We start from the raw sequence: 55,805 nt of genomic DNA on the forward strand, positions 1-55,805 counted from the left end.
CGGCGGCGTGGTCGGCGCTGATGTGCCCGGCGGCCAGGGCGGCGGCGGTGGCGGGGAGGTGGTCGCGCAGCCGGCGGGCGGTGGTGACCGCCTTGCCGGCGCGCGTGTGGTGGCGACCGGTCCGGGCGCGGTACCAGGCGGCGAAGGAGCGGGCGCCGGTGGTGGCCCACATCCCGTCGGTCTCGGCGGCGGCCAGGGTCCGGGCGGTGATGGCCTGGAGCTGCCGGTCGAGGGCTTCGATCGCGTCGACCGTCTCGAGGAGCGCGGGGGAGGGCAGGGCCTGCAGGTCCGTCTCGTCCAGGGCGCTCAGGTGCGCGCGGGCCGCGGCGAGGTGATCGGCCACCGAGTTCGGGGAGGCAGGACCGGGGGCCGACTCCGTGGTCGTCATCGTGCCCCCTTTGTCGCATGGTTCCGGGTCGTTCCGGATCACCACGAGCGTATAGAACGGGCGTTCGAAGCCGCAAGGGTTTCAGCGAATTTCCGCCGAAATTGTGGACAGGTTGGCATTCCAGCCGCCTGTGGACAGACCCGGGGTTTTCAGCCTCGCTTGACGGCGTGCAGGCCGAGCCACGCGGCAAGGTCGTCCAGCTCGGCGTCCACGGCGGCGCTCATGTCGCGAGCGAACGGCACGTCCTCGTGGACCGCGTTCACGCGCAGCACTCCGGACCTCCGGTCGGCGGCCGCGTCGATCTTCCCGACCAGCTGGTCGCCGTGAAGCACCGGGAGCGCGAAGTAGCCCCACCGTCGCTTCGCGGCCGGCTTGTACATCTCCAGGGTGTACTCGAAGTCGAACAGCTCGAGCGCCCGGGTCCGGTCGTGGACCAACCGGTCGAAGGGCGAGAGCAGCGCGGTGCGGCCCTCGAGCTCGCCGTCGTCGAGCGCAGCCGGGTCCACGCGCCACACGCCCCTGGTGCCCTCGACCTCGGCCGGGACCCCCGTCTCACCCACGTCGATCGGCTCCACCGGCATGGCGGTGGTCCTGGCCCGGGCGATGCCGAGCGCTCGGAGCCGGCGCTCGTTCTTGATCCGGCCGGCCTCCGGGCCGGACGGGACGACGACGTCCGCCGGGTAGACCCGGTCGGCGAGGTCCCACAGGCGCTCGCGCCCGGCGCGACCGGAGACCGCGACCTCGCCGCGCATCATGAGGCACTCGAGCATCTGTGTGACGTTGCGGTTGTTCGTCCAGCCGGTCGACGCCCAGGGCACCGTCGCCGCGTCGGGGATGTCCCGCGAGGTCAGCGGGCCGTCCGTGCGCAGTCGGTTGAGGACGTCACGACGGAAGGCGTCGTTGCTCCGCAGCCAGTCCCGGTGACGCTCGTAGGGTGGCCAGTCCGCGGCGGCGGCGAGGTAGAGTCCGACGTCGCTCATCGGACGCACGAGCGCGTTGTGCTCGAAGAGGCTCCTCTCCACCTCGAGCGCGTCCCGCAGCTGTTCCGGTCGGTACGTCGACCCCAGCCTGCTCCACGCGACCAGGTCAGCCGCCGGCGCGATCGCCGCTGTCGGGTCGATCTGCAGCATGGTCAGCTGCCGCACGGTCGCCAGCAGATCGTCCGGCCGGTGGGCGTCGAGCAGCTGCGCCCGCACCGCGATCCGCCGCGCCTGCTCCTTGGTCAGTCGGAGACGGGTCATCCTGCTTTGCCCCGGTCTGCCCGGGCGACCTGCCGCATCAGGCGGTCGGGTCGAGCAGCGCCGCGAACGGCGCGGTCCGGACGACGCCCGCCACAGCCCGCTCCAGCTCGGCGTCGAGGGGGACCAGGGCGTCCGCCTGCAGCTGGGTGAGCGCCACGTACTCGGCGTCGTAGGTCGAGGCCCAGCCCAGCAGTGTCGCCAGCTCCCACGCACGACGGCGGAGGACGGCGTCGCCCAGCAGCCGGATGCGCATCGCGCCGACCCGCGCGAGGCGGTCGAGCGCGACGTCGGCCGGCAGCGCGTCGCGGTGGACGGCCTCGTGCATCGTCGACAACGCCTGGGAACGCAGCAGGGTCGGAGCCAGTAGCTCATGGGCGTCGGGCACCTCGGCGCCTTCCGCCGCGAGTCGGAGCGCGGCGGCCGCGTCGACGACGAATCTGGTCATGAGCACCTCGCTTCGGATCGGGACGACGACGGCGGGAGGCCGCGACGACGGCGGGCGACCGCGGCGGGGCGGGCGACCGCGGCGGGGCGTGCGACGGCGGCGGGGCTCGCCCCGGTCATTCTCCCGGGACACGTCGCCGGGCGCCGGAGATTTCCAGGTCGACCGACGTGGTGGTGCCGAAGCGCCCTCACGGAGCCGCGGACCGCAGGAGAATACGGGGGCATCCACATCACAAAGGAGTGAGGAACATGTCCTTCGAAGGCAAGGTGGCCATCGTCACCGGTGGCGGGTCCGGACTCGGCGAGGCGATCGGCAAGGAGCTGGCCGCCAAGGGCGTCAAGGTGGTGCTCAGCGACATCAACGCCGAGGCCGCCGAGCGGGTGGCGAGCGAGATCTCCGGCGCCGGCGGGACGGCGTCGGCGATCGAGCAGGACACCGCCCTGAAGGAGGACTCCGAGAAGGTCGTCAGGTACGCCGTCGACACCTATGGCGCGCTGCACCTGGCGGTGAACAACGCGGGCATCGGCGGCCCGCAGGCGCCGGCCGGCGAGACAGACCTGGAGGCGTGGGACAAGGTCATCGACATCAACCTCAACGGCGTGCTCTACGGGATGCGGTACCAGATCCCCGAGATGCTCACCGCCGGTGCGGAGCGCTGCGCGATCGTCAACATGGCGTCCATCCACGGCACGGTGGCCGCCATCGGCAACGGGGCGTACACCGCGGCGAAGCACGGCGTCGTCGGCATCACGAAGAACGCCGCGGCGGAGTACGGACCGCAGGGGCTGCGCATCAACTCCGTCGGGCCGGGCTACATCATGACCCCGCTGCTGGAGAACAATCTCAGCCCCGAGATCCTGCAGCTGCTGGTCACCCGGCACCCGCTGGGAAGGCTCGGCCGCGCCGAGGAGGTGTCCCACCTGGTGTGCTTCCTGCTGTCGGAGGAGGCGTCGTTCATGACCGGCGGGTACTACCTCGTCGACGGCGGCTACACCACCGTCTGACGGGTTCGCGACGTCCGGCCGGTGGGCGACGTCCGGCCGGTGCCTGGCGTCCGACCGGTGGGTTGCCCCTGTCTCGGGAGTCACGACGTCGGCAGCGGCTCGACGATGTCGCCGTCCCGCGGCACGCCCGACGTGACGTCCTCGGTCCGCCCGCCGCGCGGGCGGACCGAGCGATAGTCGCGGAACGTCATCGGCAGGCCGCGCGCCCGTACCAGGTCGGCGGAGTCCATCACCTGTACGTGCACGTGGGGCTGCGTCGAGTTTCCGGAGTTGCCGCACCGGGCGACCGGGCGGCCCGCCGCGACGTCGTCGCCCGGCCGGACTTGCAGCGAGCCCCGCCGCAGGTGCACGAGGCCGACGTACGGCCCGGAGGCTCCCAGCGCGAGGATCACGTAGTTGCCCGCGACGGCGCCGAGGCCCTGCCTGAGCCGGCCGGCCTGCGTGAGCAGGTAGGGCACCAGGGTCAGCGGCGAGCGCCTGGCGGGATGGTCGGGCTCGCCGTCGTGCACGGCGACCACCCTTCCCGACGCCGGGGCGAGGATCGGCTGGTCGAAGCCGAGGAACCGCTCGGGTGGCTCGGTGGCGGCCACGGTGCGCCAGTCCCGCACCGGGGCGGTGCGCCCGCGCCGGTCGACGGCGACGAAGTCGATCGCGAACGTCTCGCCGAGGAGGTGCGTGCCGTGGCTGGGCACCCTCGTCGCCGGGCTGTTCTGCACGGTCCAGGTGCCGCGGAACGGCAGGGTCAGCGGCACCGGTGCGAGTCCAGGGTCCGGCACGTACGCGTCCGCCGCCCGGACCGCTGCCGTGAGGTCGTCCTCTCCGCCGTCGCGCATGAAGCCCCGCCCTCCGTCGGCCGTCGTCCTTGTCATCGTGGCGCCGCGGCAGGGGCGCCGTCGACCCATTTCTCCGGCCGGGGCCGGAGAACCCTTCCGGCGTCGCGTTCTCCGGTGGACGATGGGAGGCGACGGGCGTCGGCGCCGGTCGTCAGCGGAGGTGGGCCATGGACGTCGCCCTCGTACGGGAGAGTCGCACCGCGCTGACCGAGGCAGGAGGACCGCGATGACACGGGCCGAGCCGGGCGACCGGATCATCGTCCCCGCCGGCCAGGTCGGCGGGCACGACCGTGACGGCGAGGTGCTCGACGCCCGCGGCCCGGGCGGCACGCCGCCCTTCCTGGTGCGGTGGTCGGACGACGGGCACGTCTCACTCTTCTTCCCCGGCCCCGACACCGTCGTCCACGACGGCAGCACCCGCGTCCCGCCGCCCGCGCCGGGCGGGCGGTGGGGCTGAGGGATGCGCGCCTGGGTCGTGGCGGAGCCTGGTCCGGTCGCCGGGCACCCGCTGGAGTGGACGGAGCTGGCGGACCCGGTGCCCGGGCCCGGGCAGGTGCGCCTCCGCGTCGAGGCGTGCGGAGTGTGCCGCACCGACCTGCACCTGGCGGAGGGCGATCTCGCCCCGCGTCGACCGCGCACCGTCCCGGGTCACGAGGTGGTCGGCCGGGTCGACGCCGTGGGCCCCTCCTCCGAGCGGTTCGTCGTGGGGGATCGGGTCGGGGTGGCGTGGCTGCGAGGCACGTGCGGGCGGTGCCGGTGGTGCCGCTCGGGACGGGAGAACCTCTGCCCGCGCGCCACCTTCACCGGCTGGGACGCCGACGGCGGCTTCGCCGAGCTCGCGATCGTCGACGAGAGCTTCGCCTACCGGCTTCCCGGGGACGTCCCCGCGACGGCTGCCGCCCCGCTGCTGTGCTCGGGCATCGTGGGGTACCGCGCGCTGAAGCGGGCGACGTTGCCGCCGGGCGGCCGCCTCGGCCTGTACGGGTTCGGCGCCTCCGCCCACCTGGTGGCCCAGGTCGCCGTACGGCAGGGCGCCACCGTGCACGTCATGACCCGGTCGCCGGCCGCGCAGCGCCTCGCGCTCGAGCTCGGCGCGGCCTCCGCCTCCGGCGCCGACGCCGAGCCGCCCGAGCCGCTGGACGCGGCCGTCGTCTTCGCACCGGTGGGCACGCTCGTGCCGCCCGCGCTGCGGGCGCTCGACCGCGGCGGCGTCTGCGTCGTCGCCGGCATCCACCTCACCGACGTCCCCGCGCTCGACTACGAGCGCGAGCTGTTCTACGAGCGGGAGCTCCGGAGCGTCACGGCCAGCACCCGGGCGGACGGCGACGAGTTCCTCCGGCTCGCGGCGGCGCTGGACGTGCGCCCCGCGACGACCGTCCGGCCGCTGGCCGCCGCGGCCGACACCTTGGCCGACCTCGCGGCCGACGCCTACGAGGGGGCCGCCGTCCTGGTGCCGTGACGTGCCGGGACGTGCCGTGACGTGCCGTGACGACGCGCGTCAGGACTCCTCCTTCTCCGGGCCGGAGACCAGCCAGACGACGCGGGTGCGCCACGTGGCGGGGTCGGGGTCGGACGCCGGCCCGGAGTCGTAGCGTTCCCACATCTCCTCCTCGGCGTGCAGCCCGTGCTCGCCGAGCCAGGCCTCGAGGGCGGCGTAGGTCTCGCGCAGCGTCTCGTACGGCCCGACGTGGACCGCCTCGGCCGCACGGCCCGCGGGCAGCATGCCGCCGACGAGCTCCCCCGACCCGGCGAACGGCTCCGCCACGGGGAAGCCGGCCTCGATGTCGACGGTCTCGGCGGGTCGGCCTCGGTAGCGGGCGAACGGGGCTCCCGTCGGATCGACGTGGGCGTCCCGCAGCGCCCGGATCACGTCGTCGAAGATCTCGGCGAAGAACTCCTGCATCTGGTCCACGCGAATCTCGCGGCGGATGCCCACGGTGGGCTGTTCCTCGTGGTCGATGATCGTGACCTCAACCATGGCGTTCCCTCCCGGTGCGTCGTCGAGCCGGCACTGCCATCGAACACCCCGGTGCGGGGGGCGTGGACGGTTTCGGCGGTACGCCCGGGCGTTCGGCGGTACGTCCGGGCGTTCAGCGGAGGTTCGCGCGGCACCTCCGCTCCAGCTCTCGGCGCTGACGCACCCGCTCGCGCAGCGACCTGCGCGGCTCGAGCCCCACGGTGTCCGGGGCCCGGCGCACCGACAGCTCCGACCCGTCCCAGTCGCCCTCGAAGGACCACCGGGTCCACTCCTCGAGGTCCGGGAACGAGGCGTCCTGGCCGAAGAGCGCCGCCGCACCCGGTGGGAGCGGCGTCTCGGCCCGCAGGGCGATCCGATCGGCGCCGGGGCGCTCCTCGTCGGCCCGCACCGCCCCGACCACCACCTCGCCGTCCGCGGCGACCGCGAGCAACCGATCGTCGGGGTGGCTCCGCGCCGGGAAGGGCCGCATCGCGACGACGTCGATGTGCAGCAGGAGCCTGGGCAGGTACCACCAGTGCTCGCGGCACAGGAGCGGGGAGTCGGCGAGCAGCCGCGAGGGAGGGTAGCGGCGGAGCTCGTGCACGAGCAGGTCCCGCCGGAACGTCTCACCCGTGCGGTCCTCGGTCAGCGACGGCGTCCCGCGCAGCATGGTGGGGCGGAATCCCGCCCCCGTCGAGCGGGTCTCCGCCATCGTCGCGACCACCTCCGGCGCCGCGGCGACGGCGCGAGCCACGTCGGCGTCGGCGTAGGTGAAGGCGACCACGGGGCCGTCGGGCCCGGGCAGGAGCACCACGCCGTGCACCCGGGGCTCGCCGTCGCCGGTGAGCCACGACAGCTCGGCCACGGAGGAGGCGCGCACGGCCCGCACCACCTCCAGGGTCGCCATCGACGGGCCTCCGTGCGTGATTTCGCCCTCTGCCGTTGAAACCGCGGCATTGTAGCGCGAGAATCGGGCAAGGGTGTGACCTGCTTCACAGTGCCGTGAGGTGACCGAGAGGAGCGTGCCGTGCCTACCGCCGTCGTGATCGTCATCGTCGTCGCGGTCCTGTTCTTCCTGGGGTACCGCTACTACTCCGCCTACCTCGCCCGGAGGGTGTACGGGCTCGAGGCCTCCTTCGTGACGCCCGCCCACGAGTTCGAGGACGGGATCGACTACGTGCCGACGAACAAGCACGTGGTCTTCGGCCACCACTTCACCTCGGTGGCCGGGGCCGCGCCGATCGTCGGCCCCGCCATCGCCGCGTTCTGGGGCTGGGGACCGGCGCTGGTCTGGATCGTGCTCGGCACCATCTTCGCCGCCGGCGTGCACGACTTCGGCGCCCTGGCCGTCTCGGTGCGGCACAAGGCCCGCAGCATCGGGTCCATCGCCCGCGACGTCGTCTCGCGCCGGGCCCGGACCCTGTTCCTCTTCATCATCTTCTTCCTGCTCACCCTGGTGAACGCGGTGTTCGCCGTCGTCATCGGCAACCTCTTCATCGCGAATCCCGGCGCGGTCCTGCCGATCCTCGTGGAGATCCCCATCGCCATCGCGATCGGCCAGTACGTCTACCGCAACCGGACGGCGGCGCTGGTGCCCTCGCTCGTCGGCGTCGTCCTGCTGTACGCCCTCATCGTCGTGGGCCAGTACGTCCCGCTCGACATCACCCCGTGGGCGGACGCGCTCGGCATCGAGAACCCGCGCAACCTGTGGATCATCCTGCTGTTCGCCTACACCTTCGTCGCCTCGCGGATCCCGGTGTGGGTGCTCCTGCAGCCCCGCGACTACATCAACTCCCACCAGCTGTTCATCGCCCTCGGCGTCATCGCCCTGGGCATCTTCGTCGGCTGGGAGACCGTCGTGGCGCCCGTGGTCAACGACGTGCCGGCCGGGTCCCCGTCGATCTTCCCGTTCCTGTTCATCACGATCGCGTGCGGTGCGATCTCCGGCTTCCACTCCCTGGTCTCCTCCGGAACCACCTCGAAGCAGCTCGACAAGGAGACGGACGCCCGCTACGTCGGCTACATGGGGGCCGTGGGTGAGGGCTCGCTCGCCGTCGGCTCGCTGCTCGCGGTGACCGCCGGGGTGGCGGCGACCCGCGTGGACTGGGACGCCCTCTACGCAGACTTCTCGACGGCGTCCGGCGGGGCGACCGGAAACTTCGTCAACGGCGTCGCCCAGTTCGCCGGGAACCTCGGGGTCCCGTTGCAGGTCGCGACGATCTTCGCCGCCGTCGTGGTCATTTCGTTCGCGGCGACCACGATGGACACCGGGGTGCGGCTCCAGCGCTACGTCGTCCAGGAGATCGCCGAGATCGCCGGCTGGCACAAGCTCTCGCGGAACCTGACGCTCGCCAGCGTGGTCGCGGTCGTCGTCCCGCTGGGGCTCGCGCTGCTCCCCGGCGGCGGGGACGCCGGGTACGCCTTCGGTGTGCTGTGGCAGCTCTTCGGCACGACCAACCAGCTCACGGCCGGCCTGGCACTCGCGGTCGTGGCGGTGTGGGTGACCCGGCGCGGACGGAACGCCCTCGCGGTGATGATCCCGCTCGTCTTCCTGCTCGCGATGACCACGTGGGCCCTGATCATCAACCTCGTGCGGTTCATCGAGCTCGGCGAGTGGCTGCTGGCCCCGCTCGACGCGATCATCTTCGTGCTCGCCATGTGGCTGATCTACGAGGCGGCCGGGGCCATGGTCCGGACCCGCCGCCACGGTCCCGACCTGGAGGACCACGGCGAGGAGATCGTCGGAGGGAGGCCTGCCCGTGAGCTCTGACCCGCTGATCGTCCTCGTGCGGCCCTGGCGTGACGCGCGCGGGGGCGCCGGCGGCTGCTGCGCCGCCCCGGTGCCACGCTTCAGGCTGTGCGACGACGAGCCGCTCCCGCGTGCGGAGGACGACGTCTCCCTCCTTCTCGGCCGCACGTACGAGCTGCTCCGGGACTCGCTGCCGACGGCCGACGTGCAGATCGTCGACGCGAGCAACAGCGTGTACCTCGTGCCGACGACGTTCAGCCGGGTCCGGCGCCGGTCGGGCACCCGCCCGGCGCTGGCGGCGGCGCTCAGGGCCACGACGCCGGGCGCCGTGCTCGTCGACGGCGAGTGCGTCGGCGACCTGGAGGAGCTGGGACCGGAGGGGGTGCTCGAGGCCGTCCGTGACGTGGTCGCCGCAGGCCGCGATCCGGAAACCCGGGCAGGCCCGGTCACGGGCGCTGCCGGCTCCCGCGCAGGTGTCTGACGCCTGAGGGGTCGAGCAGGGCAGGCTGGTCCCCGTGGACGAGAGCGGAGGAGAGGGGGCGGCCGAGCCGGCCGACGGCGGGCGCCCGGTCGCGGTGCTGACCTGCGGACCGGCCGGTGCGGGCAGGACCACCTGCGCCCAGGCGCTCGAGCGCCAGGGGTACGTGCGGTTGGTCGACCTCGACGTCCCGCACGAGGTGCTCCGCCGACGCCTCCGGGCCCGGCGCGCGCGGGACGATGCCGACGCCCTCCCCGTCTCCGGCGAGCTCCTCTCCCGGTTCCTCGCCGGCTTCGAGGTGCCGCGCGGCGAGGGGGAGGAGGTCGTCGTCGTCCGGGAGCGCGCTCCGTGACGGGGCCACCACCACGGAGTGCGCTCGACGCGTTCGGCGGGTCCGGGAAGCTCGAGCCGTTGGACGGCGGGCAGGGCACGGCATGGCGGGCGGGGGCCCTCGTGCTCAAGCCGCTCGACATGTCCGAGGCGGAGCTCGAGTGGCAGGCGGACGTCCTCGCGGCGGTCGACGGGGCCCCTGACGTGCGCGTCGCCCCGCCCGTCCGGTCCGCGGGGGGCCTCCTCGTCGTCGAGGGATGGACCGCGTGGCGCTTCGAGGTGGGCTCCCCGCCGACGACGGAGCAGTACCGGGAGGTCATGGCCGCCGGGCGCGCGTTCCACCGGCATCTCGACGGGTGGCCGAGACCGGCGTTCCTGGACCGTCGCGACCACCCGTGGGCCCGGGCGGACCGGGTCGCGTGGAGCGAGGAACCCCCTCCCGACAGGGCTCGCCAGCCGCACGTCAAGGCGCTGCTCGATGCTCGGCGGCCGGTCCGCGGTCCCGCGCAGCTGGTCCACGGCGACCTCACCGACAACGTGCACCTTCACCCGCACCTGCCGCCGCTGGTGCTGGACCTCTCGCCGTACTGGCGCCCGCCGTCGTACGCGACGGCGATCGTGGCGGCGGACGCCGTCGTCTTCCGCGGGGCGGGCCTCGGTCTGATCGAGAGCGTCTGCGCCGAGGAGGCCGCCGACTTCCCGCAGCTGCTGGTGCGGGCGCTGCTCTTCCGCGCCGTGGCCGACCACCTCCTCGCGCCGGAGAAGGACGAGGACTGGGTCCGCTGGTTCGCGCCGGCGGTCCGGGCGGTCGTCGCGCTCGCCGAGAGGCGGTAGGGCGGTCATCGTTGTGTCATCGCGACGGTTCTCGAACGACCCGAGGAGGGGTCCTCGATGCAGGAGCTGATGGTGGACTTCATCGTGTCGCTGGACGGCTACGCGGCCGCAGAGGGCTGGCCCGGGTGGTGGGGGCTCGAGGGCCCCGAGTACCTCGGCTGGCTCGACCAGCAGGAGGAGAGCGACTACACCCTCCTGATGGGGGCGAACACCTACCGGTTGATGTCCGCGATGTCTGCCGAGGCCGCCGGGCAGGAGGCGGACTACTCCGCCGACGAGGCGGCCAGCCTGACCGGTCTCGAGGCCGTGCCCAAGATCGTCTTCTCCTCGACGCTTCAGAACCCGCTGTCCTGGGCCGGCACCAGACTGGTGAGCGGGGACGCGGTCGAGGCGGTGGCGGCGATGAAGCGGGACGGCGCGACCCCGATGCGCACGCTCGGCAGCGTCAGCCTGTGCCGCTCGCTCCTGGCGGCGGGTCTGGTGGACCGGTTCCGGCTGGTCGTCTTCCCGGTCATCACCGGGCGGACCGGTCGCGAACGGATCTTCGACGGGTACCCCGACGTCTCCCTGGAGATGGTGGCCAGCCGGACGTTCGACGGCCGGCTCCAGCTCCTCGAGTACGTCCCCACGGTGCTCGCGGGCCCGCCGGGCGCTGCGGCATGAGGGCGGCGCTGCGGCATGAGGGCGTCGCATGGGCGGACGTCGCCGCGGCGGCGGCGGACGGAGGCACGTGATCGGAGGAGCGACATGTCGCAGGAGAAGAAGATGGCGGAGCCGCAGCAGCAGGGTCGTAAGCCGGGCGGGTCCTGGCTCAGCCGCGCTGTCCACGTCGAGGAGGTCTCCGGCGGACCCCGACCGATCGAGGCTGTCGGAACGGCGGTGGCGGCGTTCGTAGGACTCGCGCGACGTCACCCGGTCGGCGCGGCCCTGGGAGCGGTCGCGGCGGTGTCGGTGGTCGTCGTCGTCGTGCGGGCGCTCCGTGACCGAGGTCGCCGGCCTCGCCCGTAGGCTGGCGCCGAGCACGCGCCCGCGCCACGTCGTCAGGAGACGACCCGCTCCGCCGTCGGGAATGAATCCCCACCCTTCGAGGTTGAGCCGTACAGACTCAAGTTTGAGCCGTCCGAGTTGACGCGCTCACCGGGCCGGTTCAGACTTGAGTGCATACGACTCAACACAGGTTCTGGTGATCCTCGCCGGACCGGGACGAAGGAGCTACGCACATGGCACGAGCTGTCGGGATCGACCTGGGAACCACCAACTCGGTGGTCGCTGTCCTGGAGGGTGGCGAGCCCACCGTCATCGCCAACGCGGAGGGGGCCCGTACCACCCCGTCGGTGGTGGCCTTCAGCAAGTCCGGTGAGGTCCTGGTCGGCGAGGTAGCCAAGCGTCAGGCCGTCACCAACGTCGACCGCACCATCACCTCCGTCAAGCGCCACATGGGCACCGACTGGAAGGTGGACATCGACGACAAGACCTACACGGCGCAGGAGATCTCCGCGCGCGTGCTCGGCAAGCTCAAGAAGGACGCCGAGTCCTACCTGGGCGAGCCCGTCACCGACGCGGTCATCACCGTCCCGGCGTACTTCAACGACGCCGAGCGCCAGGCGACCAAGGACGCCGGCCAGATCGCCGGCCTGAACGTCCTGCGCATCGTCAACGAGCCCACCGCCGCGGCCCTCGCCTACGGCCTGGAGAAGGGCAAGGAGGACGAGCTCATCCTGGTCTTCGACCTCGGTGGCGGCACCTTCGACGTCTCCCTCCTCGAGGTCGGCAAGGACGAGGACGACTTCTCCACGATCCAGGTCCGCGCCACCAACGGCGACAACCGCCTCGGCGGCGACGACTGGGACCAGCGGATCGTCGACTGGCTCGTCAAGCAGGTCAAGAACAAGGACGGCGTCGACCTCTCCAAGGACAAGATCGCCCTCCAGCGCCTGCGCGAGGCGGCCGAGCAGGCCAAGAAGGAGCTCTCCTCGACGACGAGCACCAACATCTCGCTGCAGTACCTCTCGATGAGCGAGTCCGGCCCGATCCACCTGGACGAGAAGCTCACCCGGGCCGCCTTCGAGGAGATGACCAAGGACCTCCTCGAGCGCACCAAGACCCCGTTCCACAACGTCATCAAGGACGCGGGCATCCAGCTCAGCGACATCGACCACGTGGTCCTCGTCGGCGGCTCGACCCGTATGCCGTCCGTGACCGAGGTCGTTCGCGAGCTCACCGGCGGCAAGGAGCCCAACAAGGGCGTGAACCCGGACGAGGTCGTCGCCGTCGGCGCCGCCCTGCAGGCCGGCGTCATCAAGGGCGACCGCAAGGACGTCCTGCTGATCGACGTCACCCCGCTCTCCCTCGGCATCGAGACCAAGGGCGGCGTGATGACCAAGCTCATCGAGCGCAACACGGCCATCCCGACCAAGCGGTCCGAGGTCTTCTCCACCGCCGAGGACAACCAGCCGAGCGTGCTGATCCAGGTCTTCCAGGGCGAGCGCGACTTCGCCCGCGACAACAAGCCGCTGGGGACCTTCGAGCTCACCGGCATCGCCCCGGCCCCCCGCGGCATGCCGCAGATCGAGGTCACCTTCGACATCGACGCCAACGGCATCGTGCACGTCTCCGCCAAGGACCGCGGCACGGGCAAGGAGCAGTCGATGACGATCACCGGCGGCTCGGCGCTGCCCAAGGACGAGATCGACCGCATGATCAAGGAGGCCGAGGCCCACGCCGCCGAGGACGCCAAGCGTCGTGAGGAGGCGGAGACCCGCAACACGGCCGAGCAGCTGGTCTACTCCACCGAGAAGCTCCTCACGGACAACGCCGAGAAGCTGCCGGAGAACGTGACCTCAGAGGTCCGCGGCGCCGTCGACAACCTCAAGAAGGCGCTCGAGGGCGACGACATCGAGGCGATCAAGACCGCCCAGTCCGAGCTGACCACCAAGAGCCAGAAGATCGGCGAGGCCCTCTACGCCCAGCAGCAGGCCGACGGCGCCTCCGCCGGCCCGCAGGGTGCGCCCGGCTTCGACGAGGGCGACGGCCAGGCCGGCCGCTCCGCCTCCGAGGACGAGGTCGTGGACGCCGAGATCGTGGACGACGAGGAGGCCAAGTGACGGGCGACAACGACCGTTCCGAGGAGGGGTACGAGAAGCCGGTCGTGCACGACCGCCGGCGGATCGACCCGGAGACCGGGAAGGTGCGTGGGCCCGCCGGCCAGGAGGCGCCGTCGTCCGTCGACGGCGGCGCCCCCGCCCCGGCCGAGGCGCCCGAGGGCGGCCCGGCGGGGGCCGCGGCGCCCGAGGTGGCCGACGAGCTCGCCCGGGCGCAGGCCGAGGCTCTCGACCTGGCGGACCAGCTCGCCCGCCGCAAGGCGGAGCTGTACAACCTCCAGCAGGAGTACAACGCCTACGTCCGGCGCTCGAAGGCCGACGCGGCCGCGCAGCGGCAGGCCGGCGCCCAGGACGTGGTCGAGGCGCTGCTGGGAGTGCTCGACGAGCTCGAGCTCGCGCGTCAGCACGGCGACCTGACCGGGCCGTTCGCCGCGATCGCGGAGAAGCTGGAGGGCACGCTCGCCCAGCGCTTCGAGGTCGAGCGCTACGGCGCGGTGGGCGAGGAGTTCGACCCCGCCGTCCACGAGGCGCTGATGCACAGCACCGACCCGGAGGCCACGGCGACGACGGTCACGCAGGTGCTCCAGCCCGGCTACCGTGCCGGGGAGCGGGTGCTGCGGGCCGCCCGGGTGGCGGTCAGCAGCCCCGAATGAGGAAGCAGAGCAGGGCTCGGTGCCGCGGCGGGCTTCCCGCCGCGGCACCTCACGATCGAGGAGGTGAGGCGGGATGACCGGACAGGACTGGCTCGAGAAGGACTTCTACGCCGCCCTCGGCGTCCCGAAGGACGCCGACGCCGACACGATCAAGAAGGCCTACCGCAAGCTCGCCCGGACCCACCACCCGGACCACAACCCGGGTGACACGGCGGCCGAGGAGAGGTTCAAGTCGGTCGGCGAGGCCTACGCCGTGCTCTCGGACCCCGAGCAGCGCAAGCAGTACGACGCGCTGCGCGCGATGGCCGGCGGTGGCGCGCGGTTCTCAGCCGGCCGCGGCGGCGGTCCGGGCGGTGCGGGCTTCGAGGATCTCTTCGGCGACATGTTCGGCGCCGGGGCAGGGACCACGGGCGGCCCGCGGGTGCGCTACACCACGCAGGGCCAGCAGCCCCCCGGCTTCGAGGACATCCTCTCGGGCATGTTCGGCGGGGCGGGCACGGGCTTCGGCTCGCGACGGCGGCCCCAGCGCGGCGCGGACGTCACCACCTCCGCCACGCTGCCGTTCCGCCAGGCCGTGTCCGGCTCGACCGTCCAGCTCACGGTCGACGGCCGCACCATGACCACCCGGATCCCGCCCGGCGTCCACGACGGCCAGAAGATCCGGCTGCGCGGCAAGGGGCGGCCGGGGCAGAACGGCGGCGAGCCCGGTGACCTCATCGTCACCGTGCACGTCGAGCCGCACCCCCTGTTCTCCCTCGACGGTAAGAACGTGCGGATCACCGTGCCCATCACCTTCGACGAGGCCGCGCTCGGCGCGACGATCGAGGTGCCGACCCTCGACGGGCGCCCGGTGAAGGTGAAGGTCCCGGCGGGCACGCCGTCCGGCCGGACGCTCCGGGTGCGGCGCAAGGGTCTCAGCGTGCCGATGGGGCCCGACGGCGACCTCCTGGTCACCGTGAACGTGGTGGTCCCGAGCCGTCTCTCGGGAGCCGCCAAGGACGCCGTGAAGGCGTTCGCCGCGGCGAACGAGGGCGTGAACCCGCGCGAAGGACTGCTGGAGCAGGCCGCGCGCTGACGCGTCCGCCGGGTGGGCCCCCGCCCACCCGGCGCCGGCGCCCGCGGCGCGGACGCCGCGGCACGGTACGAGGCAGAGAAGGGAGGCGGAGGATGGCGACGACCGAGCGGCGCGAGGACGCGCCCGTGCTGCCCATCTCGGTGGCCGCGGAGCTCGCCGGCATGCACCCGCAGACCCTGCGGCAGTACGACCGGCTCGGGCTCGTGGAGCCGCGCCGGACCCGCGGGCGCGGACGCCGGTACTCCATGCGCGACGTGCTGAGGCTGCGCGAGGTGCAGCGCCTCAGCCAGGAGGAGGGCGTCAACCTCGCCGGCATCAAGCGGATCCTGGAGCTCGAGGACGAGCTCGTGCAGGTTCGGTCCGAGAACGAGCGGCTCCGGCTCATCGCCGACCCCGGGCAGCGCATCTTCGCGGCGGGACCCTCCGGCGACGTGGTCGCGGTCCCACGGGGCACGCGGGTGCGCCGGGTGTCGACCACCACCGCCGGGGCGCTGGTCCTCTGGCGGCCGCAGCGCTGACCCGGCAGTGCGGGTCCTGCAGGTCATCGCCTCACCCTCGCCTCACCCTCTCTCACCCTCGCCCTCACCCTGACTCACCCGGTAGTCACCCTCGCTCACCCCTACCGTCGCCCCTGGCCGTTCGGGTGGTCTTCATCCGTCCGATACTCCTTCGCCGCGGCACCCGCGCGGTGTGCTTCACCCAGGGATTCGGACGGCCGTCTCAGGCGCTCGTCCGGACCTGCGGTGGCCCGCCGGGCCACCGCCGAGCGCGACCCGCCTGGTGCGGGAGGGAGCCGTAGGTCGGCTCCCTTCCCCTCTGGCGGCGTCCGCGACAGGGGTCGGGAACGAGGAGCGCACCGTGGTTGCTGTCAGAGCATCAGGAGTACTTGGGGCCGTCGCACTCGGCGCGGGCATGCTGATCGCCACACCGGCGTCGGCCGGCGCGTTCGGGACGGTGACCGGTGCGGCCCCCGCGGCGGCGACGCAGTGCATCGGGGTCGCCCCCACCTACGGCGAGGTGCTGGTCCGCGCGGCGCGGACCGAGACGATCGAGCACGCGGGAACGTGGGTGACGGAGGGGCGCTGGACCCGCTGGGTGGTCGACCAGCCGTACCGCCCGGCGGTGCCTGAGGTCTCGCACGTGGAGCGTGAGTGGTCGAACGAGCCGCTCGAGGGCTGGGAGTCGACCGGGGAGTCGCGGTACGTCGTCACACAGCCCGCCGTGCCCGGGACCCCGGAGGTCCCGGAGCAGACCGAGCTCCGCGAGACCGACCCCGGGCAGCCGGCGATCCCGCCCACCTACGAGCAGGTCCACCACGAGGCGGTCTACCGGACGGTTCACCACGAGGCGGTCTACCGCACCGTGAACCACCCCGCGGTCTACGAGACGATCCACCACCCCGCCGTCGTCCTGTACGAGTTCCAGCAGAACCCCACCGGCAGGACGGAATGGAGCACGGACCCGCAGTGGAACGCCCAGGGCAACGCGAACAGCCAGGGCTGGACCGCGACGGGCGTGAGTAGCGTGCTCGAGGCCGCGTGGGACGAGCAGAAGCTGGTCACCGAGGCGTGGGACGAGCAGGTGCTGGTCACCCCGGCCTGGGACGAGGAGATTCTGGTGAAGGAGGCCTGGGTGGAGGACGTCCTCGTCGATGCCGGCCAGGAGTACGTCGCCCCCACCTACGAGACCGTCGTCGTGGTGCCCTACCAGCCCGCCGTGCCGGCCGTCCCGGAGCAGGGCCACACCGAGCGTGAGTACTCCCGGGTGGTCGTCACCCAGGAGGCCGAGGCGGAGGTCGACGAGGTCGGGCACCTGGATGAACGGTGGTCCGCCACCTCGCCCGGCGAGGGCTGGGAGGACACCGGCACGACGCGTCAGGTCGAGACCGAGGCGCCGTGGACCGAGGAGGTGCACCACCCCGCAGAGTACGAGACCCGCATGACCGACCCCGGCGTCACGTGCGCCGAGCCGGGAGCCGGTGCCGGTGGTGCGGGAGGGCGGGCGAGCACCGCCGTGCCCGTGCGGACCGTGGCGGCCACCGTCGTCGCGCCTGCCGGGACGAGCGCCGCCACGTCGGAGGTTGCCGTCGCGACACTGCCCACGACGGGCGCCACCACCGGCCTGCTCGCGGCCGCCCTCGTGGCCGGAGCTGCCGGGGCCGCCCTTCTCGCCGCCCGCTCGCTGGCCGGGCGCATCGCCGACGGCGTCGGCCGGCACCGCCTCGACCGCGGCCCCGACACGCGCGCCGCCCGGGAGCGAGCCGCCCAGGACGCGGCAGGTCGTCGCGCCCACCGGCGCACGGCCTAGAGCCGGGCGCGCCCGACGCTTCCCCCGGCGTCGGGCGCGTCCTTCCACGTCTCCGTGAGGCGCCCCCGGGTCGCCACCCCCGCCACGTGCACCGATGTTGGTGCCACCCGCCACACTGGGCGCCATGGATGTGGACGAGGCCAGGACGGTCAAGAGCCAGCTCGCCGTCTACGCGGGCGAGCTCCTCGCCGGTCGGGCCGGCGCCACCGCAGCCGCCGTGCGGGTCGGTGTCGCCATCGGCCTGGCACCGCGACCGGACGGCTCCTTCGGAGTCGCCGTGCGCTACCCGCTGGGTACCTCCACCGCCCGCATGGTCGCCCGACGGCTGCGCGCGGAGGCAGGCCCCGTGGTTGACGTCCGCCGCACCGGGCGGGTTCGGCCCTTCGCCGTCCGGGCCACGCGGGCGCCGGTCCCCACCGCTCGTGCTCTCGGTGAGACCGGGCGCGTCCGGCCCCTGCGTCCGGGCGCCTCGGTGGCGCACCAGGCGGTCAGTGCGGGCACGCTCGGCGGGTTCGTCACGGTTGCGGGCGACCCGGGGACCTTCCTCCTGTCCAACCACCACGTCCTGGTCGGTCCGTCCGGCCGTGCGGGCGACCCGGTGGTTCAGCCGGCGCCCGCCGACGGTGGCAGCGTCGAGGACCGCGTCGGCTCGCTGACCACGTTCGCCCCGCTGACCTCCGGCGAGCCGGCACTGGTCGACGCGGCGCTCGCCCGCCTGGACGACGGCGTCGAGGCGGATCCGGCCTACCCGGTGGGTGCGCTCACCGGGGTCGCCGAGGTCGTCGGTGACGACGTCGTGCAGAAGGTCGGCCGCACCACCGGGATCACCGACGGCCACGTGACCGCCATCGAGCTCGACGGCCTCGTGGTCGGCTACGGGGCCGGCGTCGGCGAGCTGACCTTCGACGACCAGATCGAGGTGGAGGGCGCCGGGGAGCAGCCGTTCTCCGCCGGCGGGGACAGCGGGGCGCTCGTCTACCGGCCCTCCGACGGCCGGGCCGTCGGGCTCCTCTTTGCCGGCAGCGAGACCGGGGGCGAGAATGGCCGAGGGCTGACCTATCTCAACCCCGTCGTCGAGGTGCTGACCGCGCTGGGCGCCACGCTCGTGCAGGCCCGGCCGGCGGCACACGGAGGTGCGTCCCGATGACCGACCTGCCGCAGGCCCGCGCCGCCAAGGAGCACCTGCGCGACCGTCTCCGGGATCGCGACGGGGTCGTCGGGGTCGGGATCGCCCGGTCGTCGGGCGGGTACTGCGTCACGGTCAACGTCGCGGACGCGGCCGCGGCCGGGCAGGTGCCCTCGGACGTCGACGGCGTCGAGGTGCGGATCGCCGTCGTCGGCGGGATCACCGCCCAGGCCTGAGCGCGCGCACCAGGCGCGCGGCCACGGAGTCGAGCTCGTCCCGCGACGGCCGTGCCGGGACGTTTTCCTCCACGATGCGCAGGCCGTCGTCCGTCCGGCGGGGGATGACGTGGAGGTGCACGTGCCCGACGCTCTGCCCGGCCGCCTCGCCGTCGGACAGATGCAGGTTGACCCCCTCGGACCACGCCGGGTCGGCGCGCATGACGGCCGCGATGCGGTGCGCCGCACGCCACACCGCCTCGCCGACAGGAACGGGAAGGTCCACGAGGCCGACGGCGTGCCGACGCGGCACCACGAGCACGTGCCCGGTGTTGACCGGCACGGTGTCGAGGAACGCGACGACCTCGTCGTCGGCGTGGACGACGCTCGCCGGTGCGCGACCGGCCGCGATGTCGCAGAACAGGCACCCCGCGGTCGGCGCCCCGCCGGCGGGACTCATCCGATCCGCTGCCACAGGAACTCGAACGCCAGCGCCTGCATGAACGCCGCCTGGGCGTTCGTCGCCGCCCCGCCGTGACCGCCCTCGATGTTCTCGAAGTACGTGACGTCCTTGCCTGCCTCGAGCATCTGCGCCGCCATCTTGCGGGCGTGCCCGGGGTGGACGCGGTCGTCCCGGGTGGAGGTCGTGAACAGCACGGGCGGGTAGTCGCGGTCCGGGTCGAACAGGTGGTACGCCGAGAAGGTCCTGATGAACTCCCACTGCTCGGGGTCGTCCGGGTCGCCGTACTCGGCCATCCACGACGCCCCCGCCAGCAGGTGCGAGTAACGCTTCATGTCCAGCAGCGGCACCTGGCACACGATGGCGCCGAACAGGTCCGGGTACCGGGTGAGCATGTTGCCCATCAGCAGGCCGCCGTTGGAGCCGCCCTGCGCACCGAGGTGCGCGCGGTCCGTCACGCCGCGCGCCACGAGGTCGCGCGCGACGGCGGCGAAGTCCTCGTACGCCTTGTGCCGGTTCTGCTTCAGCGCCGCCTGGTGCCAGCGCGGCCCGTACTCGCCGCCGCCGCGGATGTTCGCCACCACGTACACCCCGCCGCGCTCCAGCCAGGCCCGCCCGATGCCGCCCGAGTACGCCGGCACGCGGGAGACCTCGAAGCCGCCGTAGCCGTACAGCAGCGTCGGGGCGGGCTGCGCCGCGCCGTCGTGCGACACCGGGTCGCGGGAGACCTGGAAGTAGGGCACCCGCGTGCCGTCCGCGGAGGTGACGAAGTGCTGCTCCACGTGGAGCCCGGTCGCGTCGAAGTAGGCCGGCAGCGCCTTGAGGCGCTCGATCGAGGTGGTGGCGCCGTCCTCGTCCAGGTCGAGGCGGGAGAGCGTGGTGGGGGTGAGGAAGCCGGTGGTCGTCAGCCACAGCGCGTCCTCCTCGTCCGCGTCCACGGCCCCGACGGCGATGGTTGCCAGCTCGGGCACCTCGCCGGCCGCGGTCCCGCCCGCCGTGAGGTCGAGCGGGCGGCGCCGCCACGGTTCGCGCGAGCCGGCGGCCGGGGGCGTGAGGACCTCCAGGCGGTTGCTCACGTCGTCGAGGATGTTGAGGACGAGGTGGTGGCGGGTCCACGACGCCCCGGCGAGCGACGTCGTCGGGGTCGGCGCGTAGAGCACCTCGAACCGGCGGTCCCCGGCGAGGAAGTTCTCGAGCGGGACGGCGAGCAGCGCGCCGCCCGGGTAGGTGCGGCCGCCGACCGTCCAGTCCTCGCGCAGCTCCACGGTGAGCCAGTCGCGGTACAGGTCCGGGTCGGCGGAGCGCGGGACCTCGAGCAGCGTGAGCGAGTCGTCCGGGCCGAGCAGGTACATCTGGGAGTCGTAGAAGGCGAGGTGGCGGAACACCACGTCCCGCTCGTAGCCGGGCGTGGAGTCGTGGCCGGCGCCGATGAGCATGTCGGTGGGCTCGCCGGCGTAGATCTCCGTCGCCTCGGACAGCGGCGTCCCGCGGCGCCAACGGCGCACCGTGCGGGGGTAGCCGGAGGTGGTCATCGACCCCTCGCCGAAGTCGGTGTAGACGAACACGGAGTCGCCCGAGGCGTCCGCCCAGGCGATGCCCCCCTTCGACTCCTCGCGGGTGAAGCCGTCCTCCACCCACGTCTTCGTGGTGAGGTCGAACTCGCGCGTGACGTCGGCGTCGGCGCCGCCGCGGGAGAGCTGGACGAGCGCCCGGGAGTAGGACGGGCGCAGCACCCGGGCGCCGTGCCAGACCCAGTTGGCGCCCTCGGCCGCGTTGAGGGCGTCGACGTCGATCAGCACCTCCCACTCCGGCGAGTCGGTGCGGTAGGACTCCCACGTGGTGCGGCGCCAGAGGCCCCGCTCGTGCTCGGCGTCGGTCCAGAAGTTGTACAGGTGCTCCCCGCGCTGGACCACGCCGGGGATCTTGTCGGTGGAGTCCAGCACCTCGAGGATGCCGCGTCGCATCCGGTTGAAGCGCTCGCCGCTGGCCAGCATCGACTCGGCGTGCGTGTTGCGCTCACGCACCCACGCCAGCTGCTCCGGCCCCTCGACGTCCTCCAGCCAGGCGTGCGCGTCCCGGGTCTCGGGGGCGGCCACGCGGCCGGTCATCTCGGTCATCCTCGTCATCCGCCTATCTCACCACGCACCGGTGACGTTCGTCCCGAAGATCAGGAGGGTTGCCGTCCGAAGCCTGCTGCGGGCCAGTGCGGCCCCGCCTCAGGATGCGGGCCGGACCCGCTCGGTGTCACCCGCCAGCAGGCCGGCGAGCAGCCCGGCGAAGCGGTCCGGCTCCTCCAGGTGCGGGCTGTGCCCGACGCCCTCGAGGACGACCTCCTCGTACCGCCCGCCCGCAGCCGCGAACCGGTCGAGCACCGTGCGCATCTGGCTGACCATCGGCTGCGGCGGGTAGACGTCCGCGCCCGGCCAGCCGGGGATCGCCCCCACGGCCCCGAGGTGCCCGAGGTCCAGCAGCGAGGTGTCCGAGACGATCGCGTCGGCGTCGCCCCGCACCCACAGCACCGGGCCGACCTCGGGCACGTCGGCGAAGCCGCTCAGGTTGTAGTACCGCGGCGAGAGCGCGTTGTTGATGCCCGTGGTCCCGGGACCGGAGCCGGGCCAGTTCTCGCTGGGCTCGGTCCCGCCCGGGTAGTGGTCGGCGCCGATCCGGGTGGACAGCACCGAGTCGAGCAGCAGCTCCTCGTCCTCGAGCTCCGTCCCCGGGGCGACGTAGAGCGCCCGGAAGACGTTGCGCGGGGAGTGCGGCTCGTCGGCCGAGCGGTCGCCGGCGGCGATGGCCGCGGCGAAGTCGGGGCTGGCGGTCCCGCCGCCGGAGCCGGCGTGGTCCGGCCATACCGGGGTGCCCTCGGCGTCCGCGGTCCCGCCGAAGCCGAACGGCGACGCCGGAGCCTCCAGGAGGAGCGCCCCCACCCGGTCCGGGTGGTCGATCGCGAGCTGCATGACCGCGCCCGCTCCCGCCGAGTGGGCGACGAACGCCGCGCGCCCGACGCCGAGCGCGTCCATCAGGGCCACCAGGTCGTCGGAGAAGTCCCGCATGCCGCGGGTGGCGTCGATCGGGAGCGGCTCCGTCTCGCCGTAGCCGCGCAGGTCCGGGGCGACGCCGCGCCACCCCTCCGGCAGGGCGGTCAGGAGGCGGTGGAAGAACGCCGAGGACGAGCAGTTGCCGTGCACGAGGAGCACCGTGCCCGCGGGCGACGACGCGCCGCCGGGGTCGGTGTCCCGCACGTGGATGCGTGCCCGCGACGTCTCGACGTCGTGTTCGGTGACCTGGCCCATGGAAAACCCCTTCGTCTCCCGACGGCGGCACCTGCGCCGTCGACCCTGGCTCCGGCCACGGTGGTCCCGCCACCGGGCCCCCGACGGCGGTCCCCGTCGGGTCGTTCCGGCCGGCGGCGGCCCGAGGGCCGCCGCCGGTGACCGCTCAGCCCTCGAGGAGGAGGGCCTCGCCCTGGCCGCCGCCGCCGCACAGGCCGACGGCGGCCCTGCCGCCGCCCTTCCTGGCGAGCTGGTGGGCCGCGTGGACCACGAGCCGGGCGCCGGAGGCGCCGATGGGGTGGCCGACGGCGATGCCGCCCCCGTGGGGGTTGACCTTCTCCGGGTCGGCGCCCAGCTCGGCGGCGGAGTGGGCCACGACGGCGCCGAAGGCCTCGTTGATCTCGACGAGGTCGAGGTCGGCGACGTCCCAGCCCTGCCGCTGCAGCGCCTTGGCGATCGCGCGGGCGGGCTGGGCGTGCAGGGAGGCGTCGGGGCCGGCGACCTGGCCCGGGGCGCGCAGGGTGGCGAGCACCGTCCAGCCCTGCTCGGCGGCGTGGGCGCGGGTGGTCAGGACCACGGCGGCGGCGCCGTCGGAGATCTGCGAGGCGTTCCCGGCGGTGATCGACCCCTCGGGGGTGAACGCCGGGCGCAGCCTGGCCAGGGACTCCACCGTGGTCTCGGGGCGGATGCCCTCGTCCGTGGTGACCTCGACGTCGCCCTTGCGGCCCCTGACCGTGACCGTGACGACCTCGCCGTCGAAGACGCCGTCCGCCCAGGCCTTCGCGGCGCGCTGGTGCGAGCGGGCGGCGACCTCGTCCTGCTGCTCCCGGGTCAGCGGGTAGGTGCTGGCGGTCTTCCTGTCGGTGGCCAGGCCCATGGCCTCGCGGTCGTAGGCGTCGGTCAGGCCGTCGTGGGCCATGTGGTCCACGGCCTCGACGTTGCCGTAGGACCAGCCGGCCCGGGTGCCCATGAGCAGGTGCGGGGCGCCTGTCATGGACTCCATGCCGCCCGCGACGACGACGCCGGCCTCGCCTGCCCGGATGAGCCGCGCGGCGTCGATGATCGCGGTCAGCCCCGACAGGCACACCTTGTTCACGGTGGTGGCGTGCGCGGACCACGGGATCCCGGCGCCGACGGCGGCCTGGCGGGCGGGCGCCTGCCCGGCCCCGGCCTGGAGGACCTGTCCCATGTAGACCGCCTCGACGGCCTCGGCGGGCACCCCGCCCTGCTCCAGGGCGCCGCGGATCGCGACCGTGCCGAGCTGGACCCCGGTCAGCGCGGCGAGCTGGCCCTTGAGCTTGCCCTGCGGCGTGCGGGCGGCGCCGACGATGACGACGTCGTCGCCCTGCTGTCCGGCCCGGCCGACGGCCTGCGTCCCGGCCGCGGGGCCGGTGGCGGGAGTAGTAGGTGCGGTGCTCATGCGTCGACCTCCACGGCGTGGACGTGCTCGGAGACGGTCAGGGGCGGCTCGGTGCGGTCCTTGACCTCGTCGACGCTCACCCCGGGGGCGAGCTCGACCAGCACCAGGCCCTCGGGGGTGACGTCGATGACGGCCAGGTCGGTGATGATGCGGTCCACCACGCCCCGTCCGGTCAGCGGCAGGGAGCACTCCTCAACGATCTTCGCGTCCCCGTTCTTGGCGTTGTGCTCCATCAGGACGATCACCTTCCCGGCGCCGTGGACGAGGTCCATCGCCCCGCCCGGGCCCTTGACCATCTTGCCCGGGATCATCCAGTTGGCCAGGTCCCCGGCGGCCGAGACCTGCATGCCGCCCAGGATCGCGACGTCGATCTTCCCGCCGCGGATCATCCCGAAGGACAGCGCCGAGTCGAAGAACGCCGCCCCGGGCAGGGTGGTGACGGTCTCCTTGCCCGCGTTGATCAGGTCCGGGTCCACCGCGTCCTCCGACGGGTAGGGCCCGACCCCGAGGATGCCGTTCTCGGACTGCAGCACCACCTGCCGGCCCTCGGGCACGTAGTTCGGCACCATCGTGGGCAGCCCGATGCCCAGGTTGACGTAGGAGCCGTCGGCCAGCTCCAGGGCCGCCCGGGCGGCCATCTCCTGCCGGGTCAGAGCCATCAGTTGCTCCCCTCCGAGCGCACGGTGCGCTTCTCGATCCGCTTCTCGATGCCCGGGCCCACCTCGACCACGCGGTGGACGTAGATCCCGGGCAGGTGCACCTCGTCCGGGTCGATCGCGCCCGGCTCGACCAGCTCCTCGACCTGGGCGATGCAGACCCGGCCGGCCGTCGCGGCCAGCGGGTTGAAGTTCCGCGCCGCCTTGTTGAACACGAGGTTCCCGTGCCGGTCGCCGCGCAGCGCGTGCACCAGGGCGAAGTCGGTGGCGATCGCCTCCTCGAGCACGAACTCCCGGTCCTGCCCGCGCACCGAGAAGGTGCGCACCTCCTTGACCGGGGACGCCTTGGCCACCCCGCCGGCGCCGTCGTACCGGCGCGGCAGCCCGCCCTCGGCCACCTGCGTGCCCACCCCCGTGGTGGTGAAGAACGCCGCGATGCCGGACCCGCCCGCCCGCAGCTTCTCCGCCAGCGTGCCCTGAGGGGTCAGCTCGACCTCCAGCTCCCCGGAGAGGAACTGCCGCTCGAACTCCTTGTTCTCGCCCACGTAGGAGGCGGTCATCTTGGCCAGCCGGCCCGCGCGCAGCAGGATCCCCAGCCCCCAGTCGTCGACACCGCAGTTGTTCGACACCACCGACAGGTTGCTCGCGCCCTGCGCCAGCAGCGCCTCGATCAGCGCCATCGGGTTGCCCGACAGCCCGAACCCGCCGACCGCGAGCGAGGCGCCGTCGGGAATGTCCGCCACCGCCTCGGCCGCCGAGGCCACCACCTTGTCCAGGCCGGGCGACGTGCCGGCCCGGCTCGTGGCGTTCACTGTTCCGCTGGTCATGGTCTCTCCTTCGGGTGGATCTCTGGTCGGGTGGTGGGTCCGTGGGTCGGTCTCGGTCGGAGCGGGCTCAGCCGGCCCCGACGACGAGCAGGACGGCGGCGAAGACGGCGCCGGAGACGACGAGCGTGACGGTCGTGTACCCCAGGATGTCCCGCATCTTCAGGCCGGCGATGGCCAGGAGCGGCAGGGCCCAGAAGGGCTGGATCATGTTCGTCCACTGGTCACCGTAGGCGACGGCCATGATCGGCACGGCCGGGTCGACGCCCAGGCGCGCGGCGGCGTCGAGCAGGATCGGTGCCTGGACGGCGAACTGCCCGCCGCCGGACGGGACGAAGAAGTTCACGAGGCCCGCGGACAGCAGCGCCAGCACCCCGAAGGTCTGCGGGGTCGAGACGCTGACGAAGAAGTCCGAGACAACCGTGATGAGCCCGGTGGCCGTCATCATGCCCAGGATGCCCGCGTAGAGCGGGAACTGGAGCAGGATGTCACCGACGTTGGACGCGGCGTCCTTGACGAGGGCGGTCAGCTCGAAGGGGCTGCGCACGAGCAGCAGGATCAGCGCAAGGAACGACCAGTTGACGAAGTCGAGGGTGGGGGTGCCGCCACGGAGGACGTAGACCACCAGGTAGGCCGTCAGGGCGAGCCCGACGAGCGTGGTCAGGAAGCGGCTGGCGTCGAGCCGGTCAGCGGGAGTGACGACCTCCTCGTCGACCGCGACGCCCTGGTCCCGCGCGTCCACCTCCAGCTCGACGATCCGGTCGCCCCGGCGGGGCGCCACCAGCGCGAGGGCGACGGCGACGGCGAGGACGGTCGCGACCGCCGCCACGACGTTCCAGGTGGAGAAGGTCGTCTCGCTGACGGGGATGGTCCTGCCCAGCTGCTCGGCGATGAACGACCCCTCGGTGGCCGCGGTGAGGGGGCCGGAGCCGGAGTACCCCATGTGCCACACGGCGAAGCCGGAGAAGCCGGCCGCCACGAGCATCGGGAAGTGCAGGCGCACGCCCCTCTCCCGCAGCTGCGCCGCGACCTCCTTGGCGAGCAGCGCGCCGACGACGAGGCCGAGGCCCCACTGCAGGAGGGAGGCGACGGCGGCGACGAGGAAGACGAAGACGTAGGCCTGGAGCGGCGTGCGGGGCAGACCGCCGAGCCGGGCCAGCAGGCGGCGCATCGGCCGGGTGTTGGCGAGCATGTGGCCGAGCAGCAGGATCAGCGCCATCTGGGTCATGAACGCCAGCAGGCCCGCAAGGCCGTCGCCCCAGCCGACTAGCACGTCCACCGGTCCGGCGTCCGTGAGCACGAGCGCCATGAGGGCCACGATGACCGTCAGGACGATGGCGAAGACCAGCGCGCTGGGGATGAACCGCTCCACCAGCGTGTTGACCGGCCGCATGACGCGGGTGAACGGGTTGCGCGAGCCCGACCGGTCCTCGGTCTCGCGGGACTTCTGGCTGACTGAAGACATGGAGGAGCTACCCCTTGCTGCACCGTTGAATCAGGGCGGCGGGCGCCGGTCGGGCGCCGCGCGACGTGGTCGGTCCCGTTCCTACCAGATTCGGCCGGTCTGGTCGGGTATCTGTCACCACGGTGAGACCTCCGCGCTGGGCGTCCTGACCCGGTCGGCGACGGCGGCGGCGCCCGCGGGCCCCATGACGATCGTGTAGTGGTTGACGTCCGGCACCTCGGCGGTGGTGATGGGCAGCCGCGCCGCCCACCGGGCCACGTGCTCGGCGGTGTACAGCGGGTCGCCGTCGAGCAGGCCGCGGGGGGCGCGCAGGAACAGCGTGGGCGTCGCGAGCGCCTCGAGCGCGGGGAGCAGGGACTCGCCCGTCACGAGCTCACGCTGGTCCCCGGTGACCGCCTCGAGGCGCGACGACGGCCGCCAGGTGCCGTCGGCCGGCTCGAGGTCGTAGTCGAAGTACTCGCCGAGCCGCTCGGAGAGGTGACCGACGAACGCGGGGTGCCGGCGCCAGAAGTCGCGGTAGGCCTCGTGGTCCTCGAACGTCATCGCCAGGCGCGCGGCCGCCGGCCCGAGCACCGCCCGCATGAGCTCGTCCGGGTCGGCCCCGGCGGGCACCTCCAGCGGCAGGCCGCCGTCCACGAGCACCAGGGACTCCACCAGCTCGCCGTGCCGGTGCGCCAGCACGGCGGACGCGAAGGCGCCCATCGAGTGGCCGACGACGACGACCGGGCCCGTGCCCAGGTGGCGGAGGACCGCCGCGAGGTCGTCCGCGTGCCGCGCCATCCCGAACGGGCCGGGGAGGGCGTTGCTCCGCCCGCGCCCGCGCAGGTCCGGCGCCACCACGCGCACCCCGGGGAGGGCGTCGACGAGGTAGGTCCAGGCGAGGTGCGTGGCCGTGATGCCGTGGACCGCCAGGACGGTGGGCGCGCCCGGCCCCGGGACCACCGGTTCCCACACCCCCGCCCGCAGCGTGCCGCCGTCGACGGGGACGTCGACCGTGCCGTAGGTGTGCGCGCTCATCGGGCGTGCCACCCCCCGTCCAGGGTGTAGGAGGAGCCGGTCGCCATGCCGGCGTCGGGGCCGGTCAGCCAGCCGACCAGGGAGGCGACCTCGCCCGGCTCGACCATCCGCTTGACCGACTGCTCGACGAGGAGGACCTTCTCGAGGACCTCCTCCTGGGTGATGCCGTGGGTGCGCGCCTGGTCGGCGATCTGGCGCTCCACGAGAGCGGTGCGGACGTAGCCGGGGTTGACGCAGTTGCTGGTGACCCCACGCGCCGCCCCCTCGAGGGCCGTGACCTTGTTCAACCCCTCGAGCGCGTGCTTGGCCGTCACGTAGGCCGACTTGTAGGGCGAGGCGATCAGCCCGTGGACCGAGGAGATGTTGACCACGCGCCCCCAGCCGCGGGCGTACATGTGGGGCAGCGCCGCGCGTACCAGGAGGAACGGGGCCTCGACCATGATTCGCTGGATCCGGCGGAAGTCCGCCGGGTCGAACTCCTCGATGGGCCGAACCACCTGGATGCCGGCGTTGTTGACGAGGACGTCGGCCTCGAGGGCGAGGTCGTCGAGGCCCGCCGTGTCGTCGAGGTCGACCACCCAGGTCTCGCCGCCGGTCTCGGCGGCGACGGCGGAGGCGGCGGCCTCGTCGCGGTCCGCCACGACGACGTGGGCACCGCGGGCGGCGAGCTCGCGCACGCACGCGGCGCCGATGCCGTTCCCGCCGCCGGTGACCACCGCGCGCCGGCCGGCGAGGGTTGGTTCTGGGCTCATCGTCGTTCTCCTCCGGGGGACAGGGCGCGTTCGACCAGGCGCATGGTGGCGTCGAAGACGTCGGGCGGGAGGCCCGGGGTACGGGGCGGGCTGCCGGGGGCGTCGGCTCCGGGGACGCGGGCCGCACCGCCGTCGAGGGCCGCACTGCCGTCGAGGGCCGCACTGCCGGGCGCCGCACTGCCGGGGGCCGCTCCGCCGTCGCGGTCCCACAGGACCCAGCGCATGCCGACGAGCTCGCCGATGCCCATGAGCGCCCACGCGGCGACCTCGGGGTCGACCTCGGCGGCCAGCTCGCCGCGCTCCTTGGCGGCGACCAGACCGGCGACGTACCCGCGTGCGATGGTCTCGTAGTGCATGTGCAGCACGTCCGGCGCGACGAACTCGGCCTGGCGCATGATCCGGTACAGGGCCGGGTTCTCGGCGGTGAACCGGAAGAACGCCCGGAACCCCGCCCGCTCGGCCTCCAGGCGGGCGGTCTCGACGCTGGAGGCCTCGAACATGGCCCGCCGGACCCGGCTGTTGAGGTCGCGGACGACCTCCTCGAAGATCGCCTGCTTGGAGTCGAAGTAGAGGTAGAACGTGCCCTGACCGACCTCGGCGGCCTCGGTGATCTTCACGATCGAGGCGTCGTGGTAACCCCGCTCGGCGAAGACGTCGGTGGCGACGGCGAGCAGGCGGGCCCGGGTGCGGGTGCCGCGCTCGGTGCGCGGGGCGGCGCTCACGGTCGCACCTCCCGCAGGGCGCCCCGGCGCACCTTGTGCAGGGCGGTGCGCGGCAGGGACTCGACGAAGGTGACGCTGCGCGGGGCCTTGAAGCTGGCCAGGTGGCGGCGGGCGTGGGCGAGCAGCCCGTCGGCGTCCACCCCGGACCCGGCGGCCCGGACGACGAAGGCGTGCCCCACCTCGCCCCAGCGCGGGTCGGGGATGCCGACGACGGCGACGTCGACGACCTCCGGGTGCGTGGCGAGCGCGGCCTCGACCTCCGCGGGGGAGATGTTCTCGCCGCCGCTGATGTAGATGTCCGTGAGCCGGTCGACCACGTGGAAGTACCCCTCGGCGTCGCGCTCGACGAGGTCCCCGGTGCGCAGCCAGCCGTCCCGGAGGGCCTCGGCGGTGGCGTCCGGGTCGCGGAAGTACCCGGCGAAGACGGCCGGGCCGCGCACCAGCAGCTCACCGCGGGCCGGCCCGTGGAGCAGGCGCCCGGTCTCGGGGTCGGCGACCGCCACGTCCACGTGCGGGTAGGGCTTGCCCACGGAGCCGACGTGGTCCAGGGCGTGCGCCGGGGGCAGGGCGAGCACGTTGGGGGAGGCCTCGGTCAGGCCGTACCCCTGGATGATCCGCACGCCGCGGTCGTGCCAGGTGCGCAGCAGCGGCTCGGGCATCGGCGCCCCGCCGACGATCGCGTGGGTCAGGCCGGTCAGGTCCGCGTCCGCGAAGGCGGGCAGCTCGGCCAGGCGCTGGTACGTCGTCGGGACGCCCATCATCGTGGTGACGCGGCGGCCGGCGACGAGCTCGAGGACCGCGGCCGGGTCGAAGTCGGACTGGAGGACGACGGTGGCGCCGGACCACCACGCCAGCAGCGGCTGGACGTTCCAGCCGCCCACGTGGAACTGGGGCAGCACCGACAGCACGACGTCCTGCCCGGTCATGCCGGTGGCGCCGCCGAGGGAGAGGTTGGTCCAGAAGCAGTTCTCGTGCGTGAGCAGCGCGCCGCGCGGCGCCCGGGCGGTGCCGGAGGTGTAGATGAGCAGCAGCGGGTCGTCGTCGCGCACGCAGCGCGCCGGTCCCGGCGGGGTCCCGTCGGGCCGGGCGGGACCGGGCACGTGCTGCTCGACGCCGTCGGCCCCGAGCAGCTCCACCGGCGGGGCCACGTCGAGCTGGGCGAGCGCGGCGCGGGCGTCCCCGGCGAGGCCGGCCTGGACCGCGACCAGCGCCGGCCGGGCGTGGCGGAGCTGGTAGGCGAGCTCCTCGGGCGCGAGGCGCCAGGACATCGGCGCGAGGACCAGCCCGGCCTTGGCGCAGGCGAAGAGGAGCACCACGTGGTCGGTGGAGTTGCGGGTGAGGGTGGCGATGCGGTCCCCGGGCACGTACCCGGCCCGCACGAGCCGCTCGGCGAGGGCGCTCGCCCGCGCGTCGAGCTCGGCGTAGGTGGTCGCGACCCCCTCGTGCTCGACGGCGACCTTGCCGGGCGTCAGGCGTGCCCGGTCGCTCGTCCAGCGGCCCAGGGTGTGGCGCCCGGGCTCGTCGCAGGCAGGAGGCAGCAGGCTCACGCGAGCTCCTCGAGGCGGCGCCGCTCGGCGGCCTCCGCGGCGGTCTCCGTGTGCGAGCCCGCGGCGCGGGCCGGGCCGCGGCGGCGGCCGGTGAGCCGGGACGCGCCGCCCGCGATGCCGCCCGGCATGAACAGCACCACGAGGATGAACAGCACGCCGAGGATGAACGCGGGCTCGCTGAGCGGCACGTGCAGGAGGGTGGGGAGGGACTCGACGAGGTCGGAGCCGGCGAGGACGCTCAGGCGCTGGTCGAGCAGGGTGTAGACGACGGCGCCCATCACGGCGCCCCAGCGCGAGCCGACGCCGCCGAGCACCACCATGATCAGGGCCTGGATGGTGAAGTCGGCCGAGGTGATGGTGGGCACCGCCTGCGACTGCAGCAGCAGGTAGACCATGCCGACCACCGCCGCGAGCGAGCCGGCGATCACGAAGGTGAGCAGGCGGATGAGGTAGGGCGGCTGCCCGATGACCCGCACGCGCATCTCGTTCTCGCGGGTGGCCTCCACCACGTGGCCGGCCCGCGAGCGCTGCACCCAGGTGACGACGACGTACACGAGCACCAGCGTGGCGAGCGCGACCCAGAACATGTTGCGGGTGTTGACCACGCCGACGAGCGCGTCGGGCACGTGGGTGGTGGTCAGGCCGATGCCCTCCTCGCCGCCGGTGACACCGGCCGTGTTGCGCCGGGCCAGCACGTTCCCGGCCTGGGCGAACGCGAGGGTGACCATCGCGAAGGAGACGCCGGAGACCCGCAGGGAGACGGCGCCGACGACGGTGGCGAGCAGGATCGCGGCGACCAGGGCGAGCGCCCCGGCGAGCAGGAAGGGCATGTCGGTGCGGTCGAGGAGGATCGCCAGTCCGTACGCGCCCGCCGCGAAGTACAGGGCGTGGCCGAAGCTGAGCATGCCGGCGACGCCGTAGAGCAGGTGGTAGCTCAGGGCCAGCGCGGCGAAGATCATGCACAGCGCCATCAGGTGCAGGCTGCCCGGCATGTACGTCGGCCCGGGCAGGACGCCGGGCAGCGGCAGGTTGAGCAGCGGCAGGCTCGCGGCGACGACGACGGCGACCGCGCCGACCAGCCAGCCGGGCACCCGGCGGCGTGCGCGCGCCGGCGTCCGCGGCGCGGGGCTGGCCTGCTGGGCCACGGGCGGCTTCGTGGAGGTGGGGGAGGTCATGCTGCCTTGGCTCCCATCAGTCCGGACGGGCGGACGAGCAGGACGACGGCGAGGGCGAGCACCGCGATGAGGTCGCCGACGCCCCAGTAGTAGTTGGCGAACTGCTGCGGGATCGCGACGATCACCGCGGCGACGGCGGCGCCGCCGAGGGAGCCCAGGCCGCCGATCACGGTGACGATGAACGCGAAGATCAGCAAGGTCTGGCCCAGGTGGGCGGAGACGTAGCCGTAGTACTGGGAGGCGAGCACGCCACCCAGGCCGGCCGCGGCACCGCCGATGGAGAAGACCAGCGTGAACGACTTGCGCACGTCGATGCCCAGCGCGGTGACCATCGAGCGGTTCTCCACCCCGGCCCGGATGATCAGGCCGTAGCGGGTGTGCCGGAGGAAGAGCACGAGGGCGGCGAGGACGGCGCCCGCGACCGCGATGGCGAGAAACCGGTTGTTCGGGATGCGGGCGCCGGCGATCTCCGTCGTCTGCGCCATCCAGGCCGGGCCGGAGATGAAGATGGCGTCGGTGCCCCAGAAGCCCTCGAAGAGCGCCACGCCGACCAGGCCGAGCCCGACGGTGACGAGCACCTGCTCGATGTGCCGGTTGTAGAGCGGCCGGATGAGCAGCAGCTCGGTCAGGGCGGCGACCGCGGCCCCGGCGAGCGCGCCGACCACCATGGCGAGGAGGAACCCGGTCCACGTGCTCGGGTCCAGCCGGCGGGCCACCTCCCAGCCGATGAACGCGCCGAGGGAGAGGAAGACCCCGTGGGCGAAGTTGAGCACGCCCATCAGCCCGTAGATCAGCGAGAGTCCGGACGCCACCAGGAAGTACAGGGCCCCCAGGCCGAGGCCGGTGACCAGCAGCAGGACGATGGTGCTCACTTGGCTCCCTCCGGGGCCGGGGTGGTCTCGGCGTGGACGCCGAGGAGCCGGTGAACGGCCTCCTCGTCATCGAGCAGGGAACGGGCGTCGCCGGTGTGGACCACCGTGCCGGCGTCGATGACGACGACGTCCTGGGCCAGGCGTTCGATGACCGGCAGATTCTGCTCCACCAGGAGGATCGGCACCGTGCGGGCGGCCTCCTCGAGCGCCTCGGCGACCTCGGTGACGATCTTCGGCGCCAGGCCCTTGGTGGGCTCGTCCACCAGCAGCAGCCGGTTGGTGTTGAGGAGGGCGCGCGCGAGGGACAGCATCTGCTGCTGCCCGCCGGAGAGCGTGCCGGCCCGCTGGCCGCCGCGGCGCACGAGGTCGGGGAAGAGCGCCTCGACGAGCTCGCGGCGCGGCTTCGCGTCACGTTCGGCCAGGCGCAGGTTCTCGGCGACGGTCAGGCCGGCGAAGACCTCGCGGTCCTCGGGTACGTACCCGATGCCGCGGCGGACGATCCGGTGGGTGTCCTCGCGGTCGATGCGGTGCCCGTCGAACTCCACACGGCCGGCGCGTCCGATCAGGCCCATGACCGCCTTCATCGTGGAGGTCTTGCCCACGCCGTTGCGGCCCAGGACGGCGGTCACGCCGGTCCCCGGGACGGAGAAGGTCACGTCCTCGACGACCAGCTGGCCGTTGATGGTGGCGGAGAGGTGCTCGACCTCGAGGATCGCGCTCACGCGGCGGCTCCCAGGTAGGCGCTCTGGACGAGGGGGTCGGCCATGATCTTCCCGGGCTCGTCCAGCGCCAGGATGGTGCCCTGGTGCAGGACCGCGACGCGGTCGACCAGCCCCATCACCACGTCGATGTGGTGCTCGACCATCAGGACGGTGCAGCCGTGGTCGCGGTGCATGCGGCGGATGACCTCGGACAGGCCGGGCACGTCCGCCCGGGCGACGCCGGCCATCGGCTCGTCGAGCAGGATGACGCTCGGGTCCATGGCGAGCAGGACGGCGATCTCCAGCTTGCGCTTGTCGCCGTGGCTCAGGCCGCCGGCCAGGACGTCGACCCGGTCCGCGAGCCCGACCTCGGCGAGGTGGTCCAGCGCGCGGGCGGAGGCGTCGTCGGAGCGCCGCGGGAAGCGGAGCACGGAGAGGTTCCCGCCGAGGCGGCGCTGGGCCGCGAGGCGGGCGTTCTCCAGGACGCTGAGCCCCGGGAAGAGGTTGGAGGTCTGGAACGTGCGGCCCAGCCCCGCCCGCGCGCGGCGGTGGATGCGCTCGTGGGTGATGTCCCTGCCGTCGAGCAGGATCCGGCCCGCCGTCGGGGCGTGGATCCCGGAGATCATGTTGAACAGGGTCGTCTTGCCGGCGCCGTTCGGTCCGATGACGCCGATGATCTCGCCGGAGGGGACCTCGAGGTTCACGTCGGTGAGGATCTTGGCGCCGCCGACGGCGAAGCTGAGGTTCTCGACCGTGAGAGCGGCTGAGGTGGGGGGCATGGTGGCCTCTTCCTGGGGTGCGACAGGCCCCGGCCCGGTCCGTCCGGGCCGGGGCCTGTCGTGGGTGGTGCGGGGCGTCGGTCAGCCGGCCTCGGGCGGCGCGACGTCCTCGGCCGCCACCTGGCTGACGAGCTCGGGCTGCCAGCCGCCGTTGCCGTCCGAGACGAGCTTGGCCTGGAACATCGGCTGGATCAGCGCGTGGTCGGACTCGCGGATCGTGTAGCTGCCCTTGGGACCGTCGAAGCTCCAGCCCTCGAGCGCGGTGACCATGGCGTCGACGTCGTCGGCGCCGCCGGCCTCCTCGATCGCGCGGACGATCATCTGGGCGGCGGTGAAGCCGTCCGGCGTGAACAGGTCGGGCGTGCCGCCGGCACCCTCGACGTGCTCGATCATCGCGGCCTCGACGTCGTTGCCCGCCGCACCCGGGAAGTAGTGGTTGAGGAAGTCGATCTTCTCCGACGCCGCGCCGTAGGCGTTGTACGTGGAGGTGTCGCCGAGGCCGGTGACCACGGTGATGTCGTCGAGGACGCCCTGCTGGTCCAGCGACTGCCACATGGCGCCGGAGGTGGCGCCGGCCCAGGCCACGAAGACCATCTCGGGGGCGGCGTCCAGCACCTGGGCGGCGAACGGCGTGAACTCGGTGACGTCCTCGGGGACCATCACGGAGGTGACCTCCGCGCCCTGCGCGCCGAGCAGACCCTCGACGGCGGCGAGGTTGCCCTGGCCGAAAGCGTTGTCCTGGGCGAAGACGAGCACCTTCTGGCCGTCGACGTCGATGAACGAGCCAGCGGTGGCGACGTCCTGGAGGGACTGGCGGCCGGAGCGGAACGTGTAGTCGTTGATGCCGGTGACGGCGTCGGCGGCGGCCGGGCCGGAGATGTAGAGCACCTTGTTCTGCTCGGCCTGCTCGGCGAGCGAGAGGGCGATGCCGGAGGATGCGGTGCCCGTGAGGATCTTGTGCCCCTGCCCGATGGCGTCGCGGGCAGCGGCGACGGCCTTGTCGGTGTCGCCGCCGTCGTCGATCGTCTCGACGACGATCTCGCTGCCGCCCACCTCGCCGGTGCCGTCGGTGGCGTAGTCGAGGCCGGCCTCGAAGCCCTCGATGAAGGTCTTGCCGTAGGCGGCCAGCGGGCCGGTGGTCGAGGTGATGAGGGCGACGTCGATGGGGTCGCCCGAGGCCTGTGCCGACTCGCTCGAGTCGCCCGACGCGGCCGGCTCCGTCCCGCCGCCGCCGGTCGAGGGTGCGCACGCGGCGACGGCCATCATGGTCGCGACGCCGAAGGTCAGCGCGAGGGACTTCTTCGTGACTCGCATGAGACCGCCTTTCCTGAGTTGTCGAACCTCCCAACCTGAGAGGTGATTCAGGTAACAGCGTCGAGGGTCGTCCGGTGCCGCGTCGATGGGGAAGGGGACCATAGTCCCGGGTGGCGGTGTGTTTCCGTGCCACACCCGTCCGGACGTGCGTGGAGCACGGCCGGACGGTGCCGGCCGTGCTCCGTGGTCTGTCAGGGTCGGGGCTACTCGTTGCCGATGCGCTCGTCGGCGGCGTCCGCACCCTTGTCGAGGTGCTCGTCGTACTTGCCGCCGGTCCTGTCGCTGGCGAAGTCCGAGCCCTTCTCCAGGGCGTCGTCGCTCGTCCGCTCGCCCTTCTCGCTGCCGAGGAAGTCCTTGCCCTTCTCGGTGAAGTCTCCGACGCTCATCGGGTCGCTCCTGTCTCCGGGGCGGTCGCACCGGCCGGTACGTCCACCTCGAGTCTTGGGCGGGGCGGTGGCGCTCGCAACCGCGAGCGGGCCCGCGGACGGTGCCGCCGCGACGGGCGGGCCGACGCCGTCGACGGGCGTGCCACGCCGTCGGCGGACGGGACGGACGGGACGACGCCGTCGGTAAACCTTCCGTCACACCCCGGTGACGGGGCAGGTGGAAGACTCGCCGGGCACTGGTTCGTGTCCGGACCCCCGCGCGAGGGAGCGCGGCCGGGTCCCTTCAACCGGGCCCGGGACTCCGGGCCGACGACGGAGCTCCCCGGGCCCGCCCCGGGGACCGTGAGGCGGAACGATGAGCTCTCCACGACCACGACGACGACTCGCGGCACCCCTGCTCGCCGCGCTGCTCGGTGCCCTGCTCGCCCTGCTGGCACCCGCCGCGGGCGCCCGCGGCGTCGACCCCGACCCCGACCCCGACCCCGAGGTCGAGGTCCCCGTGCTGGCCTGGACGCACTGCGGCACCACGCCGGCGGGCACCGAGGCCGGCGTCCAGTGCGCCACCGCGACGCTCCCCATGGACTACGACGACCCGGAGGGCGAGCAGGTACGTCTCGCGGTCGCCCGGGTGCCCGCGACCGACACTGCGAACCGGATCGGGTCGCTCTTCCTGAACCTCGGCGGGCCGAGCGGCACGATCGTGGACGTGCTCCAGGAGAACGGCGGGACGATCTGGCCCACGCTGAACCAGCGGTTCGACCTCGTCGGCATCGACCCGCGCGGCGTCGGCCAGTCCGCGCCGGCCATCGACTGCCAGGTCGACCCCGAGGAGCTGGGCAACTCCTCCCAGCCGTTCCCGACGCCGCTCGACATCGACGTCGACGCCTTCGTCGCGAAGCACCAGGCCTACGTGGACGCCTGCCTGGCCAGCAACGGCGACATCCTCGCGCACGTCTCCACCGCGAACGTCGCAAGGGACATGGACGTCCTGCGCGCCGCGGTCGGCGACGAGAAGCTGACCTACCTGGGCTACTCCTACGGGACCTTCCTCGGCGCGACCTACGCCGCGCTCTTCCCGGACGGCTACCGCGCGCTCGTCCTCGACTCGCCGGTGGACGTGCAGGAGTACATCACCGACCCGCTCTCGAGCAGCGTCGCGCAGACCGCCAGCTTCGAACGCGCGCTCCACCGCTTCTTCGAGGCCTGCGCGGCCGACCAGGTGGCGTGCTCGGGCTTCGGCGGCGGGCAGCCGTCCTCCGCCTACGACGGTCTGCTCGCCACCGCCGACGCGACGCCGATCCCCGCGCCGCGGTACACGCCGGACCCGCGCCCGGTGGACGGCGACGACATCCGGGTGGCGACCACCACGCTGCTCTACGCCAAGGAGTTCTGGGGCATCCTGGCCGTCGCCCTGGCCCAGGCCGCCGCCGGCGACGCCTCGCTGCTCCGACTGGTCACCAACCTCAGCTACGACCGGCTGGAGGACGGCTCCTACGAACCTGGCTCGGACCAGTTCTTCACCATCGGCGCAGGTGAGCGGCAGTGGCCCCGCGACGTCGAGACGTACCTCGACCGGGGTGCCGAGTCGTGGTCGTCGTTCCCGCACTTCTGGATCAACACGGGGTACTCCGAGATCAGCTACGGCCTGTGGCCGGTGCACGACGAGGACGCGTACGAGGGGCCCTTCACGGTCGCCGAGTCCTCGCCGACGCCGCTCGTCGTCGCCACCACGTACGACCCGGCGACGCCGTACCAGGGGGCGCTGCGGACGATGCGCGAGCTCGGCAACGCGCGGCTCGTGACGATGGAGGGCGACGGGCACGGGGCCTACCCGGACGGCTCGGCCTGCGTGCGCACCGCCGTCGACGCCTACCTCGTGGATCTGACGCTGCCCGCCGCGGACCTGGTCTGCCAGCAGGAGGTGCCGTTCACGGCTCCGCAGCCCGTGCCGGCCGAGGTGCCGGCGGTGCCGGAGCCACTGCTGGACCTCGAGGTGCGGCCGGCCGGCGTCCGGTAGTGCCCGGCAGCCCGGCCGGCGTCCGGGCTAACGTCGGGCTATGACGGAGATCCACGAGCTGTCCGCCCTCGACCTCGCCGCGGCCGTGCGTTCCGGGGACGTCTCCCCGGGGGAGGTCGCCGAGCACACGCTCGAACGGGCGCACCGGCTCGGGCCGGGCGTCGGGGCGTTCGTCCACGTCGCCGACGCCCGGGCCCGGGCCCAGGCCGCCGAGGCGGAGGAGCTGCTCGCCGGCGTCGGCTCCGCCGCCGGCGACGACGGCGCCCTCCCGCCGTTCCTCGGCGTGCCCGTCCCGGTCAAGGACCTGACGATGGTGGCCGGCCTGCCGTTCGAGGCGGGGTCCGCGGCCCTCGCCGGGTTCGTCGCACCGGTGGACGACGGCGTCACCACCCTGCTCCGGGCGGCCGGCACCCTCATGGTCGGCAAGACCACGACCCCGGAACTCGGCCTGCCGCCCTACACCGAGCCGGACGTGGCGGCCCCGGCCCGGAGCCCGTGGGACCTCGGCCGCACCGCCGGCGGCTCCAGCGGCGGGGCCGCCGCCGCGGTGGCCGCGGGAATCGTGCCGGCCGCCCACGGCAGCGACGGCGGCGGGTCGATCCGCATCCCCGCCGCGGCCTGCGGCCTGGTGGGCCTGAAGCCCTCACGCGGCCGCATCTCGCGGGGCCCGCACGGGGTGGACGGCTCGGGCCTGGGCGCCGACGGCGTGCTGACCCGGACCGTGCGCGACACCGCCGCGTTCCTCGACGTGCTCGTCGAGCCCTGGCCCGGCGACACCTACCTGCTGCCCGCCCCTCGCGGCACCTTCCTCGACGCGTGCGGTCGGGAGCCGGGCCGGCTCCGCGTGGGGGTCCTGACGGAGCCGATCAACGTGGCCGACGCCCCGGTGCACCCCGAGGCGCTGGCCGCCGTCGACCGCGCGGTGCGCCTGCTCGAGGGCCTCGGGCACCACGTGGACCGGGCGCCGCTGCCCTTCGGTGAGACGGAGTGGGACGCCTTCATGCCGCTGTGGTCCGTCGGCACCCTGCTCGCGCCGCTGCCACCCGGCGGCGAGGACCGGCTGGTCCCGCTGACCCGCTGGATGCGCGAGGTCGGCCGGTCCGTGACCGGCGCCCAGTACGCCGACGCCGTCTCGGCCGGGCAGCGGCTGACCCGGCAGACAGCCCTGGCGTGGTCTGCCTTCGACGTCATCCTCAGCCCCACGCTGGCCCAGCCGCCCGTCGCGATCGGCTCCATGCGCGACGACGAGGACCCCGCCGCCGACTTCCAGGCGCAGAAGGCGTTCACGCCCTGGACGTCGGCCTGGAACATCATCGGGGCGCCGGCGATCAGCCTGCCGCTGCACCGGGCGGTGGTGGACGGCACCGAGCTGCCCTTCGGGGTCATGCTCGGTGCCCGCACGGGTCACGAGGAGACCCTGCTCGCGCTCGCGGCCCAGCTCGAGGCCGCCGACCCGTGGCCAGCGTTCGCCCCGGGCCTGCCCGCCTGAGCGGGAGGCCCCGACGAACCGCGGTCGGTCGCGCCGAGGCGGCGAGCTCGCCGCCTCGGCGCACCGGGTTGCCCGTGCGGCCGTTCACGGCGACCAGATCAGCAACCCGCGGTTGTCGCCTCAGCTGCCCGGAGGTGCTGCCGGGTGGTCCGTCGGTCGGCTCGGCGGTGCGGTCGGGGGAGTGGTCGGTGGGACCGTCGGGTCCGCCGGGGCGCCCGGCACGGTCCCCGGCTCCGGCACCCTGCCGGGCTCCGGGTCGCGCCCGGGCTCGGGGTCGGGCGTGGAGGGGTCCGGCGTCGACGGCGGCTCGGTGTCCGCCGTCGGGCCGTCCCCCGACCGCAGGCTCTGCTCCTTCTCGACCTGCCAGGCCTCGCGCGCCTTGCGAGCCAGGTCGTCCAGACCCATCAGATGTTGCCCGGGACCGTGCCGGGCGTGGGGCCCGGGCTCTTCGGCTCGTCGGGCGAACGGACCTCGCCCGGCTCGCGGTCGACCTCGCGGTCGACCTCGCGGTCGGCGGCGTGGCGGCCGCGGGTCGCGGGCTCCACGACCTCGTCGTGCACGACCTCGTCGTGCTGACCGGGGATCGAGCCCGGCGGCGGGCCGGGGCTGCTCGGGACCTCGGGCGAGTCGGCCGACGGCGACGAGACCGAGGCGTTGTCGCGCGCCGGGTCGTGGTGGACCGGGCCTGGGCTGTCGGACGTGCTCATGACGACCTCCGAATCGTGCGCGCGGTCGCGCGCTGCCACGATCGTCGCGCCTCCCGCCCCGGGGCGCACGCCCAGACGCCCGCTCGCGGGGCCCTCAGGCCGCCGGGACCGCGGCGCCGACGCCGAACCACTCCTGCATCCGGGCGGTGACGGCGTGGTCGAAGGTGTCGTCGTCGTGGCGCGCCCGCAACCAGGCGGCGAAGTCGCCGCCGGCGGCCCGGTCCATCTCCGCGCGGCACGCTGCGGGGGACGTGACGGCGCGCAGGAGCATCGACTCCGCCTCGTCGGCGGTGCGGTAGGCGAAGGGGTAGCCCTCCGGCACGATCCCGTGCACCCACGGCCGGTCGGGGAAGATCCCGACGGCGCCGGCGACGAGCGCCTCGACGTACTCCAGGCCGTAGGACTCCTCCTCCGCGGTGGCGAGGAACGCCGTCGTCCTGGCCAGCGCGTCCCAGTAGGTCTCCCGGCTCGCGGTCAGCGGGCCGACCCACGCCCACTCCTTGCGGGAGAGCGCCATCGCCCGCTCGGTGACGAGGTGCGACTCGTGCAGCCGGGCCTCCACCCGGATCGGCGTCCGGGCGGCGACGCGCTCGACCACCTGGAGGAACAGGTCGGGCCGCTTGCGGTCGGAGAGGTAGATGGCCGGGTAGAGCACCACCGGCACCGGCGGCTCCTGGCGCGGCCGGACGTGGTCGAGCCGCACGCCGAGGTTGACCCACGCGATCCGGGCGCGCTCCGCGAGGCGGGGGACCGCCCACCCGGCGACCACCTCGCGCACCTCGGTGGCCGTGCGCTCCGAGTTGCAGAAGGTGGGGAAGAGCGCGCACGACAGCGCGAGCGCTGCGACGTCGACGGTACGGGTGTACCGCGAGGGGTTCCACCACACGAGGTTCATCACCTGCGGCCGCTCGCACCGGCCGGCGAGCACCTGCCACACCGCGACGGAGTCGATCACGTCCATGTTCACCACCACGGTGCGCGACCCGTCGACCTGGTCGAGCGGGACGACGTCGACCGCGCCCGGGAGCCGCTCCGGCCCGATCACCTGAGCGCCGGGGAAGACGCGCAGCAGCCGGCGCACCAGCGTCGCACCGGCGTCGTGGCCGCCGACGCGCCCGTCCTCGAGCTGGACGTCCCCGAGCCGCACCGCCACGTTCATCGCTGCTCACCCTTTCCTGCTTCGGCCCGCTGGCGGCGGGCGCGCGTCGGGCGTCCGAACGGCTCGCCCGGCCCCGCCGCGGCGGGGACGTCCCCCGGCCCGGCCGCGGGCCTCCTGCTGAGGTCGGCCGGCACGGCGTCCGCCGCGCCCGGGAAGGCGCCCTCCGGCCGGTTCGGCTCCTGGACCGCCGGGCCCTCGTCGTCGCCGAGGGAGGTGCGGATGCGCATGCCGTAGAACGAACGCAGCACGAACACCACCATGAGCGCGAAGAAGACCGCGGCGAGCGCCAGCACCAGCGTCTGCCGGCCCTGCGCCGTCAGGGAGACGGCCAGCTCGACCGCGAGCAGCCCGAACAGCGTCGTGAACTTGATGACCGGGTTCAGCGCCACGGAGGAGGTGTCCTTGAAGGGGTCGCCGACCGTGTCGCCCACGATCGTCGCGTCGTGCAGCGCCGTGCCCTTGGCGTGCAGGTCGACCTCGACGATCTTCTTGGCGTTGTCCCAGGCGCCGCCCGCGTTCGCCATGAAGATCGACTGGTACAGGCCGAAGACCGCGATCGAGATCAGGTAGCCGATGAAGAAGTAGGGCTCGAGGAACGCGAAGGCCAGGGTCGCGAAGAACACCCCGAGGAACATGTTGAGCATGCCCTTCTGGGCGTACTGGGTGCAGATCTCCACCACCCGGCGCGAGTCCTCCGCCGACGCCCGGGTGGCGCCGTCGTCGATCCGGATGGTGCGCCGGATGAACTCCAGCGCCCGGTACGCCCCGGTGGTCACGGCCTGGATGGAGGCGCCGGTGAACCAGTAGATGACCGCGCCGCCGGTGATGAGCCCGAGCAGGAACGGCGGGTGCATGAGGGAGAGCTTGTCCAGGTCCGTGGTCAGGCCGTCCGTGAGCGCCATGATGATGGAGAAGATCATCGTCGTGGCGCCGACGACGGCGGTGCCGATGAGGACGGGCTTGGCGGTGGCCTTGAAGGTGTTGCCGGCGCCGTCGTTCTCCTCGAGCATCTGCTTGCCACGCTCCCACCGGACGTCGAAGCCGTGCTCGCGGCGGATCTCCTCCTCCACGCCGTCGATCTCCTCGATCATGGACAGCTCGTAGACGCTCTGGGCGTTGTCGGTGACGGGGCCGTAGGAGTCGACCGCGATGGTCACCGGGCCCATGCTCAGGAAGCCGAAGGCGACCAGGCCGAAGGCGAAGACCGCCGGGGCCACCATGAGCGCGTCCAGGCCCTGCTGGCTCACCAGGTACGCGCCGCCGGTCAGGCCGACGACGGCCATCCCGAGCCAGAAGGCGGAGAAGTTGCCCGCGACCAGCCCGGAGAGGATGTTCAGCGACGCCCCGCCCTGCCGCGAGCTCTTGACCACCTCACGCACGTGCCGGCTGCCCGTGGAGGTGAACACCCGCACCAGCTCCGGGATGAGCGCCCCGGCCACCGTGCCGAGGGAGACGATCGTGGCGAGGCGCCACCAGAGCCCGTCGGGCGTGCTGGGCGCCAGGACGGCCCAGGTCACGGCGTAGGTCGCCGCGACGGACAGGACCGACGTCAGCCGGACCAGCGCCGTCAGCGGCGTCTCGAAGTCGAGCCGGTCGGCGCGGGTGAAGGTCGCGCGCGTGACGGCGTCGTTGACGAGGTAGGAGACCCCGGAGGTGATCACCATGGCGATGCGCACGGTGAAGATCCAGACCAGGAGGATCGCCTGGACGGCCGGGTCGTCCACGGCCAGCAGCACGAAGGTCACCAGGGCGACGCCGGTGACGCCGTACGTCTCGAAGCCGTCGGCGCTGGGCCCCACGGAGTCGCCGGCGTTGTCGCCGGTGCAGTCGGCGATCACGCCGGGGTTGCGGGCGTCGTCCTCCTTGATCTTGAAGGCGATCTTCATCAGGTCGGAGCCGATGTCGGCGATCTTGGTGAAGATCCCGCCGGCGATGCGCAGGACCGCCGCGCCGAGGGACTCGCCGATCGCGAACCCGATGAAGCAGGCCCCGGCGATGTCGGCGGGCAGGAGCAGCAGGATGATCAGCATGGTGCCGAGCTCGAGGCTGATGAGGACCATGCCGATCGACATGCCCGACCTCATCGGGATGCGGTGCACGGGCAGCGGCCGCCCGGCGAGCGAGGCGAACGCGGTGCGCGAGTTAGCCAGCGTGTTCACCCGGATCCCGAACCACGCCACCGAGTAGGACCCCGCCATCCCCACCAGGCTGAACGCGACGACGATCGCCACCTTGCCCCACGGCATGGCGACCAGGACGCCGAAGTACGTGACGATCACCGCGGCGATGAACGTCCACAGCAGGACGAGGAAGCGTCCCTGCTGGACGAGGTACGCCTTGCACGTGGTGTAGATCAGCTCGGCTACCTCCCGCATGGACGGGTGGTCGGGCAGGCGGCGCAGCTGGACGGAGGCCACCAGCCCGGAGGCGAGCCCGATCGCGCACACCGCGAGGCCCAGCCAGAGCACCGTGGTCCCGGGGATCCCGCCGAGCACGGTGGTGGCGCCGAGGTCGGGCAGCACCAGGTCGATCTCGCCCCGGTGGTCCGCGTCGGTCCCGCCGGCCGACGTGGTCCTCGCGCACCCGGCGAGCAGGGCGAGCAGGGCGAGGAGGCCGACGGCGGCCGCCGGTGCCCGCAGGCGACGGACCCGGCCGGGCGGGGCGCCTCCGGGGCGTCCGCCGGTCGTCGAGACTGTCCTCGGCCCCCCGCTGCTCCGCGGCCCTGCGCTCACGATGACCTCGCTGTCGGTGTCTCGACGCCGGAGGTCGCCGACGTCGTCGTCCACCTCCGACGCTACGACCCGGCCGGGTCCCGGAACCGAGACCTTCGGCCCGCCGGGCCCTCGGCGCCCGTGCCCGCAGGCTCGGGGGCCGGCGAGGTCCTGGGAACGCGTCGAGCCGGGCGCTTGCCGGCCGCGGAGCGCCGACCGATAGTGGGGAGACCAGCACGGGGAGGACGCGATGAGGCCCTCGGTCATCGTCTTCGACGTCAACGAGACCCTGTCGGACATGTCGCCGATGGGCGAGCGGTTCGCGGAGGTGGGAGCCCCGGCCGAGCTCGCCAAGCTGTGGTTCGCCGCTCTGCTGCGCGACGGCTTCGCTCTCGCCGCGACCGGCCAGAACGTCCCCTTCGCCGACGTCGCCGCGGAGGTGCTGCGCCCGCTGCTGCGGGCGGCCGGCGTGACCGGGGACGGCGCGGTCCGGCAGATCCTTGGCGCCATGGCCTCGCTGGAGCTCCACCCGGACGTCGCCGAGGGCGTGCGGACGCTGGCGGCCCGGGGGTACCGCCTGCTCACGCTGACGAACGGGTCCGCGCAGGTGGCGGAGAAGCTGCTGACCGGCGCCGGGCTCCGGGAGCTCTTCGACTCCCTCCTGTCCGTGGAGGACGCCCCGGCGTGGAAGCCCGCGCGGGCGGCGTACGAGCACGCCGCCACGGTCAGCGGGACGGCGCCGGAGGAGATGGTCCTCGTCGCCGTCCATCCCTGGGACATCCACGGTGCGGCCCGCGCCGGCATGCGCACCGCCTGGATCGACCGGGCGGGCACCACCTACCCGGGGCACTTCACCGCCCCCGACCACACCGTGACCGCGGTGACCGACCTCCCCGCAGCCCTGGCCGACCGCGCCCCTGCCGCCTGACGCCGGCGGACGGGCCCGCCCCTCACCGTGAGCCCCCACCGGGGCGCGCGATGCAGCCTTGAGCGGAATAGACTCAACTTTGCCGCGGTTGAGATCGGCAGCACCCCTTGAACGAACCCCGGAGGTCCCATGGACACCAAGCTCACCACCAAGTCGCAGGAGGCGATCGCCTCCGCGATCCAGGCCGCCTCGACCGCGGGCAACCCGCAGCTCGAGCCGGTCCACGTCCTCGCCGCCCTGCTCGAGCAGGAGGGCGGGGTCGCCGTCGCCCTGCTCGACGCGGTCGGCGCGGACCGTGCCGCGATCACCCAGCGGGTCAGGGCGGCGCTCGCCACCCTGCCCGGCGCGTCGGGGTCCTCCGTCGCCCAGCCGCAGACCTCCCGCCCGACGATGACGATGATCACCGACGCCGGGAACGAGGCGAAGGCGCTCGGCGACGAGTACGTCTCCACCGAGCACCTGCTGATCGCGCTCGCCTCCTCGACCAGCCCGGCCGGGGAGATCCTGCGCTCCGCCGGCGCGGACCGCGAGGGCCTGCTCGCGGCGCTGCCGAGCGTCCGCGGCTCCGCCAAGGTCACCTCGCCGGACCCCGAGGGCACGTTCAAGGCCCTGGAGAAGTACGGCAACGACCTCACCGCCGCCGCCCGCGACGGCAAGCTCGACCCCGTCATCGGCCGCGACGCCGAGATCCGCCGCGTCGTCCAGGTGCTCTCCCGGCGCACCAAGAACAACCCCGTCCTCATCGGCGAGCCCGGCGTCGGCAAGACCGCCGTCGTCGAGGGCCTCGCCCAGCGCATCGTCGACGGCGACGTCCCCGAGTCCCTGCGCGGCAAGCGCCTCATCGCGCTCGACCTCGCCGGCATGGTGGCCGGCGCCAAGTACCGCGGCGAGTTCGAGGAGCGCCTCAAGGCCGTCCTGCAGGAGATCAAGGACTCCGACGGCGAGATCGTCACCTTCATCGACGAGCTGCACACCGTCGTCGGCGCCGGGGCGGCCGAGGGGTCCATGGACGCGGGCAACATGCTCAAGCCCATGCTGGCCCGCGGCGAGCTGCGCCTGGTCGGCGCCACGACCCTGGACGAGTACCGCGAGCGGATCGAGAAGGACCCCGCGCTGGAGCGCCGCTTCCAGCAGGTCTTCGTCGGCGAGCCGTCCGTGGAGGACACCGTCGCGATCCTGCGCGGCATCGCCCCGAAGTACGAGGCGCACCACCAGGTGACGATCTCCGACGGCGCCCTCGTGGCCGCCGCGACGCTCTCGGACCGCTACATCACCGGCCGGCAGCTGCCCGACAAGGCCATCGACCTCGTGGACGAGGCCGCGTCGCGGCTCCGCATGGAGCTCGACTCCTCCCCGGAGGAGATCGACGCGCTGCGCCGGCAGGTGGACCGCCTGAAGATGGAGGAGGCCTACCTCACCGAGTCCGAGGACGCCGACGACGAGGCCGCCCAGGAGCGGCTCGAGAAGCTCCGGGCCGAGCTGGCCGACCGCTCCGAGGCGCTCGCCTCCCTGACCGCACGGTGGGAGCAGGAGAAAGCCAGCCACAACCGGGTCGGTGACCTGAAGTCGCGCCTGGACGCCCTGCGCACCGAGGCCGAGAAGGCCCAGCGCGAGGGCGACCTCGAGCGGGCCTCCCGCCTGCTCTACGGCGAGATCCCCGGCGTCGAGCGGGAGATCGCCGCGGCCGAGGCCGCCGAGGCGGCCGCGAAGGAGACCGAGCGGCAGGCCCCGATGATCGCCGACCGCGTCTCCGCGGAGGAGGTCGCGGAGGTCGTGGCCGCGTGGACCGGGATCCCCGTGGGACGCCTGCTCCAGGGCGAGACGGAGAAGCTCCTCCACATGGAGGACGTCATCGGCCAGCGCCTCATCGGGCAGCGGAACGCGGTGCGGTCCGTCGCGGACGCCGTCCGGCGCAGCCGCGCCGGCGTCTCCGACCCGGACCGGCCGACCGGTTCGTTCCTGTTCCTCGGCCCCACCGGCGTGGGCAAGACGGAGCTGGCGAAGTCCCTGGCGGACTTCCTCTTCGACGACGAGCGGGCGATGATCCGCATCGACATGTCGGAGTACTCCGAGAAGCACTCGGTGGCCCGGCTCGTCGGCGCCCCTCCCGGGTACGTCGGCTACGAGGAGGGCGGCCAGCTCACGGAGTCCGTGCGCCGTCGGCCCTACTCGGTCGTGCTGCTGGACGAGGTGGAGAAGGCCCACCCCGAGGTCTTCGACATCCTCCTGCAGGTGCTCGACGACGGCCGCCTCACCGACGGCCAGGGCCGCACGGTGGACTTCCGGAACACGATCCTCGTGCTGACCTCCAACCTCGGCTCGCAGTTCCTCGTGGACCAGTCGCTGCCGGAGGCGGCCAAGCGCGAGGCGGTCATGCACGCGGTGCGGACGAGCTTCAAGCCGGAGTTCCTCAACCGGCTGGACGACATCGTCCTGTTCGACGCGCTCACCGTGGACGAGCTGGGCTCGATCGTCGACCTGCAGGTCGACCGGCTGGCCCGCCGGCTCTCCGACCGCCGGGTGCGCCTGGAGGTCACCGACGCGGCCCGCGAGTGGCTGGCGCTGGAGGGCTTCGACCCCGCGTACGGCGCCCGGCCGCTGCGCCGCCTGGTCCAGCGGGAGATCGGCGACCAGCTCGCGAAGATGCTGCTCGGCGCGGAGGTGCACGACGGCGACACCGTCGTGGTCGACCGGCCGGACCTCGAGTCCGCCGCGGCGTTCGGCGAGGCGGGCGGCGCCGGCGAGCAGGGGCTCGTCCTGACCGTGCGCGCGGAGCAGCCCGTCGCGTGACGGGACGGCGGGACCGGGTCGGGCCGGCGGGGTCAGACCCCGGCGGGCCCGACCGGCTCCCGCGTCCTGGCCGACACCGCGGCCGCCTCCGCACGGGTCCGCACGCCGAGCTTCGTCAGGATGCTGCTCACGTGGTGGGCGACCGTCTTCCGGCTGATGTAGAGCCGCGCGGCGATCTCCGGGTTGCTGAGCCCGTGCTCGAGCAGCCGCAGCACCTCTCGCTCCCGCGGGCTGAGCACCGCGGCCGCACGGACGCCCTCGCCGACGTGCACGCCCAGGCGGCGCAGCAGCGCCGCCGCCCGGTCGGCGTCCGACCGGGCGCCGAGACGCCGGAACGAGGCGAGGGCCCGCGTCGCCTCGGTGCGGGCGAGACCGGGGCCGGAGGCGTGGCGGGCGGCGGACAGCTGCGCCCGGGCCGCCTCCCAGGGCATGGCGAGGCGCTCGAACGCCGCGGCGGCGTCCAGCAGGAGCGCCACGGCGGCCGTTCCGTCGCCCTCCGCCGCGGCCACCTCGCCGGCGACCAGGTCGGCGAACGCGGCGGCGCAGGGCACCTCGGCCCGTGCGGCGACCTCACGCAGCCGCCCGGCGGCCGCCCGGAGCGGCGGGAGATCGTCCAGCTCGGCGTGCGCCGCCGCGACGACCGCGAGCGCGGCCACCCTCGTTCTCGGCGTGCCCCGGCGGACGAGGTACGGCTCGAGCAGGGACACCGCCGCCTCCGGACGCCCCAGCGCGAGCTCCAGCCGGGCCAGGGTCGGGGTCCCGATCCGCACCTCGGGGTAGGCGTGCACCAGCGCGACGGCGTCGTCCGGCCGCCCGCGGCGCACCTGCAGCTCGACGAGGCCGGTCAGCGCGTCCTGGAGCGGACCCTGGCCCACCCGCGACGACATCACCAGGGCGCAGCGCAGCTCGGCCTCGGCCTCGTCCCACCGTCCCGCGCCCACGAGGACGTTGCCGTAGTGGGCGCGGCAGCGTGCGTAGAGGAACGGGCACCCGTAGGTGCGCATGAACCGGTCCGCGGCGCGGCACCACTGGGTCGCCCGGGCGAGGTCGCCCACGACCTGCGTCGCCGCGAGCATCGAGCAGGTGGTCCAGACGACGGTCTCCGGCCGCCGGTGCTCGCCCGCGACCGTGCCCGCCATCGCCTCGTCCAGCAGCCGCATGCCGTCCCGGACACGGCCGCCCTCGACGAGCGTGAGACCCAGGTCGCCCAGCGCGACGAGCTCGAGATCGGCGTCCGGTGCGGCCCGTGCGTCGTCGAGGGCGCGGCGCATCAGCGTCTCCCGGCCCTCCCCGGCCGGCGCGGTGTAGCCCCTCATGAGCGTGACCCACCCGCGCGCGGCCGCGTCGGCGGGGTCGGTGAGCCGCTCGGCGCGAGCCAGCCAGCCCTGGGCCGCCGCGGGGTTGTCGAGGTCGACGAGGCTGCTGACGCACAGGTCGACGGCGACGGCCGCCGCGGCCGCCGCGGCCCCGTCGCGGCGGTAGCCCACGTAGGCCTGCTCCCGGCGCCGGACGCTCTCGGCCACCTCGCCGAGCCACCACAGCGTGCGTGCCAGGCACTCCAGCACAGCGGGGGCCGGCTCTGCCTCTGCCTCGGCCGCCCCCTCGAGCACTGCGCGCGCGTCCTCCCACCGCCCCGCCGCCATGGCGGCGCGACCCGAGTCCAGCGCCGCGGACCGCACCCTCCCATCATGCGCGCACGGCGTTCCCGCGTGCCACCGGCTGTCGGCGCCGGGCTCGGGGACGCCTGGGCCGGCGGATGGGTCACCTGACCGATGCGCTCCCGGTCCGAGGCCGACCATCCTGGTCCCGACGGACCGCGCCCCCGCGGGCCCGGGGGCGGGACGACCGGAGGAGGCACGTCATGACCGAGACGTTCCAGATCTCGCCGGCGCAGGCGGAGGTCTACGAGACGCTCTTCGTCCCCGCGCTCTTCGGCCAGTGGGCTCCCCTCGTGGTCGAGGCGGCCGCACTCTCGCCCGGCAAGCGCGTGCTCGACGTCGCCTGCGGCACCGGCGTGGTCGCCCGGACGGCCGCCGCCCGCGTCGGGCCGGGCGGGACGGTGGTGGGCGTCGACCTGAACCAGGCCATGCTCGACGTCGCGGCGCGGGTCGCCCCGGACCTCACCTGGCTCCAGGGGGACGTCGCCGCGCTGCCCTTCCCGGACGGCTCGTTCGACGCCGTCCTGTGCCAGTCGTCGCTGATGTTCTTCCCCGACCGGGCCGCCGCCGTCGCGCAGATGGCGCGCGTGACCGCGCCGGACGGCCGCGTCGTCGTCCAGACCTATGCCCCGCTGGACCAGCAGCCCGGCTACGGCCCGTTCGTCGACGTCGTCGCCCGCCACGCAGGCGACGACGCCCGCACCCTGCTCGGTGCCTACTGGTCCGCGGGGGACGCCGGTGAGCTCCGCCGTCTGGCGGAGGGCGCGGGCCTTCGGGTCCTCGGCGTCGACTCGCCCACGGGGGTCGCCCGCTTCCCGTCGGTGGCATCCGTGGTGGACACCGAGGTCCGGGCCACGCCCCTCGGGGACCGGCTGAGCGAGGAGTCCCTCGACCGGATCACGGCCGACGCTGAGGCGGCGCTCGGCCGGTTCCGCACCGGGCGCGGCGACGTCGAGCTGCCGCTGTGCGCCCGCGTCCTTGTCGCGCAGCGCCGGGAGGAGTGACCCGCGCGGCGTGGCAGGCTTGAGCGGTGGACACCTTCGGATCGCTGCAGGACCTGGACTTTCCCGTCGGCGTGGTGGTGAGCGACGCGGACGGCGTCCTCGACACCTACGGCGACACCTCGACGCCTTATCACTGGGCATCGGTGACCAAGCTGCTCTCGGCGACGGCGACCCTGGTCGCCGTCGAGCGCGGCATGGTCGCCCTGGACGACCCGGCCGGTCCGGAGGGGGCCACGGTCCGCCACCTCCTCGCCCACGCCTCGGGCGTCCCGTTCGACTCGGGCGCCACCCTGTCCGCCCCGGGGCGGCGGCGCGTGTACTCCAACCTCGGGATCGAGCTGCTCGCGGAGCACGTCGCGGAGGCCGTCGGGCGGGACTTCGACACGTGGGTCGAGGAGACGGTGATCGCGCCGCTCGGCATGTCGACCGTCCTCATGGAGGGCTCGCCGGCGGCCGGGGCCACGGGCAGCGCCGACGACCTCGGCGCGCTGGGCCGCGAGCTGCTGCGGCCGACCCTCGTGGGACCGGAGCTGTTCGCCGAGGCGACCACCGTCGTCTTCCCCGGGCTCTCGGGCGTGCTGCCGGGCTTCGGGCGGCAGGAGAACAACGACTGGGGCCTCGGCTTCGAGATCCGCGACCACAAGTCCCCGCACTGGACGGGGGCCAGCTCCTCCCCGCGGACGTTCGGCCACTTCGGCCAGCGCGGCAGCTTCCTGTGGGTCGACCCCGACGCCGGCCTGGCCACCGCGTTCCTCGGCGCCAGGCCGTTCGGCGAGTGGGCGGCCCGGGTGTGGCCGCGGCTGACCGACGACATCCTCGCCGCCCGGTCCGGGTCCCACCTGGAGCGGTGAGGCCGACACGTCTCGCCGGTAGGGGTCGGGACGGGGTGCGGCCGGGCGGTCAGCGGGTCTGCAGGGTGCCCTCGGTGATGCTGCCCGCCATGTTGCGGCCTGAGAGGTCGAGCGCGACGCAGCGGGCGAAGGTGACGCCCTCGTTCCAGGCGGCGGAGTCGGGGACGACGACGGAGACGACGATGTCCGAGACGTCGGCGGAGGGCGGGACCAGGGCGTCGGCCGCGTCCAGGCACAGCGACTCCGCGGCCTCGACGACGCCGTTCTCGCCCGGGTAGGGGCCGTCGCCGAGGTCGACCTCGGCGTAGACCTCGGCCTGGTGCCACTCGGCGCAGTCGATCAGCGTGACGACGGGCTGGGCGGCGTCGGCCTCGAGGGCGCACTCGCCCACCGCCATGGAGCCGATCGGCACCTGGCTCCCGCTCCCCGCGCCCTCCGGGCGCTGGTCCGGACCGACGGTGGAGAGCGCGGCCGCCGTGGCCGCGAGGATGAACAGCGTCAGGGCCAGCGTGGACAGCCCGCCGACGATCATCGCGGCGACGCCGTACCCGGTCGGTCCGTCGCCGCGGCGGGCCTGCAGGAAGGAGATGATCCCGAGCGCGACGCCCATCGGCCCGAGGAGCACCCCCACCGGGATCCCGGCGATGCCGACGGCGCGGCCGGCCGTCGTCGAGACGGGGCGCGGGGGAGCGGAGTTGTAGGGCTGGCCGGAGCCGAAGTACTGCCCGAAGGGGTGTGCGGTCTCCGCGGGTCCGGGCAGGTGCTGCGGACCGGACGGTCCGCCGTGTCCCTGCCCCCACGAAGACGTCATGGCGGCAACCCTACCGACGCCCGCTCGCGTGCCGCCCGGGGCGCCGGGCGGGGGGCCAGGGTCAGTTGACCAGGTCGGTCTGCACTGGCGTCGGCCACTCCACCAGGCACACGACCGGCGAGGTGCCGGACGCCGGCACGAGGGCGACGACCTCGACGTCCTCGCCCCTGGTGCCCGTCGCCGCCGCGGCGTCCTGGCACAGCAGCCGCGCGTCCGCATGGGCCTCCTCCGGCCGAGCGGCCTCCCGCGTGAGCGCGCCGACGTGGACGACCTGCGCCGTGTGGGGGTCGGCGCACGGCACCAGGCTCACCCGGCGCACCTCGCCGCCCGCGGGCAGGTTGCGCACGCAGTTGCCCTCCCGCAGGTGCGCCGACGCCATCCCGACCGGTTCGGGGACGTCCCCGTCGAGCGCCGGCCCGCGCAGCAGGCTCACCCCCGCCGCCACGGCGACCACCGACCAGGCCAGGCCCAGCACGAGACCGACGACGGCGAGCGGCCGCCCCGGACGACCGCCCCGGCCCGTCCGGCGGATGCCCAGGACGCCGAGCACCGCCGCGACCGGCCCGGCGGGCAGCACCCCGGTGACCAGCGCGGCCACGCTGACGGGGTCCGTGCGGGCGAGGCCGGGGGCGACGAGGCCCACACCGCCGGTAGCGCCGGCGGGCGCCGTGCGCGGGGCGTGCGCGGCTCCGCCCGGTGCGGCCCAGGGCGCCTCCTGCGGCCACGCGCCCTGGGACCGGTCGACCGGCGGGGGCGCGTCGGGCAGCTGGTTGCCGCTCATCTCAGTCGACGTCCACGATCACCGGCACATGGTCGGAGGCGCCCTTGCCCTTGCGCTCGTCCCGGTCGATCTGCGCCCCCACCACGTGCGCGGCGAGCTGCGGGGACGCCTGGACGAAGTCGATCCGCATGCCCTCGTTCCGCGGGAAGCGCAGCCGCTGGTAGTCCCAGTACGTGTACTGGTCCACGTAGGCCCGCGTCACCTCGGTGAACCCGACGTCCTCGAACGCGCGGAACGCCTCACGCTCCGGCGGGGAGACGTGCGTGGCGCCGTCGAAGACGGAGATGTCCCAGACGTCCTCGTCGCGCGGCGCGATGTTCCAGTCGCCCACCAGCGCGATGCGTGCGTCCGGGTCGGACCGGAGCCAGGTGCCCGCGGCCTCGCGCAGGGCGGCGAGCCACTGAAGCTTGTACTCGTAGTGCGGGTCGTGCAGCACCCGGCCGTTGGGGACGTACAGGCTCCACACCCGCACGCCGGCGCACGTCACGCCGAGCGCCCGCGCCTCCGCGCCGGCGGGGTCGCCCCAGGTGGGCATGCCCTCGAAGGCCGTCTCGACGTCGGAGACCCCCACCCGGGAGGCGACGGCGACGCCGTTCCACTGGTTGTACCCGTGGTGCACCACCTCGTAGCCGGCCGCCTGGAACGCCAGGTGGGGGAACTGGTCCTCACGGCACTTCGTCTCCTGCATGGCGAGCACGTCGGTCCCGGACCGCTCGAGGAACGCCAGCACCCGGTCGACCCTCGTCCGGATGGAGTTCACGTTCCACGTCGCCAGCCTCATGGACGAGAACGCTACCGGTGGCGGCCCCTACTCTGGCCGCATGGGAACAGCCCTCGTCACCGGCGCCAGCTCGGGGATCGGACTCGAGCTGGCGTGGCAGCTCGCCGCCGCCCGGCACCACCTCGTGCTCGTCGCCCGCACCGCGGACCGGCTCGAGAAGGTCGCCCACCAGATCCGCTCGGCGGCCGGGGTGGACGTCGAGGTGCTGCCCGCCGACCTCGCGACGGCGGAGGGCCGCGACGTCGTCGTCGACCGTCTGCGGCAGGACCACCGGCCCGTCGGGCTGCTGGTCAACAACGCGGGCTTCGGCCTCGGGCAGCACCTGCTGGGCGGGGACCTCGCCCGTGAGGAGCGGGCGCTGGAGGTCATGGTCCGCTCGGTGCTGGTGCTCTCGAAGGCGGCGGCCGAGGCGATGGTCGCCCGCGGGCGCGGGGCGATCCTCAACGTCTCCTCGATGTCCGCCTTCACGACCATGGGCACCTACGCGGCGCACAAGGCGTGGGCGGTGACGTTCACCGAGGCGCTCGCGGGCGAGCTCGACGGCACCGGGGTGACCGCGACGGTGCTGTGCCCCGGGCTGGTGCGCACGGAGTTCCACGCGAACGCCGGTCTCGACGCCTCCACGTGGCCGCGCGCCGCCTGGGTCGGCGTGGACAAGGTCGCCACGGACGCGCTGCGCGCGGTGCGCCGCGGGCAGGTGCTCGTCACCCCCTCGCTGCGCTACGCCGCGGCGGGGGCGGCGCTGCGGCTCGCGCCGCGCCGGCTCGTGCGCGCGGTGGCCGGGCCCGCCACCAGCGCCCGCGCGATCACCTGACGCCGTTAGGCTGGCCGCCGTGAGCACCCCCAACGACACCCCGCGCGCACGCCTGGCGCAGCTGGTCCGCGAGCTGGCCGTCGTCCGCGGCGAGGTGACCCTCGCCTCCGGCCTGACCTCCGACTTCTACGTGGACATGCGCCGCGCGACCCTCCACCACGCGGCCGCGCCGCTCATCGGGCACGTGATGCTGGACATGCTGGAGGAGGCCGGGTTCGGCGCCGGCGAGATCGACGCCGTCGGCGGGCTGACCATGGGGGCGGACCCGGTGGCGACGGCGATCCTGCACGCCGCCGCGTCGCGCGGCCTGGACGTCGACGCCTTCGTGGTGCGCAAGGAGGCCAAGGGCCACGGCATGCGCCGGCGGGTCGAGGGCCCCGACGTCGCCGGCCGGCGCGTCGTCGTCCTCGAGGACACCTCGACCACGGGCGGCAGCCCGCTGACGGCCATCGAGGCGCTGCGTGAGGCCGGCGCGGAGGTGGCGGCCGTCGCGGTCGTCGTCGACCGTGACACCGGGGCCCGGGAGGCCATCGAGTCGGCGGCGGACGTGCCCTACCTGGCCGCTCTCGGGCTCGCCGACCTCGGCCTCGGCTGACCTCGTCCTCCCGGCCCGAACGGTGCCGAGGAGTCAGCGGGCGGCCGGCACGGACGGGCTCAGACCAGGTCGACGAGGTCCGCGATGGAGGCCCGCACCTCGCTGGGCCGGAAGGGGTACTTCTCGACGTCCGACTCCGTCGTCGAGCCGGTGAGCACCAGGTAGGTGCGCAGCCCGGCCTCCATGCCGGCCAGGATGTCGGTGTCCATCCGGTCCCCGACCATCGCCGTGTTCTCCGAGTGGGCGTCGATGCGGTTGAGGGCGGCCCGGATCATCACCGGGTTGGGTTTGCCGACGAAGTAGGGGGTGCGGCCGGTCGCCTTGGTGATCATGGCCGCGACGGCGCCGGTCGCCGGGAGCGGCCCCTCGCTTGAGGGGCCGGTCGCGTCCGGGTTGGTCGCGATGAAGCGCGCGCCGTCCCGGATGAGGCGGATGGCCCGGGTGATCGCGGAGAAGGAGTACGTCCGGGTCTCGCCGAGGATCACGTAGTCGGGGTTCGTGTCGGTGAGGATGTAGCCGCTCTCGTGCAGCGCCGTCGTCAGACCGGCCTCGCCGATCACGTAGGCCCGCCCGCCCGGCATCTGCTGGGACACGAACGTCGCCGTCGCGAG

56 protein-coding genes (1 of these 56 running past the window's edge) are annotated in these 55,805 nt (G+C 73.8%); 24 read left to right on the forward strand and 32 right to left on the reverse strand.

Annotation, left to right across the window (positions count from 1 at the left end):
* The 3 genes from KZX45_RS03385 to KZX45_RS03395 all read right to left on the reverse strand — a co-directional run.
* A partial coding sequence (locus KZX45_RS03385; RefSeq protein WP_248256320.1) for a DUF222 domain-containing protein occupies window positions 1-388 on the reverse strand: 388 nt, incomplete at its 3' end.
* A 149-nt stretch (window positions 389-537) separates the two neighbouring features.
* On the reverse strand, window positions 538-1,629 hold the full coding sequence (locus KZX45_RS03390) for a DNA glycosylase AlkZ-like family protein (RefSeq protein ID WP_248256321.1): 1,092 nt from the start codon (window positions 1,627-1,629) through the stop codon (window positions 538-540).
* A 37-nt stretch (window positions 1,630-1,666) separates the two neighbouring features.
* Window positions 1,667-2,074, reverse strand: a complete 408-nt coding sequence (locus tag KZX45_RS03395; RefSeq protein WP_248256322.1) for a hypothetical protein — start codon at window positions 2,072-2,074, stop codon at window positions 1,667-1,669.
* A gap of 248 nt (window positions 2,075-2,322) precedes the next feature.
* On the opposite strand from KZX45_RS03395, the gene KZX45_RS03400 reads away from it, so the two are divergent.
* Window positions 2,323-3,078, forward strand: coding sequence for an SDR family NAD(P)-dependent oxidoreductase (locus KZX45_RS03400; protein ID WP_248256323.1), 756 nt, complete (start codon window positions 2,323-2,325; stop codon window positions 3,076-3,078).
* Between the two features lie 80 nt (window positions 3,079-3,158).
* Here KZX45_RS03400 and KZX45_RS03405 read toward each other — a convergent pair whose 3' ends face one another.
* A complete protein-coding gene (locus tag KZX45_RS03405) occupies window positions 3,159-3,911 on the reverse strand; it encodes a M23 family metallopeptidase (protein ID WP_248256324.1) in 753 nt (250 codons plus the stop codon).
* Window positions 3,912-4,137: 226 nt separating this feature from the next.
* Here KZX45_RS03405 and KZX45_RS03410 point away from each other — a divergent pair, with 226 nt between their 5' ends.
* Together KZX45_RS03410 and KZX45_RS03415 are read left to right on the forward strand one after the other, a co-directional pair.
* Window positions 4,138-4,368 (forward strand): DUF1918 domain-containing protein, encoded by a 231-nt coding sequence (locus KZX45_RS03410; RefSeq protein ID WP_248256325.1) that lies wholly within the window; start codon window positions 4,138-4,140, stop codon window positions 4,366-4,368.
* Between the two features lie 3 nt (window positions 4,369-4,371).
* Complete coding sequence (locus KZX45_RS03415) at window positions 4,372-5,370, forward strand: zinc-dependent alcohol dehydrogenase family protein (RefSeq protein ID WP_248256326.1); 999 nt, start codon at window positions 4,372-4,374, stop codon at window positions 5,368-5,370.
* A gap of 39 nt (window positions 5,371-5,409) precedes the next feature.
* Here the strand turns inward: KZX45_RS03415 and KZX45_RS03420 are convergent, their stop codons facing one another.
* Both KZX45_RS03420 and KZX45_RS03425 read right to left on the reverse strand, forming a co-directional pair.
* Window positions 5,410-5,889, reverse strand: coding sequence for a GyrI-like domain-containing protein (locus KZX45_RS03420; RefSeq protein ID WP_248256327.1), 480 nt, complete (start codon window positions 5,887-5,889; stop codon window positions 5,410-5,412).
* A gap of 112 nt (window positions 5,890-6,001) precedes the next feature.
* Window positions 6,002-6,775: a hypothetical protein gene (locus KZX45_RS03425; RefSeq protein WP_248256328.1), complete on the reverse strand. Its 774-nt coding sequence runs from the start codon at window positions 6,773-6,775 to the stop codon at window positions 6,002-6,004.
* A gap of 120 nt (window positions 6,776-6,895) precedes the next feature.
* Here KZX45_RS03425 and KZX45_RS20175 point away from each other — a divergent pair, with 120 nt between their 5' ends.
* From KZX45_RS20175 to KZX45_RS03490, 13 genes are all read left to right on the forward strand, one after another.
* Entirely contained in the window at window positions 6,896-8,638 is a 1,743-nt protein-coding gene (locus KZX45_RS20175; protein WP_248256329.1) for a carbon starvation protein A, read from the forward strand.
* Window positions 8,628-9,098, forward strand: coding sequence for a hypothetical protein (locus KZX45_RS03435; protein ID WP_248256330.1), 471 nt, complete (start codon window positions 8,628-8,630; stop codon window positions 9,096-9,098). Before KZX45_RS20175 ends, KZX45_RS03435 begins: the two co-directional genes overlap by 11 nt.
* A 34-nt stretch (window positions 9,099-9,132) precedes the next feature.
* A complete protein-coding gene (locus KZX45_RS03440; RefSeq protein ID WP_248256331.1) occupies window positions 9,133-9,447 on the forward strand; it encodes a hypothetical protein in 315 nt (104 codons plus the stop codon).
* Window positions 9,444-10,259 carry a phosphotransferase gene (locus KZX45_RS03445; protein WP_248256332.1) on the forward strand — a complete coding sequence of 272 codons (816 nt, stop codon included), beginning with the start codon at window positions 9,444-9,446 and terminating at the stop codon, window positions 10,257-10,259. The genes KZX45_RS03440 and KZX45_RS03445 overlap by 4 nt, the downstream gene beginning before the upstream one ends.
* Before the next feature lie 57 nt (window positions 10,260-10,316).
* Window positions 10,317-10,922, forward strand: a complete 606-nt coding sequence (locus KZX45_RS03450) for a dihydrofolate reductase family protein (protein ID WP_248256333.1) — start codon at window positions 10,317-10,319, stop codon at window positions 10,920-10,922.
* Between the two features lie 84 nt (window positions 10,923-11,006).
* Entirely contained in the window at window positions 11,007-11,267 is a 261-nt protein-coding gene (locus tag KZX45_RS03455) for a hypothetical protein (protein WP_248256334.1), read from the forward strand.
* 212 nt (window positions 11,268-11,479) lie between these two features.
* Window positions 11,480-13,363, forward strand: coding sequence for a molecular chaperone DnaK (dnaK, locus tag KZX45_RS03460; protein ID WP_248256335.1), 1,884 nt, complete (start codon window positions 11,480-11,482; stop codon window positions 13,361-13,363).
* On the forward strand, window positions 13,360-14,013 hold the full coding sequence (gene grpE / locus KZX45_RS03465; RefSeq protein ID WP_248256336.1) for a nucleotide exchange factor GrpE: 654 nt from the start codon (window positions 13,360-13,362) through the stop codon (window positions 14,011-14,013). The genes dnaK and grpE overlap by 4 nt, the downstream gene beginning before the upstream one ends.
* 73 nt (window positions 14,014-14,086) lie before the next feature.
* Entirely contained in the window at window positions 14,087-15,088 is a 1,002-nt protein-coding gene (locus KZX45_RS03470) for a DnaJ C-terminal domain-containing protein (protein ID WP_248256337.1), read from the forward strand.
* 92 nt (window positions 15,089-15,180) lie between these two features.
* Window positions 15,181-15,606, forward strand: coding sequence for a heat shock protein transcriptional repressor HspR (locus KZX45_RS03475; RefSeq protein WP_248256338.1), 426 nt, complete (start codon window positions 15,181-15,183; stop codon window positions 15,604-15,606).
* 340 nt (window positions 15,607-15,946) lie between these two features.
* Entirely contained in the window at window positions 15,947-17,395 is a 1,449-nt protein-coding gene (locus KZX45_RS03480) for a hypothetical protein (protein ID WP_248256339.1), read from the forward strand.
* A gap of 124 nt (window positions 17,396-17,519) precedes the next feature.
* Window positions 17,520-18,542: a S1 family peptidase gene (locus KZX45_RS03485; RefSeq protein WP_248256340.1), complete on the forward strand. Its 1,023-nt coding sequence runs from the start codon at window positions 17,520-17,522 to the stop codon at window positions 18,540-18,542.
* Window positions 18,539-18,757, forward strand: coding sequence for a hypothetical protein (locus KZX45_RS03490; RefSeq protein WP_248256341.1), 219 nt, complete (start codon window positions 18,539-18,541; stop codon window positions 18,755-18,757). Before KZX45_RS03485 ends, KZX45_RS03490 begins: the two co-directional genes overlap by 4 nt.
* Here KZX45_RS03490 and KZX45_RS03495 read toward each other — a convergent pair.
* The 17 genes from KZX45_RS03495 to KZX45_RS03575 form a co-directional block, all read right to left on the reverse strand.
* Window positions 18,741-19,196: an HIT family protein gene (locus tag KZX45_RS03495; protein ID WP_248256342.1), complete on the reverse strand. Its 456-nt coding sequence runs from the start codon at window positions 19,194-19,196 to the stop codon at window positions 18,741-18,743. The two genes, KZX45_RS03490 and KZX45_RS03495, sit on opposite strands and share 17 nt — an antisense overlap.
* Window positions 19,193-21,313: a prolyl oligopeptidase family protein gene (locus KZX45_RS03500; RefSeq protein ID WP_248256343.1), complete on the reverse strand. Its 2,121-nt coding sequence runs from the start codon at window positions 21,311-21,313 to the stop codon at window positions 19,193-19,195. Before KZX45_RS03500 ends, KZX45_RS03495 begins: the two co-directional genes overlap by 4 nt.
* Before the next feature lie 99 nt (window positions 21,314-21,412).
* Window positions 21,413-22,489, reverse strand: coding sequence for an alpha/beta hydrolase (locus tag KZX45_RS03505; protein ID WP_248256344.1), 1,077 nt, complete (start codon window positions 22,487-22,489; stop codon window positions 21,413-21,415).
* A 145-nt stretch (window positions 22,490-22,634) separates the two neighbouring features.
* Window positions 22,635-23,888 carry an acetyl-CoA C-acyltransferase gene (locus tag KZX45_RS03510; protein ID WP_248256345.1) on the reverse strand — a complete coding sequence of 418 codons (1,254 nt, stop codon included), beginning with the start codon at window positions 23,886-23,888 and terminating at the stop codon, window positions 22,635-22,637.
* On the reverse strand, window positions 23,885-24,547 hold the full coding sequence (locus KZX45_RS03515; RefSeq protein ID WP_248256346.1) for a CoA transferase subunit B: 663 nt from the start codon (window positions 24,545-24,547) through the stop codon (window positions 23,885-23,887). The genes KZX45_RS03510 and KZX45_RS03515 overlap by 4 nt, the downstream gene beginning before the upstream one ends.
* The gene (locus KZX45_RS03520) at window positions 24,547-25,371 is read right to left on the reverse strand and encodes a CoA transferase subunit A (protein ID WP_248256347.1); all 825 of its coding nucleotides are present in this window, start codon (window positions 25,369-25,371) and stop codon (window positions 24,547-24,549) included. The genes KZX45_RS03515 and KZX45_RS03520 overlap by 1 nt, the downstream gene beginning before the upstream one ends.
* Window positions 25,372-25,438: 67 nt before the next feature.
* Window positions 25,439-26,761 (reverse strand): short-chain fatty acid transporter, encoded by a 1,323-nt coding sequence (locus KZX45_RS03525; RefSeq protein WP_248256738.1) that lies wholly within the window; start codon window positions 26,759-26,761, stop codon window positions 25,439-25,441.
* A gap of 186 nt (window positions 26,762-26,947) precedes the next feature.
* Window positions 26,948-27,850, reverse strand: coding sequence for an alpha/beta fold hydrolase (locus KZX45_RS03530; RefSeq protein WP_248256348.1), 903 nt, complete (start codon window positions 27,848-27,850; stop codon window positions 26,948-26,950).
* A complete protein-coding gene (locus KZX45_RS03535; protein WP_248256349.1) occupies window positions 27,847-28,602 on the reverse strand; it encodes an SDR family NAD(P)-dependent oxidoreductase in 756 nt (251 codons plus the stop codon). Before KZX45_RS03535 ends, KZX45_RS03530 begins: the two co-directional genes overlap by 4 nt.
* The gene (locus KZX45_RS03540; protein WP_248256350.1) at window positions 28,599-29,324 is read right to left on the reverse strand and encodes a TetR/AcrR family transcriptional regulator; all 726 of its coding nucleotides are present in this window, start codon (window positions 29,322-29,324) and stop codon (window positions 28,599-28,601) included. The genes KZX45_RS03535 and KZX45_RS03540 overlap by 4 nt, the downstream gene beginning before the upstream one ends.
* On the reverse strand, window positions 29,321-30,871 hold the full coding sequence (locus KZX45_RS03545) for a class I adenylate-forming enzyme family protein (RefSeq protein ID WP_248256351.1): 1,551 nt from the start codon (window positions 30,869-30,871) through the stop codon (window positions 29,321-29,323). Before KZX45_RS03545 ends, KZX45_RS03540 begins: the two co-directional genes overlap by 4 nt.
* The gene (locus KZX45_RS03550; protein WP_248256352.1) at window positions 30,868-32,046 is read right to left on the reverse strand and encodes a branched-chain amino acid ABC transporter permease; all 1,179 of its coding nucleotides are present in this window, start codon (window positions 32,044-32,046) and stop codon (window positions 30,868-30,870) included. Before KZX45_RS03550 ends, KZX45_RS03545 begins: the two co-directional genes overlap by 4 nt.
* On the reverse strand, window positions 32,043-32,918 hold the full coding sequence (locus tag KZX45_RS03555; RefSeq protein ID WP_248256353.1) for a branched-chain amino acid ABC transporter permease: 876 nt from the start codon (window positions 32,916-32,918) through the stop codon (window positions 32,043-32,045). The genes KZX45_RS03550 and KZX45_RS03555 overlap by 4 nt, the downstream gene beginning before the upstream one ends.
* Window positions 32,915-33,640 (reverse strand): ABC transporter ATP-binding protein, encoded by a 726-nt coding sequence (locus KZX45_RS03560; protein ID WP_248256354.1) that lies wholly within the window; start codon window positions 33,638-33,640, stop codon window positions 32,915-32,917. Before KZX45_RS03560 ends, KZX45_RS03555 begins: the two co-directional genes overlap by 4 nt.
* Entirely contained in the window at window positions 33,637-34,398 is a 762-nt protein-coding gene (locus tag KZX45_RS03565) for an ABC transporter ATP-binding protein (RefSeq protein WP_248256355.1), read from the reverse strand. Before KZX45_RS03565 ends, KZX45_RS03560 begins: the two co-directional genes overlap by 4 nt.
* 81 nt (window positions 34,399-34,479) lie before the next feature.
* Window positions 34,480-35,712, reverse strand: coding sequence for a substrate-binding domain-containing protein (locus KZX45_RS03570; protein ID WP_248256356.1), 1,233 nt, complete (start codon window positions 35,710-35,712; stop codon window positions 34,480-34,482).
* Between the two features lie 203 nt (window positions 35,713-35,915).
* Window positions 35,916-36,098, reverse strand: coding sequence for an antitoxin (locus KZX45_RS03575; protein WP_248256357.1), 183 nt, complete (start codon window positions 36,096-36,098; stop codon window positions 35,916-35,918).
* Between the two features lie 355 nt (window positions 36,099-36,453).
* Between KZX45_RS03575 and KZX45_RS03580 the strand changes: the two genes are divergently transcribed.
* Both KZX45_RS03580 and KZX45_RS03585 read left to right on the forward strand, forming a co-directional pair.
* Entirely contained in the window at window positions 36,454-38,115 is a 1,662-nt protein-coding gene (locus tag KZX45_RS03580; RefSeq protein WP_248256358.1) for an alpha/beta hydrolase, read from the forward strand.
* A gap of 40 nt (window positions 38,116-38,155) precedes the next feature.
* The gene (locus tag KZX45_RS03585) at window positions 38,156-39,604 is read left to right on the forward strand and encodes an amidase (RefSeq protein ID WP_248256359.1); all 1,449 of its coding nucleotides are present in this window, start codon (window positions 38,156-38,158) and stop codon (window positions 39,602-39,604) included.
* A 120-nt stretch (window positions 39,605-39,724) separates the two neighbouring features.
* Here KZX45_RS03585 and KZX45_RS03590 read toward each other — a convergent pair whose 3' ends face one another.
* The 4 genes from KZX45_RS03590 to KZX45_RS03605 form a co-directional block, all read right to left on the reverse strand.
* On the reverse strand, window positions 39,725-40,009 hold the full coding sequence (locus KZX45_RS03590; protein ID WP_248256360.1) for a hypothetical protein: 285 nt from the start codon (window positions 40,007-40,009) through the stop codon (window positions 39,725-39,727).
* The gene (locus KZX45_RS03595; RefSeq protein ID WP_248256361.1) at window positions 40,009-40,311 is read right to left on the reverse strand and encodes a hypothetical protein; all 303 of its coding nucleotides are present in this window, start codon (window positions 40,309-40,311) and stop codon (window positions 40,009-40,011) included. The genes KZX45_RS03590 and KZX45_RS03595 overlap by 1 nt, the downstream gene beginning before the upstream one ends.
* A 94-nt stretch (window positions 40,312-40,405) precedes the next feature.
* Window positions 40,406-41,470: a glycosyltransferase family 1 protein gene (locus tag KZX45_RS03600; protein ID WP_248256362.1), complete on the reverse strand. Its 1,065-nt coding sequence runs from the start codon at window positions 41,468-41,470 to the stop codon at window positions 40,406-40,408.
* Entirely contained in the window at window positions 41,467-44,256 is a 2,790-nt protein-coding gene (locus tag KZX45_RS03605) for a sodium-translocating pyrophosphatase (RefSeq protein WP_374112531.1), read from the reverse strand. Before KZX45_RS03605 ends, KZX45_RS03600 begins: the two co-directional genes overlap by 4 nt.
* A 175-nt stretch (window positions 44,257-44,431) precedes the next feature.
* On the opposite strand from KZX45_RS03605, the gene KZX45_RS03610 reads away from it, so the two are divergent.
* Window positions 44,432-45,109, forward strand: a complete 678-nt coding sequence (locus KZX45_RS03610; protein WP_248256363.1) for a haloacid dehalogenase type II — start codon at window positions 44,432-44,434, stop codon at window positions 45,107-45,109.
* Window positions 45,110-45,238: 129 nt separating this feature from the next.
* Window positions 45,239-47,899 (forward strand): ATP-dependent chaperone ClpB, encoded by a 2,661-nt coding sequence (gene clpB / locus KZX45_RS03615; protein WP_248256364.1) that lies wholly within the window; start codon window positions 45,239-45,241, stop codon window positions 47,897-47,899.
* A 32-nt stretch (window positions 47,900-47,931) separates the two neighbouring features.
* Here the strand turns inward: clpB and KZX45_RS20180 are convergent, their stop codons facing one another.
* Complete coding sequence (locus KZX45_RS20180; RefSeq protein ID WP_248256365.1) at window positions 47,932-49,578, reverse strand: LuxR family transcriptional regulator; 1,647 nt, start codon at window positions 49,576-49,578, stop codon at window positions 47,932-47,934.
* Window positions 49,579-49,760: 182 nt separating this feature from the next.
* Between KZX45_RS20180 and KZX45_RS03625 the strand changes: the two genes are divergently transcribed.
* Together KZX45_RS03625 and KZX45_RS03630 are read left to right on the forward strand one after the other, a co-directional pair.
* Complete coding sequence (locus KZX45_RS03625) at window positions 49,761-50,561, forward strand: class I SAM-dependent methyltransferase (protein WP_248256366.1); 801 nt, start codon at window positions 49,761-49,763, stop codon at window positions 50,559-50,561.
* A 26-nt stretch (window positions 50,562-50,587) separates the two neighbouring features.
* Entirely contained in the window at window positions 50,588-51,412 is an 825-nt protein-coding gene (locus KZX45_RS03630; RefSeq protein ID WP_248256367.1) for a serine hydrolase domain-containing protein, read from the forward strand.
* Window positions 51,413-51,461: 49 nt separating this feature from the next.
* Here KZX45_RS03630 and KZX45_RS03635 read toward each other — a convergent pair whose 3' ends face one another.
* From KZX45_RS03635 to KZX45_RS03645, 3 genes are all read right to left on the reverse strand, one after another.
* The gene (locus KZX45_RS03635; RefSeq protein WP_248256368.1) at window positions 51,462-52,223 is read right to left on the reverse strand and encodes a DUF4190 domain-containing protein; all 762 of its coding nucleotides are present in this window, start codon (window positions 52,221-52,223) and stop codon (window positions 51,462-51,464) included.
* A gap of 61 nt (window positions 52,224-52,284) precedes the next feature.
* Entirely contained in the window at window positions 52,285-53,004 is a 720-nt protein-coding gene (locus KZX45_RS03640) for a hypothetical protein (protein ID WP_248256369.1), read from the reverse strand.
* A gap of 1 nt (window position 53,005) precedes the next feature.
* On the reverse strand, window positions 53,006-53,785 hold the full coding sequence (locus KZX45_RS03645; protein ID WP_248256370.1) for an exodeoxyribonuclease III: 780 nt from the start codon (window positions 53,783-53,785) through the stop codon (window positions 53,006-53,008).
* Between the two features lie 40 nt (window positions 53,786-53,825).
* Here KZX45_RS03645 and KZX45_RS03650 point away from each other — a divergent pair, with 40 nt between their 5' ends.
* Both KZX45_RS03650 and pyrE read left to right on the forward strand, forming a co-directional pair.
* Entirely contained in the window at window positions 53,826-54,599 is a 774-nt protein-coding gene (locus KZX45_RS03650; RefSeq protein WP_248256371.1) for an SDR family oxidoreductase, read from the forward strand.
* A gap of 19 nt (window positions 54,600-54,618) precedes the next feature.
* On the forward strand, window positions 54,619-55,194 hold the full coding sequence (gene pyrE / locus KZX45_RS03655; protein WP_248256372.1) for an orotate phosphoribosyltransferase: 576 nt from the start codon (window positions 54,619-54,621) through the stop codon (window positions 55,192-55,194).
* Window positions 55,195-55,253: 59 nt separating this feature from the next.
* On the opposite strand, the gene KZX45_RS03660 is transcribed toward pyrE, so the two are convergent.
* On the reverse strand, window positions 55,254-55,805 hold the 3' portion of the coding sequence (locus KZX45_RS03660) for an HAD-IIA family hydrolase (RefSeq protein ID WP_248256373.1). It continues 222 nt past the right edge of the window; only the last 552 of its 774 coding nucleotides appear in the window; the start codon falls outside the window, past its right edge; the stop codon is at window positions 55,254-55,256.

This window comes from Georgenia sp. EYE_87, assembly GCF_023148685.1.
Lineage (GTDB): Bacteria > Actinomycetota > Actinomycetes > Actinomycetales > Actinomycetaceae > Georgenia.

Bases quoted from the DNA above. Each gene is read 5' to 3' on its own strand.
- KZX45_RS03390 (WP_248256321.1), bottom strand. From the start codon at position 1,629: ATGACCCGTCTCCGACTGACCAAGGAGCAGGCGCGGCGGATCGCGGTG.
- KZX45_RS03395 (WP_248256322.1), bottom strand. From the start codon at position 2,074: ATGACCAGATTCGTCGTCGACGCGGCCGCCGCGCTCCGACTCGCGGCG.
- KZX45_RS03400 (WP_248256323.1), top strand. From the start codon at position 2,323: ATGTCCTTCGAAGGCAAGGTGGCCATCGTCACCGGTGGCGGGTCCGGA.
- KZX45_RS03405 (WP_248256324.1), bottom strand. From the start codon at position 3,911: ATGCGCGACGGCGGAGAGGACGACCTCACGGCAGCGGTCCGGGCGGCG.
- KZX45_RS03410 (WP_248256325.1), top strand. From the start codon at position 4,138: ATGACACGGGCCGAGCCGGGCGACCGGATCATCGTCCCCGCCGGCCAG.
- KZX45_RS03415 (WP_248256326.1), top strand. From the start codon at position 4,372: ATGCGCGCCTGGGTCGTGGCGGAGCCTGGTCCGGTCGCCGGGCACCCG.
- KZX45_RS03420 (WP_248256327.1), bottom strand. From the start codon at position 5,889: ATGGTTGAGGTCACGATCATCGACCACGAGGAACAGCCCACCGTGGGC.
- KZX45_RS03425 (WP_248256328.1), bottom strand. From the start codon at position 6,775: ATGGCGACCCTGGAGGTGGTGCGGGCCGTGCGCGCCTCCTCCGTGGCC.
- KZX45_RS03450 (WP_248256333.1), top strand. From the start codon at position 10,317: ATGCAGGAGCTGATGGTGGACTTCATCGTGTCGCTGGACGGCTACGCG.
- KZX45_RS03455 (WP_248256334.1), top strand. From the start codon at position 11,007: ATGTCGCAGGAGAAGAAGATGGCGGAGCCGCAGCAGCAGGGTCGTAAG.
- dnaK (WP_248256335.1), top strand. From the start codon at position 11,480: ATGGCACGAGCTGTCGGGATCGACCTGGGAACCACCAACTCGGTGGTC.
- KZX45_RS03470 (WP_248256337.1), top strand. From the start codon at position 14,087: ATGACCGGACAGGACTGGCTCGAGAAGGACTTCTACGCCGCCCTCGGC.
- KZX45_RS03475 (WP_248256338.1), top strand. From the start codon at position 15,181: ATGGCGACGACCGAGCGGCGCGAGGACGCGCCCGTGCTGCCCATCTCG.
- KZX45_RS03485 (WP_248256340.1), top strand. From the start codon at position 17,520: ATGGATGTGGACGAGGCCAGGACGGTCAAGAGCCAGCTCGCCGTCTAC.
- KZX45_RS03490 (WP_248256341.1), top strand. From the start codon at position 18,539: ATGACCGACCTGCCGCAGGCCCGCGCCGCCAAGGAGCACCTGCGCGAC.
- KZX45_RS03495 (WP_248256342.1), bottom strand. From the start codon at position 19,196: ATGAGTCCCGCCGGCGGGGCGCCGACCGCGGGGTGCCTGTTCTGCGAC.
- KZX45_RS03500 (WP_248256343.1), bottom strand. From the start codon at position 21,313: ATGACCGAGATGACCGGCCGCGTGGCCGCCCCCGAGACCCGGGACGCG.
- KZX45_RS03505 (WP_248256344.1), bottom strand. From the start codon at position 22,489: ATGGGCCAGGTCACCGAACACGACGTCGAGACGTCGCGGGCACGCATC.
- KZX45_RS03510 (WP_248256345.1), bottom strand. From the start codon at position 23,888: ATGAGCACCGCACCTACTACTCCCGCCACCGGCCCCGCGGCCGGGACG.
- KZX45_RS03515 (WP_248256346.1), bottom strand. From the start codon at position 24,547: ATGGCTCTGACCCGGCAGGAGATGGCCGCCCGGGCGGCCCTGGAGCTG.
- KZX45_RS03520 (WP_248256347.1), bottom strand. From the start codon at position 25,371: ATGACCAGCGGAACAGTGAACGCCACGAGCCGGGCCGGCACGTCGCCC.
- KZX45_RS03525 (WP_248256738.1), bottom strand. From the start codon at position 26,761: ATGCGGCCGGTCAACACGCTGGTGGAGCGGTTCATCCCCAGCGCGCTG.
- KZX45_RS03530 (WP_248256348.1), bottom strand. From the start codon at position 27,850: ATGAGCGCGCACACCTACGGCACGGTCGACGTCCCCGTCGACGGCGGC.
- KZX45_RS03535 (WP_248256349.1), bottom strand. From the start codon at position 28,602: ATGAGCCCAGAACCAACCCTCGCCGGCCGGCGCGCGGTGGTCACCGGC.
- KZX45_RS03550 (WP_248256352.1), bottom strand. From the start codon at position 32,046: ATGACCTCCCCCACCTCCACGAAGCCGCCCGTGGCCCAGCAGGCCAGC.
- KZX45_RS03565 (WP_248256355.1), bottom strand. From the start codon at position 34,398: ATGCCCCCCACCTCAGCCGCTCTCACGGTCGAGAACCTCAGCTTCGCC.
- KZX45_RS03570 (WP_248256356.1), bottom strand. From the start codon at position 35,712: ATGCGAGTCACGAAGAAGTCCCTCGCGCTGACCTTCGGCGTCGCGACC.
- KZX45_RS03575 (WP_248256357.1), bottom strand. From the start codon at position 36,098: ATGAGCGTCGGAGACTTCACCGAGAAGGGCAAGGACTTCCTCGGCAGC.
- KZX45_RS03580 (WP_248256358.1), top strand. From the start codon at position 36,454: ATGAGCTCTCCACGACCACGACGACGACTCGCGGCACCCCTGCTCGCC.
- KZX45_RS03585 (WP_248256359.1), top strand. From the start codon at position 38,156: ATGACGGAGATCCACGAGCTGTCCGCCCTCGACCTCGCCGCGGCCGTG.
- KZX45_RS03590 (WP_248256360.1), bottom strand. From the start codon at position 40,009: ATGGGTCTGGACGACCTGGCTCGCAAGGCGCGCGAGGCCTGGCAGGTC.
- KZX45_RS03595 (WP_248256361.1), bottom strand. From the start codon at position 40,311: ATGAGCACGTCCGACAGCCCAGGCCCGGTCCACCACGACCCGGCGCGC.
- KZX45_RS03600 (WP_248256362.1), bottom strand. From the start codon at position 41,470: ATGAACGTGGCGGTGCGGCTCGGGGACGTCCAGCTCGAGGACGGGCGC.
- KZX45_RS03610 (WP_248256363.1), top strand. From the start codon at position 44,432: ATGAGGCCCTCGGTCATCGTCTTCGACGTCAACGAGACCCTGTCGGAC.
- clpB (WP_248256364.1), top strand. From the start codon at position 45,239: ATGGACACCAAGCTCACCACCAAGTCGCAGGAGGCGATCGCCTCCGCG.
- KZX45_RS03625 (WP_248256366.1), top strand. From the start codon at position 49,761: ATGACCGAGACGTTCCAGATCTCGCCGGCGCAGGCGGAGGTCTACGAG.
- KZX45_RS03635 (WP_248256368.1), bottom strand. From the start codon at position 52,223: ATGACGTCTTCGTGGGGGCAGGGACACGGCGGACCGTCCGGTCCGCAG.
- KZX45_RS03640 (WP_248256369.1), bottom strand. From the start codon at position 53,004: ATGAGCGGCAACCAGCTGCCCGACGCGCCCCCGCCGGTCGACCGGTCC.
- KZX45_RS03645 (WP_248256370.1), bottom strand. From the start codon at position 53,785: ATGAGGCTGGCGACGTGGAACGTGAACTCCATCCGGACGAGGGTCGAC.
- KZX45_RS03650 (WP_248256371.1), top strand. From the start codon at position 53,826: ATGGGAACAGCCCTCGTCACCGGCGCCAGCTCGGGGATCGGACTCGAG.